This is a genomic window from Aeromonas sp. 95A (assembly GCF_051919235.1).
GTDB lineage: Bacteria > Pseudomonadota > Gammaproteobacteria > Enterobacterales > Aeromonadaceae > Aeromonas > Aeromonas veronii.
The window spans coordinates 1,323,419-1,381,089 of record NZ_JBQBFC010000001.1 but is presented as its reverse complement, the minus strand read 5'-3'; the positions used below and the strand labels follow the sequence as shown (position 1 = coordinate 1,381,089).

The window sequence follows — 57,671 nt, the reverse complement described above, 5'->3', positions numbered from 1 at the left end:
AGTCCGACAAAGACGAGCAGACCAAGTGCAAAATAATCAAGGGCCATTTATAACCTCCACTGGCATGACGCACAGCTTAATCATTGGTTCCAACAAGCACTAAAGCAATTAAGAATCACATATTTATCGTCAGTTCGTCCGGAATCTTAAAGCTATTCGCTGTATTGAAGCTGAAGCCGTTCAATAGTTGCATTATTAGTCTTTTTGTCATTAAAAAAGGCGCCATCAGGCGCCTTTTTTGTGCTGCTTTCGCTGCATTTTTTGCTGTTTTTACCCTTCGCTGGTACTGCTGACCAGCGGCTGGCGGAACTTCATCAGGAAGGCCACGGTAATGGCCGCCGTTGCAGTCAGGCCGATAATGGTGGAGGTCCCCATCTCCAGCCCGAACCCGATGGGGGCGTTGGCCAGATAGGTGATCACGACAGCAGTCATGAACATGGCGGGAATGGTGCAGATCCAGTGCAGCTTGCCCTCTTTGATGAGGTAGGCAGCCGCAGCCCACAACATGATGACGGCGGTGGTCTGGTTGGCCCAGCCGAAGTAGCGCCAGATCACCCCGAATTCAGCCTTGGAGATGATAAAACCAAGGATGAACATGGGGATGGCGATCAGCAGACGCTTGGCCAGCGGCTTCTGGGTCATCTTCAGGAAGTCCGCCACGATCAGGCGAGCACTGCGAAACGCGGTGTCACCGGAGGTGATGGGCAGGATCACCACGCCGAGGATGGCCAGAATGCCGCCGACTGTGCCGAGCAGGCTGGTGGAGACTTCGTGTACCACGGCTGCCGGGCCGCCGTTGGCCATGGTAGCGTTGAGTGCTTCGGTGCTGTCGTAGAAGGAGAGACCCAGGGTGCACCAGATAAGGGCGATGATCCCTTCACCGATCATTGCACCGTAGAAGATGAAACGGCCAGATTTTTCGTTCTGCATGCAGCGCGCCATCAGTGGTGACTGGGTGGCGTGGAAGCCTGATACCGCGCCACAGGCGATGGTGATGAAGAGCAGCGGCCACAGTGGCAGCTCGGTCGGGTGCAGGTTGGAGAAGTCCATCCCGGTGTTGTAGAAGCCTTTGCCGGAGGCGATCAGGCCAACGATGAGGCCGACCGACATGAAGACCAACAGGGCGCCGAAGATGGGGTAGAAGCGGCCGATGATCTTGTCGATGGGCACTATGGTCGCGAGGATGTAGTAGGCAAAGATTGCCACAATCCAGTAGACCAGATCGGTGGAGGTGAGGTTGGCGAGCAGCCCTGCCGGGCTCAGCACGAATACCACGCCCACCAGCATCAGCAGCACCACGGCAAACAGGTTCATGAAGTGCTTGGCAGCGGTGCCCAGATGCTCACCGACCACGGTTGGCACCGAGGCACCCTTGGCGCGCACCGACAGCATGCCGGAGAAGTAGTCATGTACCGCACCGGCGAAGATGCAGCCAAAGACGATCCAGAGCATGGCGACCGGGCCGTAGAGGGCACCCAGGATGGGGCCGAAGATGGGGCCGACACCTGCGATGTTGAGCAGTTGAACCAGATAGACTTTCTTGTCCGACATGGGGACATAGTCCACCCCGTCAGCCATGGTGATGGCGGGGGTTTTCAGCTCGGGTTTCGGGCTGAATATCCGTTCGATGAATTTGCCGTATATGAAGTAGCCGGCCACAAGTAAGCCGACACAGAGGAAGAACCAGATCATTGCTACGCTCCTGCATTGTTATTTTTTAGTGTGCAGAGCGAGTCTAAAACGGTTGCGCCTGGCTGGCAGGTGAAACTCCCCGAGCGGCGCTTTGGCGCGCCGAGCGGTCGGCGGCTGTGATCAGGCGCACACTCCGCGGCTCAGTCCAGCCCCAGTTGATCTTTGAGCTCCTTTAGATAGCGACGACTGACCGGCACCCGGGCGCCGCTCGGGGTGACAATCTCTGCCAGCTGGTTATCCAGCAGCCGGATCTCGAAGATGGCGTTGGGGGAGACCAGATACTGGCGGTGGCAGCGCAGCAGCGGGCTCTTTTCTTCCAGCGATTTGAGGGTGAGCTGGGTGTGGAACAGCTCGCCCTGGCAGGCCACATGGACCCCGCCCAGATCGGAGAAGGCATACTCCACCTGCGCGATGGGCAGCAGCCTGACCCGATTGTGCAGATAGCCCGGAATATGTTCGATGGTGGGGGCCAGCCGCTCGATGGGCTGCGGGGAGATATCCTGCTTGAGGCGAGCGAGGGTCTTGGCGAGCCGCGCGGGTTCCACCGGTTTGAGCAGGTAGTCGAAGGCGTTCTCTTCAAATGCCTGAATGGCATATTCGTCAAAGGCGGTGACAAAGACGATGCGGGGCAGGGGGTCGAGCATGGCGACCAGCTCCATGCCGCTCAGCTTGGGCATCTGGATATCGAGGAACACCACATCAGGCTTGAGGCGCTGAATAAGCGGCAGCGCCTCGATGGCATTGGCCGCTTCCCCCACGATCTCGATGGCAGGATCGCAGGCAAGCTGCTGCCTCAGCTCTTCGCGGGCGTAGTGTTCGTCATCGACTATCAGAGTGCGGATCATGGTTGCTCCTTGGGGATGGTGAACGACACCCGGGTCCACTGCTCAGGCTCGCAGGCAATCGTCACGCCATAGCGTTCGCCAAAGGCGCTTTTCAGTCGCCGGTCGACAATGGTCATGCCCAGACCGTCGCCAGCGGGATGTGCTTGCCAGGTGCCTGCATTATCTTCCACATGGATGGTGACGCTGGTGGGATGCTCTTCGGTCCAGAGGCGAATGCGCCCCTGCTCCAGCAGGGTCGAGATGCCATGCTTGATGGCATTCTCGATCAGCGGTTGCAGGGTGAAGCTGGGCAGTCGCAGTGTGGCCAGATGGGGCGGGATCTCGTTTATCACAGTCAGCCGATCGCCAAAGCGGGCAAGCTCGATCTCCAGATAGGATTGGCAGTGCTCCTGCTCCTCCAGCAGCGTCGCAAGGCCGCTCTGGCGTTTGAGGTTCTTGCGAAAGAACAGCGAAAGATGCAGCAGCAGATCCCGCGCCTTGTCCGGATCGCGCCGGGTGATGGCACTGATGGTGTTGAGGGTGTTGAACAGAAAGTGGGGGTTGATCTGGGCTTGGATAAGTTTCAACTCGGACTGCACCAGCAGCCGCTGATGCTGCTCCAGCCGACCGGCCAGCAACTGCTGTGACAGCAGGTTGGCAATCCCTTCCCCCAGGGTGTGGTTGATCTTGAGAAACAGCCGCTTCTTCGGCTCGTAGAGCTTGATGGTGCCGATCACTCCTTTGTCCCCCTGCAGCGGGATCACCAGCACCGAGCCCAGCTGGCATGCGGAGGAGAGGCTGCAGCGATAGGGCTGGCTGTTGCCATCGGCAAACAGCACCTTGTTCTGGGCGATGGCCTGCATGGTGATGGCTGACGCAATGGGGGTACCCGGCAGATGGTGATCTTCGCCGGTGCCGATAAAGGCGAGGATCTGCTCGGTGTCCGTGATGGCGACAGCCCCCACGCCGGTCTCCTCCTGAATTATGCGGGCAATCTTGTTGCTCGCCTCCGGGGTAAAGCCCTGACTCATGATCCCCACGGTGCGGTTGGCGATATTGAGCGCCTTGGCGGAGAAGACCCGGGAGAACTTCTCATACATCCGCTGCTGGTCGCGGATCATGCTGATAAAGAGCGCCGCGCCGCAGGAGTTGGCCAGAATCATCGGGGTGGCGATGGTGCGCACCAGCAGCAGGGATTTGTCGAACGGGGTCGCCACCAGCAGGATGATGACCATCTGCATGATCTCGGCGTAGAGGGTGGTAAAAAAGGCGATGCGCGGTTCAAACAGGGCATCCGTTCGTCCCGAGCGCATCAGGCGCCAGTGCACTATGCCCCCGAGCAACCCCTCGCAGGTGGTGGAGATGGCGCAGGCGAGATCGGTAAATCCCCCCAGCGTATAGCGGTGCAGACCGCCGGTCAGCCCCACCAGAAAGCCCACCAGCGGTCCCCCCAATAATCCCCCCAAGACGGCGCCGACCGCCCGGGTGTTGGCGATGGCATCGTCGATATCGAGGCCTACATAGGTACCGAGGATACAAAAGCTGGAAAAGATGATGTATATCAGTATCTTGTGAGGTAATCTCACTGAATAGTTGGCAAGCGGGCGCAGCAGCGGGCTTTTCGAGAAGAGATAGGCGATCACCAAGCTGACGCTCATCTGTTGCAGCAAGGAGAGGACCAACTGCATAAAAAACGCTCCTCATAAGCCAGCTGAAAAAATAGCCAGCCCGTGAATAAGTGTGATCAGGATCTTGTTCTGTTGGCCCAACTGGGCGCAACGGGCCGTCAGTTTGCCAGAACAAGTGGATAAAACCATATTAAATCAGCATGTTAAATTGATATTTGTGTAAGCGGCAGCGGGTTGATATTGATGGATGGAGCATGAATGTATCCGCTGGATACGCCACACGGAGGTGGCATGCTCCGCCCGGCCCCTTGGCTGGGCGTTTTTTATACATGGTCAGTTGGCAACCTTCTGATGGGGGTTTGAGCAATTATTCCGGTTTGTCCAATGAGTTATCCCCAGCTTCTGGGGATAACTCAGAATGCAAAGTAGTAGCAGAAGCGGCGGGTCAGGTTAAAGAACTGCCGTTGTCCCTCATCCAGCTCTTCCTGTTTGATAAAAGCAATGATGGTGCGTTCATCTTCCCGCAGATCGATCATGGCAACGGCTTCCGGCCGCTGGGCCTTGATATAGGGCAGGATCTTCGGCTTGAGGGGCATGGTGGGTTCGGTAGAGAGCACCAGCGCGATGCTCTCGTCGGAGAGTTTCACCAGTGATCCCGGCGGATAGACCCCCAGCACCTTGACAAGCAACTTGACCAGATTCTGGTCGAACTTCTTCTGGGATAACTTGTAGAGCTGGCTGATGGCCTGACTTGGCGCGGCCGGGTTGCCGCTGTTGCGGGGATGGAGCAGCTCGTCGTAGAAGTCGACCAGCCCGATCAACCGCGCCAGTGGCGGGATCTCCCCGCCCTTGATCCCGAGCGGATACCCGCTGCCATCGAGCCGCTCGTGGTGCAGATGGGCGACCTGACGGATTTTCGGTTCAAAGGCGTTGAGCTGGGTCAGCATCTCCAGCCCGTACTGGGGATGCATATTGAGGAAGTTCTGCTCGGCCTTGTTGAGATCCCCCCGTTTTTGGGTGATCTGGCTCGGGATTTTCAGTTCGCCGATGTCGTGGATAAGTCCCGCAAGTCCCGTCTCCTCAATCTCGATGGGGTTCATGCCGAGTTCGCGCGCCATCAGCATGGCGATAAAGGCGACGTTGAGGCTGTGTTGCAGCAGGATATCGGTGTGGGGGCTGCGAATAAGGTGGAGCCCGAGAGGCCCTTCATGCTGACTGAGGGTGAAGGCGGCATTGCGGACAATCTGGGCGGTATTGGCCAGCCCCTCATCCGGTTTGAGGTTGAGTGCCCCGAGTGCATCGCGCAGCTCGCTCATGGATTGGCCAAAGGCTTTGTCAGCGGCGCGCATGGAGCGGCGAAAGGCCTTTTCGTCAAAGGGGGGCGGGCCCGAGGCAATCAGCTCTTCCAGCTCGTCAAGGTCGGGCCCAGCATCCGGGATATCGCCGCGCAGCAGCGGCTCGATGGGCAGATCGCTCTTGTCGGGGTCGACCATCAGCAGGGTGAGATCAAGATGACGGAGAATGTCGAGTTGCTGCTGATCCTTGATCTTGAAGGTATTGAACATAAACGGGTGGTTAGTCCATCCCGTGGGGAGATGGATATAGTGGCCTACTCTCAATTGCTCTATCGAGGCTTGGATCAGTGCCATCGGTTAACCTGCATTTCGTGAATGCCTACTCAACAAGCTAGCAAAATCCGATGGATAGACAACTAAAAATCCATTTCGGGGCCGCGGAGCGCCCCGTGCTGTGATGGGGCGCACGAGCGCCGTGCTTCTCCTCTTAATTCGCGCTTAAGTTTTACTTCCTACGCTGGCCCCGTCGTTTTTGTTGGCTTGGCCGGCCCGCTGCGCTGCAGGCCGGTATGTAGGAGTTGTTTATGCGTGTAACTCTCGGTGTACTGCAGACCAATCTGTTGCTGGTGCTCTTTTTCGCCCTGGTACTGAACTGGCCAATCTTTTTGCATTTCTATACGGTGCTCAGCGCCCTGACCCATGTCAAAGCCGGATTTGCCATCTCGATCCCGCTGGTGCTGATCGCGGCGCTCAATGCCGTGTTTATTCCCTTCACGTTCCGGTTTGTGCTCAAGCCCTTTTTTACCGTGCTCATTCTGACTGGCTCCATCGTCAGCTACGCCATGCTCAAATACGGCGTCATCTTTGATGCAGGCATGATCCAGAACATAGTGGAGACCAACAGTGGTGAGGCGGGGGCCTATTTGAATGGCTCGGTTGCGCTCTGGTTTCTGCTGACCGGGCTGCTGCCTGTTCTGGTGCTCTGGTCACTGCGGATCCGCTATCCGGCTCGCTGGTATCAGGGGTTGGCGTTGCGGGCTGGTGCACTGGCTATCTCTCTGCTGTTTATCGGGGGCGTCGCGTCACTTTACTATCAGGATTACGCCTCGGTCGGGCGCAACAACAAGTCTCTGGCCAAAGAGATTGTGCCTGCCAACTATGTGCACGGCCTCTACAAATATGGGCGGGATGTGCTGTTTGCCACGCCGATCCCCTACCAGCATCTGGGGACAGATGCCAGGGTGGTGGCGCGGGGAAGCAAGCCGACTTTGATGTTCCTGGTGGTGGGGGAGACGGCGCGCAGCCAGAACTACTCCCTTAACGGGTATGGCAAGGCGACCAACAGCTTTACGGCAAAAGAGCAGGGGGTGGTGTCGTTCAGGAATGTGCGCTCCTGCGGTACAGCCACCGCCGTCTCGGTGCCCTGCATGTTCTCCAACCTCACGCGCCGTGGCTACGATGACCAGCTTGCCAGCTCCCGTGACGGCCTGCTCGATGTGCTGCAACATGCCGGAGTCTCGGTGTTGTGGAAAGAGAACGATGGCGGCTGCAAAGGGGTGTGCCGCAATGTGCCGACCATCGAGATCCTCCCCAAATCCTATCCTGCGCTCTGTCAGGGGGAGTCTTGCTATGACGAGGTGCTGCTGGAGGGGCTGGATCAACAGATTGCAGGCATGAAGGGCAACAAGCTGGTGGCCTTTCATCTGATGGGCAGCCATGGCCCGACCTATTTCCGTCGTTACCCTGCCAGCGAGCGCGCCTTTATGCCGGACTGCCCGCGTAGTGACATTGAAAACTGCAGCAACGAAGAGCTGGTCAACACCTATGACAACACCATCCGCTACACCGACAAGGTGGTGGGGCTGCTGATAGACAAGCTCAAGTCGCTGGAGAGCCAGTATGATGTGGGACTGGTCTATCTCTCCGATCACGGTGAATCCCTCGGGGCCATGGGGCTCTATCTGCATGGCACGCCATACAAGTTCGCGCCGGATGATCAGACCCGGGTGCCGTTGCTGACCTGGTTCTCGCCCCAGTTGCAGGCCGATCGCCAGCTGGATATGGGTTGCCTGGCGGCGGAGGCGAGCAGCCAGCGCTTCTCCCATGACAACCTCTTTCACTCCATGCTGGGGATCATGGATGTGCAGACCCGTGTTTACGACAACAAGCTGGATCTGTTCAAGCCATGTCGGGCGGGCTAAACCGCTAGCAAGCACATAATAGAAAACGGCAGCCACTGGCTGCCGTTTTGTTATCTCGCAAGATCAGAGCCTTACTTCTGCTCCATGATGATCTGCAGCAGATCCCCCTCCAGCAGAGCGCGCTTGACCAGTGCAAAGCCGCCATAGGTCGGCTGGTTCTGGAAGCGGGCTTTCACAATGGGCAGGCCACGGTGGAAGCTCGGCAGGGATTGATGCTCGACGCAGCGACGAATTGCCGGGAAGAGGATCTCTTCGGCGGCGGTGATTTCGCCGGCGATCAGCACCTTCTGCGGGTTGAACAGGTTGACCGTGATGGCCACCGCCCGTCCCAGATGCTCACCCACGTTCTCGATCACGCTGCGGGCCAGCTCATCACCTGCCAGTGCCGCCTTGCACACCTCCTGAATGGTGATGTGCTTCTCCTGCAGTGCGCTCTGGTGACCGCGGCTGATGAGCTCCTTCACCTTGTCGATGATCGCTTCGTTGGAGGCGATGGTCTCGAGGCAGCCGAAGTTGCCACAGTGGCAGCGCTTGCCGAGCGGCTCGACCTGAATATGGCCGATCTCGCCGACGTTGCGGTTCTGACCGAGGAACACCTGACCCTTGGTGATGATCCCGGAGCCCGTCCCCTGGTGGACACTCACCAGAATGGAGTCCATGCAGTCGCGGGACTCGCCGAAGAAGTGTTCGGCCAGTGCCAGAGAGCGGGTGTCGTTGCCCACGTAGCAGGGAAGGTTGAAGTGGTTCTCAAGCAGCTTCGCCAACCCCAGATTACGGATCTGGTACTTGGGGGTGTAGATGACCATGCCGGATTCCGGGTTGACCAGACCCGGCATGGTCAGCGCGATGCTGATGAGGTTGCGACAGCGTTCGCGGTTGGCATCGATAAAGGCGCCAATCTCTCGCAGCAGCATGTCGACCACGGGTTGCTGGTCGATCTCGGTCACCTGAATGACGTGCTGGTCGAGCTCCTTGCCATCTAGGTCATAGAGACTCAGTTGCAGGTAGCCGCGGCCCAGCTTGGCAGAGACAAACTGAAAGCGATGTTTGATGGTTGTCAGGGAGATGGCACGCCGCCCGCCGGTTGAGGCTTGCGGAGAGGTCTCCTTGATCAGGCCATGCTCGATCAGTTGCCGGGTTATTTTGGTCACGCTGGCCGGGGCCAGCTGACTCAACTCGGCAATCTTGACCCGGGAGATGGGGCCTTGCAGGTCGATGAGCCGATACACGGCTGCACTGTTGACCTGCTTGATAAGATCTACGTTTGCTATTTGTCCGCCAGTCATGATGTCACTGTTGTGTGTAGTGTCCGTTAACCACGGTCCCACGGACCGTGAAGTCCTGATCGAAGACAGTGAGGTTGGCTACTTTACCGACCTGGATACTACCGAGACGTGAGTCCCATCCAATGGCGCGAGCGGGGTAGAGGCTGGCCATTCTCAGTGCTTCATCGAGCGGTAATCCGACCTGCTTGACCAGATTTTCCACCCCCTCAATCATGGTGAGGGAGGAACCGCCGAGTGTACCATTCTCGTCGACACACTGACCATCGCGTAAAAAGACGGTGGTGCCACAAAAATCAAATTTCTCAAAGCCTTCCGGCGCTCCGGCTGCCGCAGTGGCATCGGTGACCAGCACCAGTCGCTCCCCCAGCGCCTTGTGAGCCAGACGCACGTTGGCCCAGTGCACATGGTGGCCATCGACGATGATGCCCGCGTAGACATCCTTGCGATCGTAGATGGCGCCCACGACGCCCGGCTCGCGACCGTTGAGGGTCGGAGTCATGGCGTTGTAGAGGTGGGTCGCAAAGCGAATACCGTTATCGAACCCGGCCATCGCCTGATCGTAACTGGCGGCAGTGTGACCGGCCGAGACCAGAATGCCCGCTTCCACCAGACGGCGGATATGGGCCGGCTCGTTGCGCTCCGGAGCCAGGGTGATTTTGGTGATGGCATCCGCGTTGGCACAGAAGAAGTCGATCATCTCGTCTGCTGGCTGGCGAATTTGCGCGGCAGGGTGAATCCCCTTGCGCTTGAGGTTGGTATAAGGCCCTTCCAGATGGACGCCCAGCACCTCGTTGGGGCGTGCCGCCATGTAGTCACGGGTCACCGCAACGGCCTGCTTCATGTCGGCATCCGGACTGGTGATCAGGGTCGGCAGGAAGCTGGTGGTACCGGATTTGAGGTTGGCCGCCTGCATGGTTGCCAGGGTCTCGACCGTGATGTCTGTGTTGAACATCACCCCGCCACAGCCGTTGAGCTGCACATCGATAAAACCGGCGGTCAGGTTGGCGCCTTTGAGGTCAATCTGCTCGATGCCCGCAGGCAGTTCGGCCAGGTGAGAGATGGCGACAATCTTGTCGCCCTCGATAAGCACCCCGTAGCCGGTCAGCACGCAGCTGCCGGTGTAGAGGGTGCAGTTGGTCAATGCGTACATGACGACTCCTTACAGACGGCCGATGTTGGCGGCTTCCAGCTGCTGGAAGTAGCGAACGGTCTTGACCTTGAGCTCCATGGTGGAGGGCTCGTCGCACACCATCATTCCCTTCGGATGCAGTTGCAGGGTGGAGATGGTCCACATGTGGTTGACGCTGCCTTCCACGGCGGCCTGCAGGGCCAGTGCCTTGCCGTGACCGGTGACCAGGATCATGATCTCTTCCGCATCCATCAGGGTGCCGACACCCACGGTCAGGGCCAGCTTGGGCACCTGCTCCATGTCGCCACCGAAGAAGCGGGAGTTGGCGATGCGGGTGTCTTCGGTCAGGGTCTTGACCCGGGTGCGGGAGGAGAGGGAAGAGGCCGGCTCGTTGAACGCGATGTGGCCGTCGTTACCCACGCCACCCATGAACAGGTGGATCTTGCCATAGGACTTGATCTTGTCTTCGTAGCGCTTGCACTCGGCCACCAGATCCTCGGCATTGCCGTTGAGGATGTTGATGTTCTCGGGACGAATGTCGATGTGGCTGAAGAAGTTGTTGTGCATGAAGCTGTGGTAGCTCTCCGGGTGATCTTCCGGCAGGCCGACGTACTCGTCCATGTTGAAGGTGACCACGTTCTGGAAGCTCACTTCACCGGCTTTGTGCAACTCGATCAGGCGCTTGTAGGTGTTGAGCGGGGTGCCACCGGTGGGCAGGCCCAGTACGAAAGGGCGATCGCTGGTCGGCTTGAACGCGTTGATGCGGTCAACGATGTAACGAGCAGACCACAGGCCTACTTGGCTGGCAGATTTCAACGGGATCAGGCGCATATGGGATACCTCTGTGTCGGGTTGCGACCGGTTTGGCGGTGGCAATTGGCTAAGACGGATTCAAGTTGTTTTATAGCGTAAATAAAGATTGCGAACTAAGCCACATCTATCCACCACCTTTATCTTGTTTGGGTGATAACGATCACGATTATCGGTTTATTAATTTGCGCAGCGAAATAAAAGCCCTAGACTGCCAATCAAGCCTTGATGGCTTATGCGTCAAACGTGATAAGCACTTAATTTCTAGAAAAACATTAACTAAGGAGAGGAACCGTGAACATTCTCGGTTATTTGCAAAAGATCGGCCGTGCCCTGATGGTGCCGGTAGCGGTATTGCCTGCCGCCGCGATCCTGATGGGGGTTGGCTACTGGATTGACCCGAATGGTTGGGGTGGTGACAGTGCGCTGGCTGCCTTCCTGATTAAAGCGGGCGCAGCCATTATCGATAACATGTCCGTACTGTTCGCAGTCGGTGTTGCTTACGGTATGTCCAAGGATAAAGATGGTTCTGCTGCTCTGGCAGGTCTGGTCGGCTTCCTGGTCGTTACCACCCTGCTGAGCCCGGGCGCTGTGGCCCAGATCAAGAGCATCCCGGTGGAGCAGGTTCCTGCCGCGTTTGCCAAGATCAGCAACCAGTTCGTGGGTATCCTGTGTGGTGTTATCGCCGCTGAGCTGTACAACCGCTTCAGCAGCGTCGAGCTGCACAAGGCACTATCCTTCTTCTCCGGTCGTCGTCTGGTACCGATCGTAACCTCCGTGGTGATGATCGTCGTATCCTTCATCCTGATGGCCGTATGGCCGGCAATCTACGGTGGTCTGGTCTCCTTCGGTGAGTCCATCGTGAGCCTGGGCTCAACCGGTGCCGGTATCTACGCCTTCTTCAACCGTCTGCTGATCCCGATCGGTCTGCACCACGCCCTGAACTCCGTGTTCTGGTTCAACGTGGCCGGTATCAACGACATCCCGAACTTCCTGGGTGGTCAGGCTACCATCGATGCCGCTCTGGCCGCTGGCAAGAGCCTGGAGCAGGTGAAAGGCGTGGTCGGTATGTACCAGGCTGGCTTCTTCCCCATCATGATGTTTGGTCTGCCGGGTGCCGCTCTGGCCATCTACCACTCCGCCAAGAAAGAGAACAAAGAGAAAGTTGCTTCCATCATGATCGCAGCTGCCTTTGCCTCCTTCTTCACCGGTGTTACCGAGCCGCTCGAGTTCTCCTTCATGTTTGTGGCGCCGGTACTGTATGTCATCCACGCCGTACTGACCGGTATCTCCGTGTTCATCGCTGCCTCCATGCAGTGGATGGCCGGTTTCGGTTTCAGTGCCGGTCTGGTGGATATGGTGCTCTCCAGCCGTAACCCGCTGGCGACCAACTGGTACATGCTGATCCCTCAGGGTCTGGTCTTCTTCGGCCTCTACTACACCGTGTTCCGCGTAGTGATTGCCAAGCTGAACCTGAAAACCCCGGGTCGTGAAGATGACGAAGATACTGCTCCGGCTGCCGCTCAATCTACCAACCGTACCGAGCTGGCCAAGCAATACCTGGAAGTGCTGGGTGGTCAAGAGAACCTGGTCTCCATCGATGCCTGCATCACCCGTCTGCGTCTGACTCTGAAAGACCGCAGCATCGTCGATGAGCGCAAGCTGAAAGCCCTGGGCGCGGCCGGTGTGGTCAAACTCGGTGAGCAGAACCTGCAGGTGATTCTGGGCCCATTGGCCGAAATCATCGCCGGTGAGATGAAAGCCCTGCGTTAATCGAGCGACTCGCTCACCTCAAGTCTAAGTCCATTGTTGACATAACTAAGGGCCCCGCTCAGGGGCCCCATATAAAAAAGCCAAGAAAATCCAACCTTTACTTCAAATGAGAGCAGCAGTTATGAACTTGAAACATTCTCTGTTAGCCATTGCCATGTCTACCGTTTTTGTCAGCCAGGTCCAGGCAGCCGATGCCGCCAAGCAGGCTGTGGTCGACTCCCTCGCCAACAACCTGGTGGTCAAGTATGAAGTGGTCACCAACGACGGTGCCGGTGCCGGCCTCGATTGCCAGGCACTCGGTTCCGAGTGGGCGAGCTGTGGCGTTGCCAAGCTGCACCTGACCAATACCGGTGCAGACGTGACCTCCAAAGACTGGAGCATCTACGTCTCCTCCATCCGTCGTATCCAGCGTGTGGATAACGACCAGTTCACCATCACTCACCTGACCGGCGATCTCTATCGTTTGACGCCAACCGAGAAGTTCCAGGGCTTTGCCAAGGATGCTACGGTCGAAGTGCCGCTGGTGGTGGAATACTGGGTACTGTTCGAATCTGACATCATGCCGAACTGGTATGTCGCCAGCGAAGGTGCCGAGCCGAAAGTACTGGCCAGCATGAGCAACATCAATGATGCCAGCACCTACGAGAAGCCGATGCCGGCCGATGGCTGGAAGCGCACCAAGGATGACAAGAACATCCTGATGAACAGCGAAACCCGTTTCGCGGCCAACCAGACCAGCACCCTGCTGCCGGCTGGCAAGATTGACAACCAGATCCTGCCGACCCCGATGAAGCAAGTGGTCAAGGCTGGTCCGCAGGTTGACTTCTCTACCATCAAGCTAAATGCCCTGGACTTGCCGAGCGATCGCGCCGAGGCCCTGAAGGCTCAACTGACCAAGCTGGGTGTTACCCTCTCCGACACCGGCTACCCGGTGACCATCAAGCTCGGCAGCAAGCTCAAGCAGGCTGAAGGCTATGACATGACCATCGGTCAGAAGGGCACAGTGATCCAGGGGCGCGACATCGACGGGGCATTCTGGGGTGCACAATCCCTGATCTCCCTGCTGGGTGTTGATGACAAGCTGGTGAGCCCGATGACCGTCGAGGATGCGCCGCGCTTTGAATACCGTGGCATGCAGACCGACGTGGCCCGCCACTTCCGCAGTCTCGATACCATGAAGAAGCTGGTTGACCAGATGTCTGCCATGAAGCTCAACGTGCTGCACCTTGGCCTGACCAACGATGAAGGCTGGCGTCTGGAGATCCCGGGTCTGCCGGAGCTGACCCAGGTCGGTAGCCAGCGTTGCCACGACGAGTCCGAAACCAAGTGCCTGATGCCGCAACTGGGTTCCGGCCCGACCAGCGACAACCAGGGTTCCGGTTTCTACAGCAAGTCTGACTACGTGGATCTGGTGCGTTATGCCAAGGCCCGCGGTGTGACCGTGATCCCCGAGATCAACATGCCGGCCCACGCCCGTGCTGCCGTGGTATCCATGGAAGCGCGCTACAAGCGTCTGATGGCGGAAGGCAAAGAAGCGGAAGCCAACCAGTTCCGTCTGACTGATCCGGCTGACACCTCCAACGTCACCTCGGTCCAGTTCTACGACAAGATGTCCTTCATCAACCCTTGCCAGCCGGGTGCTGCCACCTTCGTGGCCAAGGTAATGGATGAAGTTGCCCAGATGCACCAGGCCGCCGGTCAGCCGCTGACCGCATGGCACTACGGTGGTGATGAGGCGAAGAACATCATGCAGGGTGGTGGCTATCAGGATCCGGCCGTCACCAAGAAAGAAGAGCTGGTCGCCTGGAAAGGCAACGTCGACTCCAGCAAGCAGGACAAGCCGTTTGGCAAGTCTCCGATGTGCCAGAAGATGATCGACGAAGGCAAGATCAAGGAAGTGGGCGAGCTGCCGGTTTACTTCGCCAAGGAAGTGGGCCAGATGGTCAAAGACCGCGGCTTCTCTACCCTGCAGGCGTGGGAAGATGGTCTGAAGTACGCCAGCGGAGCCAAGGACTTCGCCACCGACAACACCCGTGTCAACTTCTGGGAAACCCTCTACTGGGGTGGCTTCAACGAAGCGATGAAGTGGGCGCACAAGGGTTACCAAGTGGTGCTGTCCAACCCGGATTACCTCTACTTCGACTTCCCGAACGAAGTACACCCGGCCGAGCGTGGCTACTACTGGGCAACCCGTTTCAACGACACCCGCAAGGTGTTCGCCTTCGCCCCGGAAAACCTGCCGCAGAACGCCGAGACCTCGGTTGACCGCGACGGCAACGCCTTCGTGGCCAAGGGTGACCAGGATCCGGTCAAGTTCAAGGGGATCTCCGGTCAGCAGTGGAGTGAAACCGTGCGTACCGATGCTCAGTACGAGTACATGGTCTACCCGCGTATCTTCTCCGTGGCTGAGCGTGCCTGGCACAAAGGTGGCTTCGAGCTGAACTATGTGAAGGGTCGCGAGTTCTCCGGCGAGACCAAGTTTGTCAACAAGGCCACCCTCAATAAAGAGTGGAACCAGTTTGCCAACGTACTGGGTCAGCGCGTGCTGCCGAAACTGGATCAGGCCGGTGTTGAATACCGCCTCTCCGTACCGGGCGCCAAGGTAGTGAACGGTGTGCTGGAAGCGAACGTGGACCTGCCGGGTCTGCCCATTCAGTACAGCCTGGACGGTACCAACTGGAGTGCCTATGATGCCGCGGCCAAGCCGAGCGTGAATGGCAAGGTTTACCTGCGTACCACCAGCTTCGATGGCAAGCGCACCAGCCGCGTCACCGAACTGAACTGATAGCAGTCAACCGTTAACATGAGGTGGGTCGCAAGACCCGCCTTTCCCAAGGGCGATGGCGCATCGGGTTTGGGAAAGGTTGACTGTGCGTGTGAGCCTTTGTTGTGTGTAATTGTCTGTTTTGTGTTTTTCATCACTTTCAGCCCCGCCCAGTGCGGGGCTTTTTTATGGCTCTGTCCCAATTACGTGTTGAAAGGCTAATCTTGAAGTAGGCCATCACCTTGAGGTCTACCATCATGGATACCCCAGCCTTTCAACACCTGTTGTCCCTTTTTCCCCAGTTGACCCTGCGCCAGCGCCGTGTTGCGCAGCAGGAGCTCACTGCACCCCACACCATTACCTCGCTCAATACTCAGTTACCGGCATGCAGTGGCTGCCCCCATTGTCAGGCTGATGTCACCCAGCTGGCGCCTTGGGGATGGAGTCGGGGACTGCGCCGCTACCGTTGCAAACTGTGTCTGCGCACCAGCACCGTTCTGACCAAGACGCCCTTGGCCAGATTGCGTAAAGCACAGTGCTGGGAAGACTACGCGCAAGCCCTCATCGAAGGACTGACTGTCCGCCAGGCAGTGATGCGTTGCGGGGTCAGCAAAAACACCGCGTTTCTCTGGCGTCACCGCTTCTTGCGCGCGATGGCAACCCATCAGGCCACCCGGGAAGAGGGCATCGTTGAGGTTGATGAGAGCTTTTTCCTTGAATCGTTCAAGGGGCAGCGGGGACTGCTGCGTCCACCACGTCATCGCGGTGGTAAAGGTCGAACTCGTGGAACCGGGCCAGATTACATCCCGGTGATGGTGGTACAAGACCGTGCAGGCCACCATGCGGATTTCCAGTTGGAGAAAATAGATGCCGAGACGGTCATCGCGGTGTTGAAGCCGTTGGTGTCACCGGATGCGGTGCTGTGTAGCGATGGGGCGGGTGTGTATGCCTGTTTCAGCAAGGAACAGGGTATAACCCATCAGGTGGTGCGCAATCGTCAAGGCGAACGGGTAGTCGATGCGTATCACATCCAGCATGTGAACGGATATCACCATCGGTTGAAAGAGTGGATGGAGCGGTTCCATGGCGTGGCGACGCACTACCTGAAGAACTACCTGGGTTGGCGCAGGATGCTGGAGCGTTACGGAAAAGGCGTAAATATCAAAGCATGTTTGCATGAGGCGCTGGGGCGCCCCATTCAACACGTAATTGGGACATAGCCTTTTTTATGCATTTGGGGCGCAATGTGCCAAGCCACGCCGTTTTTAGCGGCGCAATGGCCGGGAAATGGCCCGGAAGTGCCAAATTCAGGTTGAGACAGCGCCCGTAATAAGGGATCATACCCGGCTTGACGGCGGGGGGATGAGGGTGCCAGCCGGCACAACTTCCGCCAGTGACGCTTTTTTGAGGTGAGCCATGAGTCAGGCGAACAGCCCAACTAACTTTATTCGTCAGATCATTGATGAAGATCTGGCCAGCGGTAAGCACAGCAGCGTGCATACCCGTTTTCCGCCCGAGCCGAACGGTTATCTCCATATCGGCCACGCCAAATCCATCTGCCTGAACTTCGGCATCGCCCGCGACTATCAGGGCCAGTGCAACCTGCGTTTCGATGACACCAACCCGGTGAAGGAAGATATCGAGTACGTAGAGTCCATCAAGCAGGACGTACAGTGGCTCGGCTTCCAGTGGAACGGCGAGATCTGCTACTCCTCCGACTATTTCGACAAGCTGCACGGCTACGCCATCGAGCTGATTGAAAAGGGTCTGGCCTATGTGGACGAGCTGACGCCCGAGCAGATGCGCGAGTACCGTGGCACCCTGACCGAGCCGGGCAAGAACAGCCCGTTCCGCGATCGCAGCGTGGAAGAGAACCTGGCGCTGTTTGCCAAGATGAAGAATGGCGAGTTCGCCGAAGGCACTGCCTGCCTGCGCGCCAAGATCGACATGGCATCCCCCTTCATGGTGATGCGTGATCCGGTTATCTACCGCATCAAGTTTGCCCACCACCACCAGACCGGTGACAAGTGGTGCATCTACCCGATGTATGACTTCACCCACTGCATCTCGGACGCGCTGGAAGGGATCACCCACTCCATCTGTACCCTGGAGTTCCAGGACAACCGTCGTCTGTACGACTGGGTGCTGGACAACATCACCATCGACTGCCACCCCCGTCAGTACGAGTTCTCTCGTCTGAACCTCGAATACACCGTCATGTCCAAGCGCAAGCTGAACCTGCTGGTGACCGAGAAGCACGTCGATGGTTGGGACGACCCGCGCATGCTGACCGTCTCCGGTCTGCGTCGTCGTGGTTACACCCCGGCCTCCATCCGCGAGTTCTGCAAGCGCATCGGCGTCACCAAGCAGGACAACATCGTCGAGATGAGCATGCTGGAAGCCTGTATCCGTGAAGACCTCAACGAGAATGCGCCGCGCGCCATGGCTGTGCTGCATCCGGTGAAAGTGGTCATCGAGAATCTGGCTGCCGACGAAGTGCTGACGGCCCCGGCCCACCCGAGCAATGCCGAGATGGGTACCCGCGAGCTGAATTTCACCCGCGAGATCTTCATCGATGAAGCCGACTTCAAAGAAGAGGCGAACAAGCAGTTCAAGCGTCTGGTGCTGGGCAAGGAAGTGCGTCTGCGCAATGCCTATGTGATCAAGGCCGAGCGCATCGAGAAAGATGCCGATGGCAAAGTCACCTGCATCTACTGCTCCTACGACCCCGAGACCCTGGGCAAGGATCCGGCCGATGGCCGCAAGGTGAAAGGGGTGATCCACTGGGTCAGCGCCACTCACTCCCTGCCAGCGGAAGTGCGTCTCTACGACCGTCTGTTCAAGGTACCGAACCCGGGCGCCGAGGATGACTTCGAAGCCGCGTTGAACCCGGAATCCCTGGTGATCATCGAGGGTGCCCGTGTCGAGGCTTCGCTCAAGAACGCCAAGCCGGAGCAGGCTTACCAGTTCGAGCGTGAAGGTTACTTCTGCGCCGACAACAAGCTCTCCAGCCCGGAGCATCTGGTGTTCAACCGCACCGTTGCCCTGCGTGACTCTTGGGGCAAGGTAGAAGGCTAAGCCGATGGGGCAGGGGAGACCCTGCCCTGTGCGATGCCACGGCCTGCGCCGGACAATAAAAAAGCCAGCTGATGCTGGCTTTTTTATTGTCCGTTATCTGCAAGTCGCGGGCGACTTATTCGTCGTGCTTGCACTCACCGGTAGCACAGTGACCGTAGAGGTAGAGGCTGTGGTTGGTGAGACGGATATTGAATTTCTTGGCGATCTCGCGCTGACGCTGTTCGATCACTTCGTCGGAGAACTCGATCACCTTGCCGCAGTCGAGGCAAACCAGGTGGTCGTGGTGCTCCTGAGTGGCCAGCTCGAATACCGACTTGCCACCTTCGAAGTGGTGACGGGTAACGATACCGGCATCATCAAACTGGTTGAGAACGCGATAGACGGTAGCGAGACCAATCTCTTCACCCAGGTCGATCAGTCGTTTATAGAGATCTTCGGCGCTGGTGTGCTGGCAATCCGGCTGTTGCAGGATTTCCAGGATTTTGACCCGGGGCAAGGTGATCTTGAGCCCGGCCTTTTTTAACGCTTGGTTGTTGTCTGCCATATTCTACTTATTCGCATTCTCGAAGGTGGGGTTATTCTGATGGACTGCCGCAGGAATGGCAACCTTGAACTCGCTTGGCCTGTCATTATAGGTCGTAGCCTCCCTAAAAATAAACCCAGCAATTCAAGGGGTTTAGCCATAAAGGGCCGGTTGGATTGAAATAATCAATCGTGTCGTCCGACTTGCTGGCATGGCAGATGTTGATAAGATGTAACTTTCATATTCTGGTCGGATGAGATCCATGGATTGGCTTTTTGACAATGCGGCCTGGGTGCGCCGCGCACTCAACGCCTGGCCCCCTTTCTGGGGCGCCGGTATCAAGATAGAGACCCTGAGCGATGACTTTTGCTACTGCCGGGTGACCCTGAAATCCCGCTGGTGGAACAAGAACGCCAACCGCACCCAGTTTGGCGGCAGCATGTTTGCCATGACTGACCCCATCTATCCGCTGATGCTAATGGGCTACTTCAAGAATCGCTACTACGTCTGGGACAAGGCGGGCAGCATCAACTACATCAAGCCGGGCAAGGGCAAGCTGGTGGCCGAGTTCAACCTGACCGAGGGCAAGCTGGCCGAAATCGTGGCGGCGACTGAAGGTGGCAACAAGCATTTCCCCGAATTCGAGGTGACGGTACAGGACAAGAGCGGCGAGCTGGTGGCGCAGGTCAAGCGCACCCTCTATGTGCGGGCCAAACCGGAGCACAGAGGTGAATAACAGGGAAGAATAAAGGCAGGCATCGCAACAAGCAGATACAACAAGGGCCCCGTCGGGGCCCTTGTTGTCAGAGGTATGAGGGGGAGGTGGATTACTCCAGCTCGCCCAGGCACATCTCTTCGTGCAACTGCTTGCACCAGCCCTTGACGCGCTCGGCGGTCAGCTCCGGCTGGCGATCTTCATCGATACCCAGACCGACAAAGTGCTTGTCATCGACCAGTGCCTTGGAGGCTTCGAACTCGTAGCCGGCAGTCGGCCAGTGACCGATGATGATGGCGCCTTTGGCTTCGACGATGTCACGCAGGGTGCCCATGGCGTCGAGGAAGTACTCGGAATAGTCTTCCTGATCACCGCAACCGAAGATGGCGACCAGCTTGTTGGTGAAGTCGATTTCGCCCAGATCGGGGAAGAAGTCGTCCCAGTCGGCCTGGGCTTCGCCGTAGTACCAAGTCGGGATGCCGAACATCAGCAGATCAAAGCTCTCGATGTCGGCCTTGCTGCTCTTGGCGATGTCACGGACTTCAATCAGGTTTTTGCCCAGCTCTTTCTGGATCATCTTGGCGACAGCTTCGGTGTTACCGGTATCGCTGCCAAAAAACAGACCTACACTTGCCATAGTGTTTAGTTACCCGTATTTGGTGTTAATGCTCAACGCTCAGACTGCAATGTCCACCGCAAAGGCGGACTCAATCTGTTGTTTCAGGATAGATTGGATCAGCTCGGCTCGGCTGATGTTCTGTTGTAACGCAAGTTGGTTCAGGCGCTCCAGCAACTCGGCCTCCACCTTTAACTCTACCCGCTTCAGCCCATTTTCCCGATCGCGCTTAAGCTGGTTACGCTTGTTGATCTTGAGCTGGGTCTCGCGGGGGAGTGGATTGGTCTTTGGCCTGCCGGGGCGCTTCTCATTTGCGAACAGATCCAGTGTTGTTCGATCAGTTTGCTGTTTGGCCATACATCACAGATGAAAATAAGTTAGCCGAGTCCTGAGCCTTCCCAGCCCAGTTCGATCAGCCCCTTGGCGACAAAACCCGCACAACCCAGAAACAGTACCAACCAGACGATAAAACGACCGAAACGGGGCACGTTGCCGCGCTTGAGCACGTCCTGAATGGCCAGGCCAATCAATATGAAAATGGCCACAAAGAATAACTTGAGGCCCAAACTTTCGATCAGGTCGATATGTTCACTTAGCATGGATTGCGCACACTCCTTATGACGGGCGCACTATATCACAAAGGATTTGAAACTGTTAACCGCCTGTCGACAGGAAATCCACAACCAATTTGTTGAACAGAGCCGGTTTTTCCGCATGCAGCCAGTGGCCGGTACCCGCGATGACACGCACCTTTGCCGCCGGGAATTGGGCCAGTGCCGTCTCGCTGTATTGGGGCTGCATATAGTCAGAATCCCCCCCCTTGATAAAGAGCACAGGCCCCTCGAAGCGATGCTCATCCTCTGGCCAGCCCATGATGTTGGCGTAGTTTTGCTCAAGGGCGGGCACATTGAAGCGCCAACCCCAGCCATGCTCGCCTCTGGCGAACGATTTGAGCAGGAACTGGCGTACCCCGGCGATCTCGATATGCTGCGCCAGCATGGCTTCCGCTTCACTGCGGCTTTGCGGCGGCGTGCGCAGTGTGGCGTTGAGTCCGGCAAAGACATTCTGGTGGCGGGAGTGGGGATAGGCGACCGGCGCCATGTCGGCCACCACCAGCTTGGTCACCCGCTCTGGCGCCAGCTTGGCGAGCTGCATCGCCACCTTGCCACCCATCGAGTGGCCAATCAGGGTCGCTTCGGCAATCTCCAGCCGATCCATCAGGGCCAGGATATCGGCTGCCTGGGCCGGATAGCTCATTTCGCTGCTATGAAAGGAGGCGCCGTGGTTGCGCAGATCGACGCTGATGACCCGATAGTGCTCGCAGAGGGCACGGGCCAGCAGGCCGAGGTTGTCGAGGCTGCCAAACAGGCCGTGGATCAGAATAACGGCCGGGCCCTGACCCTGCTCCTTGAAGTTCAATATGCTGTTTTGTTGCAAAATGACACCTTGTCGGTCGTGGGTGCGTATCGCTGTTTTATTTAACGCACTGGAAAGAAAAGGATTTCGTCCAATGGATTGGGATTTTATGTGGTTTTTTTTCTAAAAAATCCTGTCCGGATCGGCTATCAGTGCGGCTGATCACACACTTGGCCCGCTATTATGCCGTATTCTCGATGAGATTCATGTACATCTGCCAGCCCCTTGCTTGGGCTGTCGGGTTTGCCTATGTATAATCGCCGCATCCGAATTTCGACGAGTCCAGCGCATCCCTATGAAAACCATCGAGCTTGATGACGATCTCTACTTCTATATCGCCAGCCAGACCCGGCACATTGGTGAGAGTGCCTCCGATATCCTGCGCCGTCTGCTGGAACAGCCTGCTCACCAAGGTGTGCCGGTTGCCGAGCCCGTTGCCGTCGCGCAGCCCAGTGCGGTAGCTACCCGGCAAGGGCTGCAAGCCCTGCTCGATTCCGGTGAGCTGCAAAGGGAAGAGAAGTCCATCAACCGCTTCATGCAGGTGCTCAGTACCCTCTACCGGGACGATCCGGTCGGGTTTACCCAAGCCACCGAAATCAAGGGGCGCAAGCGCGTCTATTTCTCGCAGGATCCCGAGGCTCTGCGCGCCAGTGGCAGCACCACCAAGCCCAAGCCGGTACCGGAGACTCCGTTCTGGGTAATCACCAACACCAACACCAGCCGCAAGCAGAATATGGTGGCCCAGCTGATGGCCAGCATGGGCTATGGCGAAGAGGTGATTGCGCAGGTGTGTGGCGCCATTTAACGATTCTTCAAGACTCAGGCCTTGCCCGGCAAGGCCGCCATTACGCAAGGAAAACGCCATGGCTCAGCATTCCCACGCCGGTCAGCCGGCCCGTTTAAGCGACCTGACCAACATTCCCCGTCTGGTCAGCGCCTACTACCTCAACAAGCCGGACATGAGCCGCCCCGAGCAGCGGGTGGCCTTTGGTACCTCCGGCCACCGTGGCAGCGCCCTGCACAATGCTTTTACCGAATCCCATATTCTGGCGGTGACCCAGGCCCTGGTGGAGTATCGCCAGCAGGCCGGCATCACGGGCCCGCTGTTTGTCGGCATGGATACCCACGCCCTGTCCGAATCCGCCTTTGCCAGCGCCGTCGAAGTGCTGGCCGCCAACGGCGTCGAAACCCGCATTCAGGCTGGTATGGGCTTTACCCCGACTCCGGTTATCTCTCATGCCATCCTGCGCTACAACTCTGGCAAAGAAGGGGCCAGCAAGCCTGCAGCGCGCGCCGACGGCGTGGTGATCACCCCATCTCACAACCCGCCGGAAGACGGTGGCTTCAAATACAACCCGCCCCACGGCGGCCCCGCCGAAGGGGAGATCACCAAGTGGGTCGAGGATCGTGCCAACGCCATTCTGGAAGCGGGTCTGGCGGGCGTGAAGCGGGTGCCGTTCGCCGAGGCCCTCAAGAGCCCGTTCGTGGTCGAGCACGACTATGTTACCCCTTATGTGGATGATCTGAAGAACGTGCTGGACATGGACGCCATCAAGAACGCGGGCATCAAGATCGGTGTCGATCCGCTGGGCGGCTCCGGCGTCGCCTACTGGGACGTCATCGCCAAGACCTATGGTCTGAACATCGAGGTGGTGAACTACAAGGTCGACCCGACCTTCTCCTTCATGACCCTGGATAAAGACGGCAAGATCCGGATGGACTGTTCCAGCCCGTTCGCCATGGCGAGCCTGATTGCCCTCAAAGACAAGTTCGACATCGCCCTTGGCAACGACCCTGACTACGATCGTCACGGTATCGTCACCAAGTCCGGCCTGATGAACCCGAACCACTATCTGGCGGTGGCGATCCAGTATCTGTTTACCCATCGCACCGGCTGGTCTGCCGATGCAGCCGTTGGCAAGACGCTGGTCTCCTCTTCCATGATTGACCGGGTGGCCGGCGAGATTGGCCGCACCCTGAAAGAGGTGCCGGTCGGCTTCAAGTGGTTCGTGGATGGCCTCTACAGCGGCGAGTTTGGCTTTGGTGGTGAAGAGAGCGCGGGCGCCTCCTTCCTGCGCAAAGATGGCACCGTCTGGACCACCGACAAGGATGGTTTCATTCTGGCGCTGCTGGCGGCGGAAATTCTGGCGGTGACCGGCAAGGATCCGCAGTCCCACTACGATGCACTGGAAGCCAAGTTTGGTCGCTCCAGCTACCGCCGTATAGACGCCCCGGCCAACAGCGCCCAGAAAGCGGTGCTCTCCAAGCTGGATCCGGCACTGGTAGAAGCCTCCACTCTGGCGGGTGAGCCCATCATCGCCAAGCTGACCAAGGCGCCGGGCAACGATGCCGCCATCGGCGGCCTCAAGGTTGTCACCGAGAACGGCTGGTTCGCGGCGCGCCCCTCCGGCACTGAGTCTATCTACAAGATCTACATGGAGAGCTTCAAGGGCGACGCGCACCTCGACCTCATCCAGCAAGAGGCCCAGCAGATCGTCTCTGCGGCACTGGCCAAGGCAGGTGTCTAAGCCGCGCATCACGTCAGCGCCCGGGTCCTCGGACTAAAGACAAGGTGAAGAGAGGAGCCAAATCGGCTCCTCTGTTTTTCTGTGGTGGCTACGAATTGTGCGAGGGCCTGCTGGTCTGTGGTTTAAAGCATGGCCTGTATCTGGGCCAACACAGCCTGTACCTTGGCGGCAGGTGGATGGGTGCGACCCAGCACGCGCATTCCCCACACCATGGTCATCAACAAAGCCGCGAGGGTGTCGATATCGCGCTCGGCGGCCAACTCTCCAGCTGCTTGTGCCTGGCGCAAGTTATTGGCCACCCGCTGTTCCACTTCGGCTAAGTGAATGCTGGCTTCATTTTGAATCGTTGGATTTTGGCGCCCCACTTCCAGCAGGGTATTGACCAGCAGGCAGCCACGATGTGCCTCGCTGGCTATGGCATCCCGAGCTACAGCATCGAGCAGGGCTCGCACACCGGCTAGGGGAGAATCTGCCGAGGCCAACAACAGTTCGATCTGCGCCAGACTCTGTGCTGAATAGCGCTGCAACACTTCGATAAACAATCCCTCTTTAGAGCTGAAGGCGCCGTACAGGCTGCTGGGCTTCAACCCCATTCTGTCAACGAGTGTGGCGATGCCAGTGTTGCTGAAGCCAGTTTCCCAGAAGCTGTTGAGGGCAACCTCCAGAACTTGTTCTCTGTCAAATGATGCCGGTCTTGCCATTTCGATTCCTGCTTGCGTTGTCTTTCTGTAGTGATCACTAAAAAATGTCTTGACCAGTGTTGGTGGCTTGCTTGATATTGTAGTGACCACTACAGAAAGGATGATAATGATGCCCACACTTGAGCAAAAAATCAAAGAGTACGATGCGATAAAGCGAACTAAAGTCCCTGGTGATGTACTGGCGGTGATGGAGGGGGTAACAGAAGCGCTACGGGCGAGCGGACTGGGACAAGGGGCATTTGTCACTGGCGATCAGTTTCCTGACTTTGCGTTGCCCGATCAGCACGGGGTGGTGCGCCCGCTCTCCCACTATCTGGCGGAGGGGCCTGTGGTGCTCAACATCTATCGAGGTGGTTGGTGTCCTTATTGCAATCTCGAGATGCAGGCACTCAATATCGCTTTGCCCGAGTTTGTGAAACGGGGGGTCACCCTCCTCGGTTTGACTCCCGAGATGCCAACAACCGCGCAGGACACTCTCACCGCCAACGAGCTGGCGATCACTGTGCTCAGCGATGAAGGCAACCGGGTGTCGGCTTTGCTGGGGTTGGTATTCGAGCTGCCCGAGGTGCTGCGCCCAATTTATGAGCGTTTTGGTATCGATATTCCGGCCAGCAACGGGGATGACAGTTTTACTTTGCCTGTCCCGGCGACGTATATCCTTGGCCAGGATCGGGTGGTGCGCTACCACTTCGTCAATGTGGACTACACCCAACGCGCAGAGCCGACCCAGCTGATCGCTGAGCTGGACAGACTGGCCGCGGCCGGGATGCTTTAAACCGACACGGTGCCAGTAGGCGCCGTGTGGAGTGCAGACGAGGCGGGCCTGGACAGGCCTGCCTCGCGTTTATAAGCAAATGATTCAGTAACCGCCTTTGGCCTCTTTCACCGCCAGACCCAGCTGCCACACCGCCATGGCGTAGTGGGTGCTGTGGTTGTAGCGGGTGATGGTGTAGAAGTTGGGCAGACCGTACCAGTATTGGTAGCCGGTGCCGACATCGAGGCGCAGCAGGCTCGACTCGCTGTGGTTGCCCAGACTGCTGGTGGGGGTGAGCCCTGCCCGGCGCAGGGAGGCCACCGGGTAGCGGGTCTGGAAGCCATGCTCATAGCCGGGCAGTTGGCCCTGACCGCGCACTGCAACCGGTTGACCTTTCTCCCAGCCGTGGGCCTTGAAGTAGTTGGCGACGCTGCCGATGGCATCCACCGGATCCCACAGGTTGGTGTGGCCGTTGCCATCAAAGTCCACCGCATAGCGCTGGAAGCTGGAGGGCATAAACTGGCCGTAGCCCATGGCGCCCGCATAGGAGCCCTTGGGGTCGGTGGGATCCATCCCCTCATCGCGGGTCATCACCAGGAAGGCTTCCAATTCGCTCGTGAAGAACTCGGCGCGGCGCGGATAATCAAATGCCAGGGTGGCCAATGCATCCAGAATGCGGGTCTTGCCCATCACCCGGCCCCAGCGGGTCTCGACCCCGATAATGCCGACGATGATCTCCGGCGGCACCCCGTAGATCTGCTCCGCCCGGTTCAGCTCGCTTGCGTATTCACGCCAGAAGTTGACGCCGTTCTGTACGTTGTCCGGGGTGATGAACTTGGCGCGATAGCGGTTCCAGGCGCCGGTCGGGCCGGTGGGCTTGGCTGTAGTCGGCGCCTGGGCATCCATCAGGCGGATGATCCAGTCGTAACGCTCTGCCTGTGCCAGCACCTGATGCAGCTGGGCGTTGTCAAAACCGTGCTTCTCGACCATTTTCTGGACAAATCTGTCCACGTTGGGGCGATTGGCGAAGTCCCCCTTGCTAACCCCTTGTGTATAAACGGGTTTGCTCGATGTCGCCTGATTGATAAAGGCGCTCTTGGGCTGGGGGACGACCACGGGTTTTGGCGCTGGGGCGCTGCTGCAGCCACCGAGCAGGGGGAATAATGACAGAGTGAGAAGAGAGGCAAGGCGACGCATAGGGTTCTCAAAGAGACTGATAAAAGTGCCGTCATGGTAAAACATTGTCATCCCCGTGCAAGTGTTCCGTGTGCCTTGTTTGCCGCCAATTCATCGTGCGATGGATTAGCCCTCCGGTGAGGGCTGTGCTGTTTATGGCTGGGGGGGACGCAGGGTGTGGTAACCGCTCCAGAGCCGGGTCAGGGTGGTGATGGCGCAGAGCAGGGCAAAGCCGTAGGCGAGCGGGGCGAAGGCGGCTGGCCACAGGCACATCAGCACAAAGAGGGCGATGGTCTCGCTCCCCTCGGTGAGGCCACCCAGATAGTAGAGGGATTTGTGGTGGTAGACCGGATTGTCGATGCCCCGTTTGCCCGCCATGATGGCAAACGCCAGAAAGCTCGAGCCGGTGCCCATAAAGGCAAACAGCAGGGTGGCGGCGGGCAGCGCATTGGCGGGGGCGGCGAGGGCAAAGCCCAGCACCACGGCGGCGTAGAAGATAAAATCCAGCGTGATGTCGAGAAAGCCGCCGCAGTCGGTGATGCCGGTTTCCCGTGCCACAGCGCCGTCGAGCCCGTCCAGCAGCCGGTTGAGCAGGATGGCCACAAGCGCCCATGAATAACAGCCAAAGGCCAGCAGCGGCAACGCCAGCATGCCGATGGCAAAGCCGGTGAGGCTCACCTGATTGGCACTGATCCCGGCACGGCAGAGCGGTTTGGCAAGCTGGGTGAGGGGGCTGCGGATCACGGGGATCAGATGGCGATCAAACAAGGTGAACACTCCTCGGTTAACAGTGGCATTCGGTGAGGTTGAGTATGGTGCCCGGCGCGTCTTCCGCATCGTGGGTCACCAGGATGGCAGGGATGGCCAGCGCCTTGATCTGCGCGAACACCAGTTCGCGAAAGGCGGCCCGCAGCGGCTTGTCGAGGCGGGAGAAGGGCTCGTCCAGTAGCAGGGCGTCGGGTTCGGCCAACAGTGCCCGCAGCAGGCTGACCCGCGCCCGCTGACCCCCTGACAGCAGCTGCGGCAGCTTGTCAGCCTGATCCGCCAGCGCGACCTGTGCCAATGCGGCCAGTGCCTTTTCCCGCCGTGTGCGTTTTCCCTTGATGGTCGCTGGCATGCCGAACATCAGATTCTCCGCCACCGTTAGATGGTCGAACAGCAGGTCATCCTGAAACAGCATGCCGATGCGCCGTGCTTGCGCAGGCAAGGTGTTGAGTGGCCGCTCGCCGAGCCTTATCTCTCCCTCCAGCCGGATCGGGCCATTTCCTGTCAGCGCGCCGGGCAGTACTCCTGCCAGCCCTGCCAGCAGGGAGCTTTTACCACAGCCGCTCGGCCCCATCAGGGTCAATACCTCGCCGGGGGCCACCTGCAGGGCAGGGAGCGAGAGCAGTGGATTTTCATCAAGGTAAAGTCGAAGAGGCGTGGTGCTCAGCATATGGCTGTTTCCATCATCAGAGTTCATCGTGAGCCGCCCCCCTTGAGCGCCGGATTGATCCGCGCCGGCAGCCAGAGCGCCAGCAGATAGATAACGAGCGGCAGCAGCAGTTGCAGCAGGCCGTATAGCCCCGCCAGTCGCCGGTTGAGGCCGCTGCCGATGGCCACCGCTTCGGTGGTGATGGTGACCACTCTGCCAGCCCCAAACAGCAGGGTCGGCAGGTATTGGGCCAAACTCACCGCCGCCCCGACGCTGAAGGCAAACAGCAGCGGGCGCGCCAGCAGCGGCGCTTTCACCTGCCACCAGGCTCGCCATGGCGTAGCCCCCAGCAGCAGGGCGCTCTGGGTGATCCGCTGATCGAACTTGCGATAGGGGCCGTGCAGGCACAAATAGACATAGGGAAAGACAAACAGCAGCTGGCTCCAGAGCACCCAGCCCCAGCCAATACCGCTGCTTATCGCGTCATGTGCAAGCCAGTCCACCCCGAGCCGGATGCCAAACAGCAGGCTTGCCTGCGGCAGCAACAGCGGCAGGCAGATAAGCCAGAGTGGCCAGGGGCGGCGGCCGGCTTGTGCCTCCAGACTGCATACCGCCATTCCCAGTGCCAGCAAGCCGCTCGCCAGTGCCAACAGTGCGCTGGTTGCCAGCAGCGGCAGCAGGGTTGGCAGCAGATCCAGCCAGTAGTGACTGCTCCACTGACTGGGCCAGAGTGCGGGAAAGGGCCAGCGGCGCGCCAGCGACCAGAGCAGCAGGGCCGCCAGCACCGCCAGATTGAGGGTGATCAGGGTGAAGGCAAAGCCCGCTGCGAGCCGGTTGGCAAAGAAGTGGGGCGCCGCCCGTTTGCCATCGAGCCAGTAGCCTTTGCCCACCTCTTGATGAAGCCACTCCAGTAATCTGAGCATGGCAATGAGCAGCGCCGTGATGGCGAGCAGCAGCAGGGCGCCGCTGGCGGTGGCGCCACGCCAGAGCAGATCCGGGTCCTGATACCAGAGCCACAACCGCACCGCCAGTGGGGCGGGGGCATCGGGCCCGAGCAGCTGGGCGAGATCCACCACCGCCACACCATATGCCGCCACCGCATAGATGGGCAGGCGCAGGGCAGGCCAGAGGGCGGGCAGCAGCAGGCGCCACCAGGTCTGGGGGGCGCTGAAGCCAAGGCTTGCCCCCAGCCACTGCTGGCGTGCCAGCTGGATGGGTTGCTGTGCGGCCATCGCCATCAGTAGCAGAAAGGGGGTCTCCTTGAAAACGAGCAGTGCAATCAGCCCGAGCCCCCAAGGGTCACGAATGGTCTGCCAGTCGGGGGGAGATCAAAACCCGTCAGAGCTGGCGAGACGAGCCGCAGCAGCCAGCCGGAGGGGGCGAGCAAAAAGGCAAAGCCGATGGCAAAGGCGACGTGGGGCATAGCCAGCATGGGCGAGAGCAGGCGGCGGAGCAGCCCGAAAGCCCGGCTGTCGCTGTGGGCCAGCAGCAAGGCGGTCATCAGCAGGCTGCCGAGGGTGGAGGCGGCGCCAATCCACAGGCTCAGCGCAGCGGAGTGCCACAGGCCTAGCTGGGCCAGCAGCAAGGCGAGATGAGAGGCGGTCATCCCTTCCGCCAGCAGTTGCCACAGCCCCGCCAGCAATGGGATGACGAAGAGCGCCAGATAAATGACCGCCATCCCCGTACTCATACTGGGGGGGCGTGTCAACCGGCGCCACGGTCGGGAGCGGGAAAGCGGGTGACCAGCGGCACTCATCAGTGACCGTAACGCTCGGCCCAGGCCGCTTCCAGCTTGAGCTGCCAGCTGGGGTGAGGCTCGGCCACCGCTTTGAAGCGCAGTGCCGGTTGCTCTTTGGCGGAGTCAGGCAGGGCATCGGCCCGTAGCACGCTGGGATCACCCCAGAAGGCTGGATTGGCCTTGCGCGCCTGCGCCGCCGGGCTTAACAGAAAGTTGGCCACCACTTTAGCTCCCGCACGGGCGCTGGCATTGAAGGGAATGGCGAGAAAATGGCTGTTGGTGAGCGCCCCTTTCTCCATGGCAATCGCTTCGACGCTGGGGGGCAGGGCGCCAATCTGGGTGGCGCTCTGCGCCTCCTGCGGGTTGAAGCTGATGGCCATCGCCAGCTCGCCATCATCGAGCAGCTGGCGGGTTTCGGCGGCGCTGCTGGGGAACAGTTTGCCCTTGCGCCAGAGTGCCGGATGCAGCTCATCGAGCCAGGCCCAGAGCGGGGCGGTCACGTTGGCAAAGTCGCTCTCGGTCGCCTCCCGATAGAGGGGGGCGGGGTTTGGCGTCAATTCCAGCAGGATCTGCTTGAGAAAACTGGAGCCATGGAACTGGGGCGGCTTGGGATAGGTGAAGCGACCTGGATGGGCCTTGGCCCACGCCAGCAGGGCTGCAGCCGAGGTGGGCGCTCTGGCGACCTCTTCGGTATCGACCATCAGATTGAGCTGGCCGATGCCCCAAGGGGCTTCCAGCCCTTCCACCGGCAGGGTGAAGTCCTCACTCACCGGCAGGGTGCTGTCTACCAGCGCCATGTTGGGTAGCTCGGTGGTAAAGGGAGCGCCGAGCAGCCCCTGCTCCTTGAGCGCCTTGAAGTTCTCGCCGTTGACCCAGAGCAGGTCGATGGGCCCGCCAGCTTGCTTGCCCGCCTGCTTGTTGGCCAGCAACTGGTTGACGCTCTGGGCGATGTCATCCACCTTCACCTGCACCAGCTTGACCTGATAGTCGCGTGCCAGCTCCTGCCCGGCCCACACCAGATAGGCGTTGATCTCCGGGCTGCCGCCCCAGGCGTTGAAGTAGACGGTCTGTCCCTTCGCCTCCTCAAGGGTCCGTTGCCAGTTATCGTCTGGGTTGGCCGCCAACAGCGGGCCGCTGGCCAGCAGTGGCAGGGCGCACAGCAGGGCGTTTAGCCGCTGTTTGAGCTGTGAGTTGAGTTGTGAGAATGGCTTGCGCATAAACGTTTCCCTGATTGTCAGGCGCCACGGCGCCAGCGGTGATAACGGGCCAGCAACGCCAGCACCCGGGTGGGCTGGTGGGCCCGTTTCCATTCACCCGCCACATATTTGTTCCCCTCCATCAGGGTGGGATAGGCGTGAATGGTGCCGAGGATCTTGCCTAGGCCGAGGCGGTGACGCATGGCGAGCACGAACTCGGCAATCCGCTCACCGGCGTGAGTGCCCACTATGGTGGCGCCAAGGATAGTATCCTTGCCCGGGACGGTGAGCACCTCGACAAAGCCGTGGCGCTCGCCATCGGCAATGGCACGATCCAGCTCGGCCAGCTCGAAGCGGGTCGCCTCGAAGGAAATCCCCTGCGCCTCGGCTTCCTTGCGATTGAGGCCGACCCGGGCAATCTCCGGCGTGGTGTAGGTGGCTGCCGGAATGACCCGATAGTCGGCCCGAAAGCGCTTGAACTGGCCAAACAGGGCATTGACCGCCGCATACCAGGCCTGATGGGCGGCGAAGTGGGTGAACTGGTAAGGGCCCGCTACGTCTCCCACCGCCAGTATGCTGGGGAAGTTGGTGGCAAGGAAGCCATCGACCGCTAGGGTGCCGCGGGGGGCAAGCTCGACCCCCAACGCTTCGAGCCCGAAGCCGCTGACGTTGGCGATCCGACCCAGTGCCAGCAGCAGTTGATCCCCTTCCACCACCTGTGTCTCATCGCCACGGCGCAGTTGCAGCCGGATGGGGAGATCCCCATCGGCTGCGGGCAGATAGTCGGCTCGTTCGGCGCGCCAGCCGGTGAGCACCCGCACGCCGTCGTGGGCCAGCTGTTCCGCCAGCAGCTCGGCCACCTCCCGCTCTTCGCGGGGCAGCAGTTGCTCCGAGAGTTCCACCAAGGTCACGGGAATGCCGAGCAGGGCGAAGCTCTGGGCCAGCTCGCAGCCGATAGGGCCACCGCCCAGCACCAGCAGGCGGCGCGGTGGGGTGCGTAGCTGCCAGAGGCTATCCGAGGTGAGGTAAGGCACCTGATCCAGCCCCGGCAGCTTGGGCACCAGCGGCCGAGCGCCGGTGGCGATAACGATATGGCGGCTGGCAAGGCGCTTGCCGTTAACCTCCACCTCCCAAGGGGAGACCAGCCGCGCCTCTCCTTCGATGCATTCCACTCCAAGCCCCTGATAGCGTTCGATGGAGTCGTGGGGCTCGACCTCCTTGATAACCTCCGCTACCCGCTCCATCACGGCGGCAAAATCGGCGCGGGAGTGGCTTGGGCTAAAGCCCAGCTCGTCGGCTTTATGCTGCTCTGCGGCAAAGCGGGCGCTGCGGATCAGCGCCTTGGAGGGGACGCAACCGCTGTTGAGGCAATCGCCCCCCATCTTGTGCTTTTCGATGAGCGCCACCTTGGCCTTCACCGCCGCGGCGATATAGCTGGTGACCAGCCCACCGGCACCGGCACCTATCACCAGCAGGTTGTAGTCGTAGCGAGCGGGTTTGCGGTAGGGGGCGAGCAGGCGCCGCTGGGCGAGACGTGTGGTCAATTTCTTGACCAGCCAGGGCATCAGGCCGAGCAGGGTCAGCGCGACCATCAGGCCGGGGGAGAGGATATTGCCGGTGCTGGTTAACTGGCCAAGCTCGCTGCCCGCCAGCACATAGACGAAGGTGCCGGGCAGCATGCCAAGCTGGCTGACCCAGTAGTAGGTGCTGACTCTGATGGGGGTGAGCCCCATCAGCAGATTGACCAGAAAGAAGGGGAAGATGGGGATGAGGCGTAGGCTCAGCAGATAGAAGGCCCCCTCCTTCGCCATGCCGGACTGAAAGGTGGCCAGCTTGTCGCCAAAGCGGGCGGTGACCCAGTCGCGCAGCAGAAAACGGGCGCTGAGAAAGGCCAGGGTCGCGCCTAGGGTGCTGGCAAAGGAGACCAGCAGCAGCCCCCAGGCGACGCCGAACACAGCGCTGCCACCCAGGGTGAGCAAGCTGGCGCCGGGCAGGGAGAGGGCGGTGCTCAGCACATAGATAAGCACGAACAGCAGGCTGGCCGAGACAAAGTGGCTGTCGACCCATTGCGCCACTGCCGCCTGCTGGGCCTGCAAGGCGTCCAGAGTGAGGTAACGACCGAGATCGAGGGCAAAAAAGGTGCCGATAAGGCTGCCCATCACCAGTGCAAGCAGCAGGCGGGTCCGGTTCATCAGGCGTCCTTGTTGTCTGGCTGGGCGGGGTGTTCCGGTTGCACCGGCAGCTGGCAGAAGCCCTGCGGCGCGATATCGAGGGCGGCGTTGAACTTGGCTGACATGTTCTGAAAGGCGATAAGACCGGTCAGCTCCACCATGGCATCGTCATCGAACCAGGGCTTGAGGCGGGCCGCCTGTTCATCGCTCACCCCATCGAGGCCAGTCATCGCTTCTGTGTAGTCGAGCACCGCTTTTTCCCGCTCGTCGAACAAGGGGCTTTCGCGCCAGTTGGCCAGCGCCTCCACCTTCTCGCTGGAGCCGGCTCTCTTTACCAGGGTCATGGCGTTGATGTCGACGCAAAAACGACACCAGTTGAGCTGGGAGACCCGCACCGTCACCAGCGAGCGCAGCACGGGGTCGATGGGGGATCGCTTGCGGTTGATGACCCCGTAGAGGGTAGCGACGGCGGCAAAGAGGCGCGGCGAGCGGCCCCAGCACTTGCCCGGAATAAGCACTTGACCATAGTTGCGCTTTTGCAGCCAGAAAAAGGGGCGGATAAACCAGGCATATTCCCGGTCGGGTTTGACCTCAACGCGCATCAGTTACCTTCTTGTTGTTTCACACTTACGGTTTCAAATTGGGTTTGTAGGCTTGGCCCAACCGCTCATTCAGGCGGGTCAGGAAATCCTCGATCCGCGCCCGGTTGGTGCCCAGATCGCTTTGCCCCTGACGGGAGGCCGATCGCATATCGATGCGGGTCTCTTTGGGGCCAGCAAAGACCCGCAGCGCCACATCATCCTGAAAGCCGAACCAGCCGGTGGTAACCACTGCATCCAGGCCATCCGGGCTCGGTCGTACCTGCCAGCCCAGCTCCTGCATCAGCTCCTCAGCCTCAATAACCACCTCTTCGGGGGCGGTATGGGTAAAGAGAGGACCGGGATTTCTTTCAAATGCTTTCAGCGGGGCGCTATTTATTGGCAGATCCTGCGCGGTTCTGAGCTCTGCCGCCCAGCGAAGCGGGGGGGGATTGTAGGGATCTGTGCTCACATCGTTGATCAGCGGCATGCGCAGCGCCTGTGCCACAAATGTCAGGGGCAGCAGTAGCGGCAAGGCGCCAAGGCCGCTGGCGTAGCGGTTGCGGCTCCAGGGCAGGCGTACCAGCAAGATCAGGGAGACAAGGGCTCCGATGAGACAGATCGCAAAACCGATCCACCAGGGCCAGAGATGAAAGCGGCTGCCGAGGGCGCCAGCGAGCGGGAGTAACCAGGCCAGCAGGGGCCACAAGCAAGAGCGGGGCATAGCACGGGATCCATCGTCGAATGTGGACAATGCCGAGAAGGATAAACTTAATTGCCTGATAACGTTAGTAAATTGATGCGAGTCTGGCGTGGTTTTGGCCAGTTTTGCGAGGGAGATGCAGAGATCGGTGAAGCCCGCCTGACGGGAGCTTCACCGAGAAAATGGTCAGTTGCGATGACTTAGCTGCGATAGAGCACTTTGATCAGATGGAAGCCGAACTTGGTGCGCACCGGCCCCAGCACCTTGAGCAGTTCACCCTTGAAGACGGCATCGTTGAAGGGCTTGACCATATCCCCTTTATTGAACTCCCCCAGATCGCCGCTGCGTTTTGCAGAGGCGCAGGTGGAAAAGCGCTTGGCCATCTGGCCGAAGTCGGCTCCCTTCTCAATCTTCTCCTTGATCTCCAGACACTGTTTTTCGGTCTTGACCAGAATGTGCTGGGCACAGGCTTTTTTCATCGGGGCGCTCCTGGGAGTGATGGCGAAGGTTGTTAACGCCAAGGGGGGTAGCAAATCGGGGCGCAAGAGTACCCCAATTTGCCAGCGGCGTCAGCCATCACAGCCCGCCATTTACCGGCGTTCGTCAGCCCTGTTACTGGCGAGCACGGGTGGCCAGCATGGCGCGAGGACGCGCTTGCCAGATGATCTCCAGACCGAGCAGGGCGTAGAGGCTCCAGATGGCCAGCGGATTGAGCCACTCCCCCCCAGTTGCAGGGTCATCAGGGCGCAACCTGCCAGCAGCAAGGTGATCCCCGGCAGCCGCCAGTGGACGGGCAGGGGGGCCAGCATCGCCATCCCCAGCAAAATGCCGAGGCCAAACGGCAGGTTCAGGGCGGTAAAGGCCAGCGCCTGTTGGCCACTCATGCCAGTCAGCAGGGCCAGCAGGGCGCTGCAACAGGCGAGGAAGGTGATGAACTCGAGACGATCGGCAATATAGTCAGCCATCTGTTCGCTACGTGCATGCATGATGTGTCTCCTTCAGTTGATGGTTCAAGTGTGAGGGAGGGGCGTCTGCAAAGGCAGCGGGATAATTCGATTGCGCTGAACGAGCAATTCTCAATCACTCTCTGTGGTGGGCTTTGGCGTGTGCCGGGCCTGTTAAACGGTGAGGGTGGGGCTATGCCGACAAACTCTGTCGTGGTGGGTTTCTGGTGGTAAAGAGAGGAGGAGAGGCGACAAATGGTGCCTGATGGTGGGGTGAGCCTTATTCAGGGCAGGTCAATTCGCTTCCATCGGGAAAGCGGGCGGCGTCATTGTCACCAAAATGTGTGATTTGTGGTCAACCTCTTAAAAGATATGGCGAATTTGCCAATGGCGCCGCGCTGTCGCTGGCGGATGCCTATGTTAGGATAAGGTTCGCCATTTTTCTGGCGCGCATTTTTGTGTCACGGCCATGCACGGCATGGCGTGCTGCGCCGCATTCGGGGTTGGCCCGAAAGGGCGCTGGTTTCCTTCACCACAGATTCAGGAATATTGACCTTTGACAGGATGCATTTCATCCCTGCTGGCAGGGCGTTTACTGTCCGGCCCTGCGTTTCGCCGCGGCCTGCGGGTACTGGGGGTGGGCCTGTTGCTGTCGCTGCTGGCTTCGCCCGCGTTTGCCGCCAAGCTCACCTATCAGGTCAAGGGGTTGAAAGGGGAGAACAAGGATAACGTTGAAGCCTACCTCAATGCCCTGCCGGTCTATCAGGAGCGGCAATACCGCCCGGCTCAAGCCAAAATCACCGAGAGCGTGCAAAAGGCGCTGCAGGTATATGGCTACTACCAGCCGAAAATCACCCTGAGTCGCGACAAGAAGACTCCGTCCAAAGTGGTGATTGAGGTAGACAAGGGGGAGCCGGTCATCGTCTCCCGCCTCGATATTCTGCTGGAGGGGGATGCGGGCAGCGACGAGCTCTACAGCGCCCTGCTGGACAAGTTGCCCCTCAAAGAGGGCGAGCCCCTCAACCACGCCAAATATGAATCCATCAAGGCGGATCTGGGCAGCCTCGGGCTGGCCCGCGGTTACTTTGATGCCAAGCTGAGCAAGAGTCAGGTCAAGGTGTTCCCGGACAAGGGGACGGCGGAGATCTTTATTCTGTTCGAATCGGGCCATCGCTACCGTTTTGGCGAGATCCGCTACGATGCCACTCCCGAAGCGCTTCACCTGATCCGCCCGCTTATCAACATCAAGAGCGGCGACCCCTATCTCGCCATCCGTATGGCCGAGATGTCGCAGGATGTCTCCTCCACCAAGCTGTTCCGTCAGGTCGATATCAAGCCGGTCTTGAGCGAGGCGAGCAACTATCGGGTGCCCATTGCGGTGACGCTGGATAACCGGGTCGATCACGAAATCGAGACCGGTATCGGTTATGCCACCGACGTAGGGCCGCGGATGAGTGCCACCTGGGAGAAGCCCTGGGTCAACCGCTACGGCCACCGCCTGTTTGCCACCGCCAAGGTGTCGGCGCCGGAGGCCGAGCTCAGCTTCGACTACCAGATCCCGGTGGGTAACCCGCTGCGGGACTACTACTCCATCCAGACCGGTTACCAGTACAAGGACAACAACGATACCCGCTCCGATCTCACTACCATCGGTGTGCACCGCTGGACGCGACGGCCGGAGAGCTGGGATCGGGACGTTTTTATCCGGCTGGAGAACGAGATCTATACCCAGGGCGCCGACGAGGGGAACAGCTTGCTGCTGATCCCCGGGGTCTCCTGGTCCCGGCTGCGGGTGCGCGGCACCTTGGTGCCCGACTGGGGGGATCGCCAGCAGCTGACGCTGGAGTTCTCCGATCCCAGATGGGGTTCCGACATCAGCTTTATGCGGGTGTGGGGGCGCAGCAAGTGGCTGCGTACCCTCGGCGATAACCACAGATTCCTGATGCGGGCAGAGCAGGGGGCCATCATAGGTGACAGCTTCTCGTTGGTGCCGCCGTCCTTGCGCTTCTTTACCGGTGGCGATCAGACGGTGCGCGGCTTTGGTTACGAGAGCATCTCCCCCACCGGGCCGGATGGCAAGCTGACCGGTGGTCGTTACACCAGCGTGGCCAGTCTGGAATACAACTACCGCTTCAGCGAGAAGTGGCTGGGGGCCATGTTTGTGGATGGCGGCACCTCCACCACCGATTACAGCGAACCCTGGAAAATAGGTACCGGCGTCGGTGTGCGCTGGGTCACCCCCATCGGTCAGGTCAGACTGGATCTGGCGGTCGGGGTATCGGAGGAGGACAAGCCCTTGCGGCTGCATTTCGCATTGGGGCCTGAATTATGATGTTGTCTAAACGCTTTTTTCTTTGGCCGCTGCGGCTGTATCTTGCGCGGGGGTCTGCATTGTGATCTGGCTAAAACGCATTTTTCTTTGGCTGATGGGGCTGGTGTTCCTGCTGCTCATCGGTGTCAGCCTGCTGGGCTTTACCCATCAGGGCAACAAGTGGCTGTGGCAACAGGCTAGGGCGGCGCTGCCCTCCCTCAAGGGGGAGCTGGTGGCGGGCCAGCTTGGCTATGGCTGGACTCTGGAAGGGGCGGGTTGGCAGGATGAGCTGGTGGATGTCACGGTGGATCGCGCCGTGCTCGACTGGGATCTCGGCAAGTTGCTGCAGGGCAAGCTCTGGATAAAATCCCTGGCGGTGACCCATCCGGTGGTCAAGGTAGCCGACTCCGAACCTGCGCCGGAAGAGCCTTCCGAACCCTTTGTCTGGCGCCCGCTGCCACTCAAGATCCAGGTCGACAGTCTCAAGGTGGCCGATCTCGATCTGGCAGTGCCCGGTGTGGCCGTGACTCTGGGGTCCCTCGATATCGGCGCTACCCTCAACCGCAAGGGGCTGATCGTGCGCGGGCCGGTGCTCGACAAGTTGAGCGTGACGATTGCTGATGCCCCTGCCAGCACCTCAGCCAAGGCGCCGGCTCAGGAAAACGGCAAGGCCGCAAGTTCCCCGGTAGCAAAGAGCGAAGCCAAGGGTGACAGCGATAAGGCGCCCAAGATAGCGAAAGCTAGCAGCGACAAGGCTACGAAGGCAGAACCCATAGTGCTGCCCGCCATCCATCTGCCATTCCCCATTCAGCTTGAAGGGGTGAGTGCGACCCGGGTGCAATACAAGCAGGGCGAGCTGATCGAAGGGATCGACAAGTTGCAGCTCTCTGCCAGTGCCGTCGGCGATCGCATCGAGGTGCGCGAGCTGTCGTTGCGCCACGCCATGGCCGATCTGGCGCTCAAGGGACACATCCAGCTCAGTGACGACTACCCGCTGGCGGTGACGCTGGATGCCAAGGCCCGAAAGGGGTTGCTTGATGGCGAGCTGCAAGGGGAGCAGGCGACCCTGACCCTGGGCGGCTCGGTTGGCAAGTTGGCACTGACGCTGGTCGCCAAGGGGCCGGTTGCAGCCAACCTCAAGGGATCTCTGGCCGCGCTCGACCCGGATCTGCCCTTCGATCTGGGCCTCGACTGGAAGAACCTCGGCTGGCCGTTGCACAAGCCTGCCAAAGATGAGCCGAACTATCGGCTGGATAAAGGGAGCCTGACCGCCAAGGGCAAGCTTTACGGCTATCAATTTGCTCTTAATACCTCCGGCAAGGGTACCGATGTCCCTCCCTTCAAGCTTGCGCTGGACGGCAAGGGGGATCTGGAGCGGCTCAGCAAGATCGCTTTGCAGCTCAACGCCCTCAAGGGGGAGCTGAAGCTCGATGGCAAGCTCGCCTGGAACAAGGGGATCGAGTGGCAGGGGACCACACTGTTCAAGGGGATCAATCCGGCCGAGCTGCTGCCCGAGCTGAAAGGGACGCTGGCAGGTGAGCTGGAGAGCCGTTTCGTGATGAACGAAGCGGGTCACTGGGAGCTGAAACTGCCCAAGCTCAAGGTGGATGGCAAGCTCAACCAGTACCCGCTGGCCCTCAAGGGGGAGCTTAGCGGCAACGACAAGATGGAGTGGCTGATCCCGGCGCTCTCGCTGCAAAGTGGCCCCAACCAGTTGCAGGCCAAGGGCAGTATCAGAAGCGCCCAGTGGAGGCTCGATGCCAACCTGCAGGCTCCCCAGCTGGGGGGCATCTATCCCGGCCTGAAAGGGGATATCAAGGGACAGGTGAAGGTCAGTGGCAATCAGCAGACGCCAAAAATCGATGCGGATCTCGCCTCCGAGCGGCTCTACTATGCCGGCACCGACCTGAAGGGTATTAGCCTCAAGGGCAATGCGGTGATCGGCGCCAAACCGGCCGGTGAGCTCGCGTTGTTGGTGGCGCAGCTGAAACAGGGCGAAACCAAGCTCAGCCAGCTGGCCCTGAACCTCAGCGGCGATATCAGTGAGCATCTGTTGACCCTGACCATGAAGGGTGACCCTGTTGCGGCCAACTTCAAACTGGGTGGCGGCGTGCGCGGGGATCACTGGCGCGGGGCGCTCTCCGAGTTGCGGCTGAAAACCCCGCTGCGCCGTTGGGACTTGAGCTTCCCCTGGGCACTGGATCTCGATCTGCCGCGTCAGCGGCTGGCGATGGGGGATCTCTGCCTCGGCTCCCTGGGGGCCAGCCTCTGCGTCAAGGGGAGTCAGGTCTCCGCTGCGCAGGGGACCCTGGAGTTTGCCCTGAGCGAGTTTGATCTCAAGCGGCTGCGCCCCTGGTTGCCGGACAACTTCCGCTGGCAGGCGATGCTCTCGGCCGATGGCCGCGCCAGCTGGCGTGGCAATCAGCCGACCCTGCATGCGGTGGTGCGCACCACGCCGGGCACTTTTGTGGCCGATGGCCTCAAGACTGATTATCAGCAGCTGGCTCTGGCCCTGGATTTCGAGCGGCAGCAGGCGGCCATTCGCCTCGATTTTGCCTCCAAGCAGATCGGCAATATCGATACCGATTTGCTGATCAGGGAGCCTGCCGGTCGCGGTCTGCTCGGCGGTCAGCTTAAGTTTGACGACCTCAAGCTTAATACCTTTGCGCCGCTCATCCCTGAGGTGCGCTCCCTGCAAGGGATCATCTCCGCCGATGCCCGTTTCGACGGCACCCTGGCAGCGCCCCTGCTGTTTGGTCAGCTAAACCTGCGTGACGGTGAGGTGCAGACTCACTCCGATATGGTGACCCTGACCAAGCTGGTGACCCGCCTCAAGATCGAAGGTAACCGCGCCGAGCTCGATGGCTCCATGCTGGTGGGCAAGGGACCGCTTGCGTTGGGCGGCTGGCTCAGCTGGGCCAAGATGCCGGTCAGCGGCAGTCTCACCATCCAGGGCAAGGATCTGGAAGCGCAATATCCGGGCATGGGTCGGGTCAGAGTCTCGCCTGATATCGCGGTGTCGCTGGGGGAGGAGACCCGCATTACCGGTCAGGTGGATATTCCTTGGGCGCGCATTCTGGTCAAGAGCCTGCCGGATTCGGCGGTGGCGGTCTCCGACGATGTGACCGTGGTCTATGACGATCTGCCCCCGGCTCCCAAGCAGGCCAGTCTGCCGCTGGCGATGAAGGTGGCGATCCGCCTTGGCAACGATGTGAAGCTCGATGCCATGGGGCTGAAGACCGATGTCTCCGGTGGCCTCAATATCCGTCAGGATCCCGAGAAGCCGCTGGCTGGCAATGGCCAGCTGGTGCTCACCAACGGCCGCTTCAAGGCCTATGGTCAGAACCTCATCATCAAGGAGGGGCGGATCCTCTTCTCCGGTCCGCTGGATCGGCCCTTCCTCAACATCGAGGCCAACCGGGATCCCGATACCATAGAAGGTCAGGTGACGGTCGGGGTGCGGGTGACCGGCCCTGCCAGCAAGCCTGAAATCACTGTCTATTCCGAACCGCAGATGGCGCAGTCGGAACAGCTCTCCTATCTGCTGCGTGGCAAAGGGTTGCAGACTGGCGGTGAGGATGGCGGTTTCAACGGTCTGCTGGTGGCCGGCGCGGTGAGTCAGGCCAATGGCGTGGTGTCGAGTATCGGCGAGTCGCTGGGGATGAGCGATGTCTCTCTCGATACCGCGGGCAGTGGCGACAACACCCAGGTGACCCTGTCGGCCTATCTGCTACCGGGCTTGCAGTTCCAGTACGGGGTCGGGGTTTTCAGCCCCATCGCCGAATTCAAGCTGCGCTACGAGGTATTGCCACGGCTCTATCTGCAGGCGATGAGCGGGGTGGCTCAGGCGGTTGATATCTTCTATCGCTTCACCCTGTAACGCTTCATCCCGTAACTGGGCTGATATGAACGTAAACGGGAGGCGCAGGCCTCCCGTTTTTTTATTGCGCGATCGGCTGCAGGTAAATGGCGATAAGGGACTGGAGTGCAGAGGTAGAATGGATTGCGGCGGGCTATAAATGCGAAAACCCGGCGCCAGGCCGGGTTTTCTGAATGATGGTGGAGGGAGAAGGATTCGAACCTTCGAAGGCAGAGCCGTCAGATTTACAGTCTGATCCCTTTGGCCGCTCGGGAACCCCTCCACAGGGTATTGCTTTCAACTTGTCGCACTTGAAATGGTGGAGGGAGAAGGATTCGAACCTTCGAAGGCAGAGCCGTCAGATTTACAGTCTGATCCCTTTGGCCGCTCGGGAACCCCTCCACAAGTGCGAGGCGCATACTAACAGATCTTCCGGTTTTGTGAACCCCCGAGCAGGATTTTTCCATTAAAAGAATTGGATTTGTGGCCGATAACCAGTGAAATCGCCATTTTCGAGAGTTATCTCATGCTGCCCAGTTCAATCCGTAATCACCTGCTCGTCGATGAGGGCCAGTTGGGGCAGCGCCTCAACCGTGACCTGCAGCATGGCGATCGCGCTGATTTCCGGTTGCATCTGGCCCTGCTGACCGATGCGGTGGAGGAGCAGCCCTGGTTTGATGCCAAACCGGCGGCCACTCCCCAGAGCCGTGACTGGCGTCTGCACTTTGAGCTGAGACCGGCAGAGGTGCTGGTGGCTGAAGGGGTTGGGAGTGACTGCAGTGCCATCAATGAGCGGTTGCAACAGGGGGGAAGCATGGTGGATGTGCGGCTCTGGCTGGCGCTGCAAACACCGCCGCTGGCGGTCAAACAGCCACTGCTGGATGAGGCTGTCTACGACAACCTGTCGCCGCTGGCGCGGGAGCGGTTGCAAGGAAAGCTGGCCGATATGCCGAGGCAGGAGGATCCGCTGGTATTGCTGCCGATCCTCGACCGTTTGCAAGAGGGGGTGGATACCCGGTTGCACTGGCTCAGTTGATGGCGCCTGTTCACTGGTGTAATGCTGTGCTTGTCGGCAAATCACAAGCAACAAAAAGGCGGGTGACCCCGCCTTTATGCTCTTTGGAATTTTTAGCCTTGCGGCATGCTATCAAGCGTCAGCTTCATCCGGTTGCGGCTGCTCTTTGAGCGCGGCATTGGCACGACGGGCAATCGGCTTTTCGGTGTGACGGTTGAGTTGGCGCTCCAGCTTTTGCCCCAGTTCGTTGATGGCGGCGTAGAGATCCTCATGCTCTGCCTGGGCAAACAGTTTGCCGTTGGGGATGCCAGCACTGGCTTCGACAGTGAACATCAGACGCTCTTTGGAAACAATCACATGGGGTGTGATGAGAGGCACCTGAAGACGTTCGAGCTTTTCAAAACGGGATTCGATGCGCTCGCGGATAGCCGGGGTGATGTCGATGATTTTGCTGGTAATTTCGATTTTCATATTGGCCCCCTTCGGGTCGTCTTGCTTGTGTCTTCACCTTCAGATTACTCATTGGTAAAGATTGAAATGTGATCTATGTCACATAACCTTCCCTTGGCTATTCAGCAACTTATAAATTGTGATCTTTTCCGGTTTCGTGCCAAAAACAGCTTGAGCTCCATGAAACTGGCAGGCAGTATGGCGGGAATAGGATCGTTTCTGTCCCTTCTTGGCAGCACTTCGTGTCGACCTCATGTCCGGTTTCCACTGCTTGATATCGCATGTTTGTACTCTTCCCTCGCAACCTCTGATCTCATGAGCGGATGCAGGGGGCGTTGCTATGCCTGATTGGACATCAAACGTGGTTGGTTGTTGTGTTGGAGTGGTAAATGAAGCAGCAGGCCACGCAAGTCATGTGGTTTTTCGATCGGCAACATGATCAGTGGAGTCTCTCTGATCAGGGGGCCTACCAGCAGTGGCAAGGGGAGGGCAATCATCCCTGGGCCGCTCGCCTGTTACCGGAAGATGAGGTAGGCTTTGCCGACTTTCTCGTCCGGCTTCATGAATCGCATCTGCCCGAGCAGTTTATCGGCCATCTGAAAGATGATCAGGGGCAGCTCAACCATGTGCTCTGGAGCGGCCAGTTTGTGCCCACCCAGCAGATCTGCTGTGGCTGGCTGGCCCCTCTTGATACCGCCAACAGTGCGGTCTCCTCCCTCAATCTCTCTTTGCCGTTGCTGCAAACCACCCTGCTCACCCAGTTGGCGCAGGCGCTCTCTGCCCGCACCGGGCTCGATTTCTTCAATACCCTGGTCAGCCAGCTGGCCCATATCCTCAAGGTGGATGCGGTCTGGGTGGGGGAGTTGTGCGGTGCCGACCGGGTCAAAGTGCTGGCCGCCGACGGGCTGGCGCAGAAGGACTATCCGCTGGCGGGATCCCCCTGTCAGGAGCTCTACAAGCAAGGGGCCATCTGTTTCGAGGTGATCGACGAGTCGCAGGAGTATCAACCCTGGCTGGCGGCCGGGCAGACTTATTATGGTCAGCCGCTGTTTGATGCCAGAGGCCAACTTCTGGGCCATCTGGCGCTGCTCTATTCGGCCCCGGCAGATACCAGCAACCTCACCTCGGTGCTCAATACCTTTTCGGTACGGATGGTGGCCGAGCTGGAGCGATTGCAATCAGATGCCCAGATGCGCCTCTCTGCCGTTGCATTCGAGACCCACGAAGGGATCATCATCACGGATCCGGGCTTCAAGATCTTGCGGGTCAACAACGCCTTCAGCCAGATCACCGGCTTCGACAGCCAGTCGGTGCTGGGCCTGCATCTTGAAGAGGATCTCTGGCCAAATCTGGGGGGGCTTGGCTACGAGCTCAATACCCTCAGCCGCTGGCAGGGGGAGACCCAGCGTCGCCATGTCGATGGTCACACCTATCCCCAGTGGGAGATAGTGACGCCGGTGCAGGACGAGAAGGGGGTGATCAGCCACTTTGTCATCTGCTTCGAGGATATCTCCGAGCGCAAGGCGGCCGAGCGACGCATTCAGGATCTCGCCTATTACGACGAGCTGACCGGATTGCCCAATCGCCGTCAGCTCCACGAGACTCTGGTGCAGACCTTCAACGAGGCGACCCGCGATGGCTTGATTGGCGCGCTGCTCTTTATCGATCTCGATCACTTCAAGACCATCAACGACTCCCTCGGCCACGCCACCGGTGACTGGCTGCTCAAGGAGGTCGCCGCCCGTCTCAAACGGTTGGTGAGACAGGGGGATTGTCTGGCTCGCCTCGGCGGTGACGAGTTTGTACTGTTGCTGCCATCGCTCTCGGCGAGCCCGCCCCAGGCGGAGATGCAGGCCGATATCATTGCCGAACGGCTTATCACCGAGATTGCCGCTCCTTATACCTATGTGGGGCAGGTGCTGCACATCGGAGCCAGTGTCGGCATTACCCTGTTTCCGGATCGGGAGCAGGGGGTCGATGATCTGCTCAAGCAGGCGGATACCGCCATGTATCAGGCCAAGTCCGCTGGCCGCAAGACCCGTCGCTTCTTCGATGCCTCGATGCAGCAGCAGGCGGATCGCCGTCTGCTCATTCACAACGAATTGCGCAACGCCCTCAGCCAGCAAGAGCTGACCCTCTACTATCAGCCCCAGCATATGGTCGATGGCGGCGATATCATCGGTGTCGAGGCGCTCATTCGCTGGCAGCCGGCCGGTCGCTCGCTGGTCTCGCCGGCCGAGTTTATTCCCATCGCCGAGGAGACGGACCTGATTGTCGATATCGGCAACTGGGTGCTGCATGAGGCGTGCGCCCAGTATGTGCTGTGGGAGGAGAACGGCATCCACATTCCGCAGATCTCGGTCAACGTCAGTGCCAAGCAGTTCCATGCCACCGACTTTGTCGAGCGGATCCACGATGTGTTGGCGCAAACCGGCATGGATCCGGCCTGCCTCAATCTGGAGATCACGGAATCCGTGGTGCTGGGTCATGCCGAGGACACCATCAGCAAGATGACCGAGCTCAAGGAGCTCGGCATCAGCTTTGCCATCGACGATTTTGGCGCCGGTTACTCCTCCCTGAGCTACCTCAAGCGGTTGCCTGCCGATGAGCTCAAGATCGACCGCTCCTTCATTCAGGACATCCCGAAAGATGGCGACAACATGGCCATCGTCGAGGCGGTGATCGCCATGGCGCGACATATGGGGTTCAACGTCACGGCGGAAGGGGTGGAATCCCGTCAGCAACTGGAGTTTCTCAAGGCGCAGGGGTGCAGTTTCTATCAGGGCTATCTCGCCTCCAAGCCGCTGCCGGTGCCCTATCTGGAGAAATATGTACAGCGTCTGACCAGACCGGAGCAACTGCGCGAAATGCAGCTGAGCGAGTCAGAAAAATAGTCCCTGCTCCCCGCTGTAGCGCTGCCCGGCAACGGGTAGAATGAGAGGCAGTAGACCCACCGCCACCGGGCGGTGTATTGCCCTCAATGGAGATGTTCAGTGAAAGCTGTATGGGGAATTGTTTTGTCGGCGCTGTTTGTGCCGACCCTGATGGCGCAGACTGCCGACCAGACGCTCTACCGTCAGGCGTATGACGCCGTACGGGCCAATGATCAGGCCCGTTTCCAGCAAATTCGTGCCCGTTTGACCCATTACCCGCTGCTCCCTTACCTCGATTACTATCAGCTCGCCTTTCGTCCGGGGGCGGCGGATTACAACGATGTGACCCGCTTTATCCGCCAGCATGGGGATACCCCCCAGTCCAACCGGCTGGAGCGCAGCTATCTGACCTATCTGGCCCAGAGCCAGCAGTGGTCGCAGTTCCTGCGCTTCTATCCGGCCAAGCCGAGCTCCACCGATCTGCTCTGCATGCACTATCAGGCGCTCTATTACACCGGCAAGCCGAAAGAGGCGTTGCAGGGGGCGGGCAAGATCTGGATGAGCGGCCAATCCCGTCCCGATGCCTGCTCCCCGCTGTTCCAGCTGTGGCAGGCATCCGGTCAGCGTACCCAGGAGAAGATCTGGCAGCGGATGACGCTGGCGTTCGAGGCGGAAAATCCCAATCTAATCCGCCACCTTGGCGCGACCCTGGGTAGCGGCTTGCAGAGCTATGGCGCTCAGATGGTGACCCTGTTCGAGCAGCCCGCCAAGGCGATGAACCCGGCCTATTTCAGCAGCAATCCCTATTCCCGCAAGCTGCTCTCCCTCGGTTTGACCCGCTATGCCAATCAGGAGCCGGAGTCGGTGCTGCGCCAGCTTGCGCTGTTTCGCAGCCGTTTTGGCCTGACCCAGGCCGAGGTGAAACCGGTAGAGCGTGCCATTGCCCGCCGCCTGCTGCTGGATCGCTCCATAGCCCAGCGCAGCTGGGTCGACAGCACGGTGAAAAAGCTGGCGGATCCCGATATCACCGAGCTGCGGGCACGACTGGCCATCTGGGAGCAGGATTGGCGTGGCCTCTCCGGCTGGGTGAAGATGATGCCGATGGCCCGTCAGAAAGAGGATCGCTGGCGCTACTGGATGGCGCGCTCCCTTGAAGTGCAGGGGCAGCAAAAACCGGCGCGGGATCTCTATCTGGAGACTGCCAACCTGCGCGGTTTCTACGGTTTCATGGCCGCCCAGCGCACCGGGGTGCCTTATCGCATCAAGAACCAGAGCGTCAAGCATGTACCGGACTGGCGCACGGCCAGTCAGCGCTGGCCCTTCCTGTTGCGGGTGCGCGAGTTGCTGTCGATGAACGAGATTGCAGCGGCCCGTTCGGAGTGGATCCACAACATGGATCGCAACCCGGTGGCCCAGCGCATCGAGTTTGGCCATATCGCCCTCAATCAGGGCTGGCACGAGCTGGCCATTCTCGCCAGCATTCGCGCCGAAGCGTGGGATGCCCTCGACCTGCGCTTCCCGCTGCCGCTCAAGCGCACCTTCTCCCAGATGGCGCAAGAGCGCACCATGAACACCAGTTTGCTCTATGCCATTTCCCGTCAGGAGAGTGCCCTCTATCCGCTGGCCCAGTCGCCGGTGGGCGCGCGCGGTCTGATGCAGCTGATGCCTGCTACTGCCAAAGAGACTGCCGGCAAGCTGGGGGTACCCTATCGCAACGAGCAGCAACTGTTTGATCCGACGATGAATATTCGTCTGGGAAGCGCCTATCTCAAGCGCTTGCTGGATGTCTATGACGGCAACCGGATCCTGGCGGCGGCCGCCTACAACGCCGGGCCGGGACGGGTAAAACGCTGGCGAGAGCAGAGTGACAACAAGCCGATGGACGTGTGGGTCGAGAGCATTCCCTACAAGGAGACCCGCAACTACGTGCAAAACGTGTTGTCGTTCGATCTCATTTATCAGCACAAGCTACAGCAGCCGCTGCGCTTCATGTCAGAGCGGGAGCTCAATCACGCCTATTGAGTCGGGGGCCGCCAGCCGGCCCCTGTTTTCAAATTTCCCTGCCGCCGGGTATCATCGGGTAAGGTTTTGTTACCAAAGGAAACATGCCTGGTGACCTGGCTCCGGGAATTGCATCAGGCCGCAGGGTATACTCGGGCGTCGGCACCGACAGGTTCCCCCACAATAAAGGAATGGATAGTGGCAACGATTAAAGACGTTTCTCAGCTGGCAAATGTGTCTATCTCCACCGTGTCGCGGGTTATCAACAACACGGCACAGGTAGCACCGGAAAAGCGTGAGGCCGTACTGGCGGCCATGAAGGAACTGAATTTTCGACCCAACAGTTTTGCCCAGGCACTGGTCAGCAAGCGTTCCAACTGCATTGGCGTGCTGGTTGGCGACCTCTGCGGCGGCCCCTTCTTTGCCCAGATGATGCGTGGCATCGAAACCATGGTCGATCAGGCCAACAAGTTCACCATCGTCATGTCTGGCAACCACGATATCGCGCGCGAGCGTCATGCCATTCAGGCGCTGCTGCAGCGCCAGTGCGATGCGCTGATCCTCCACAGCAAGGCGCTCCCGGACGAGGAGCTGAGCGAGCTGGCGGCTGGCTCTACCCCCATCGTGTTCATCAACCGTCAGGTGCCGGGCGCCGAAGATCGCTGCGTCTGGCTCGATAACCAGGCGGGGATCACCACCGCGTGCCAGCACTTGCTGGATGCCGGTCATCGCAACATCGCCTTTATCACCTCCGATGATGAAGAGTTTGTCGATGGTCAGCAGCGGATGGCCGGTTACACCCAAACTCTGGCCAGAGCCGGGATCGCCTTTGATCCTGCACTCGTCAGCCGCGCCTATGCCGACGAAAATGGCGGCTATGTGGCGATGAGTGAACTGCTGGCCCGTGGTGTCGAGTTCACGGCCGTGCTTGGTTTCAATGACGGCATGGTGGCGGGGGCGATCTCTTGCCTGCTGGAGCGGGGTTACAAGATCCCGCAGCAGGTGTCGGTAGTGGGGTTCGACGATATCCCCTACGCCCGCTACATCTATCCCAAGCTCACCACGGTGCGCTACCCCATCGAGGAGATGGGCAGCCGCGCAGCCGAGCTGGCGCTGCGTCTTCTCGATCACAAGCCGGTGGACGGCCTGGCGCTCAAATTTGAAGCCCAGCTGGTTGAGCGTGAGTCAGTCGCCTGATGTGCGTCAGACAGTGAACAACAAGGTGGCCCCATCGGGGCCACACTCTTTTCTGCGTTATCTGAATAATCCGCTATTTATCCCGCGAGGGCGATCCGCAGTTGGCGGCGCGCCTCCACCCCTTCTGCCACCATATCGAGCAGCTGCCTTGTCTGTTCCCAGCCGATGCAGCTATCGGTGATCGACTGGCCGTAGCGCAGCGGTTTGCGGCTTATCTCCTGACGTCCTTCGCAGATAAAACTTTCCACCATGATGGCGGCGATGGCATGGCTACCAGCGCCCAGCTGGTCGGCAATGTCGCGGGCAACCAGCAGCTGGCGGGCATGCTGCTTCTGGCTGTTGCCGTGGCTGCAATCGATCATCAGCCGGGGTGACAGATGCTGCTGGCGCAGCAAGTCTCCAGCCTCTGCCACATGACAGCTCTGATAGTTGGGCTGGCGGCCACCGCGCAGGATCAGGTGGCAGTCGGGGTTGCCATGGCTGCGCACCAGTGCCAGCTGGCCATCACCGGAAGGCTGGGTATAGAGGTGGGCCGCCCGGCTGGCGAGGATCGCCTCTACCGCGATCCGGATATTGCCATCGGTGCCGTTTTTAAAACCGATGGGGCAGGGGAGAGCGGAGGCCAGTTGGCGGTGGAGCTGGGATTCGGTGGTGCGGGCGCCGATGGCACCCCAGCTGATGAGATCGCCCAGATAGAGCATGCTGGTGAGATCGAGAAATTCGGTGGCACAGGCGAGCCCTTCCTGTCCAAGGGCCAGAAGTAATTCGCGGGCCTGGGTTAGTCCCTTTTCCAGTTGATCGCTGCCATCGAGGTCGGGATCGAAGATAAATCCTTTCCAGCCGAGCGTCGTGCGCGGTTTTTCGAAATAGGTGCGCATCACCAGTTGCAGCTGCTCCCCGTATTGGCCCTGCAGTTCAGCGAGCCGGCCACCATAGTCGCGGGCGGCTGCCGGATCGTGAATGGAGCAGGGGCCGATCACCAGCAGCAGGCGATCATCATCTCCCTGCAGAATATGGCGGGCTTGCTGGCGGCTGCGAGCGATCTGGCGAGCGAGCCGTGCCGGACAGGGTCTGGCCTTTAACATCTCGTCAGGGGTGGGCAGGGTGGCAAGGGGTGAAGCATTCAGAAGTGAGGTGAACATGAGCGATCCTGATGAAAATGGAAATCTGCATGCTCTTTGCTGTCCAGTGGGGATCTTCCCCTTATTCTCTTGGTTAACAGAGCGCGGGCATGGGCCCGCGCTCTGTTATATCGACCTTGGCTACCTTAGAAGCGGGCTGAGCCGCTGACGTAGTAGCTGCGACCCGGTTCGACGTTCTGGAAGAGGGTGTCTTTCTCTTGCAGGCGCACGTCGGTCAGGTTGTTGATCCCCAGTCGCAGGTCAAAGTTCTCGGTGACCTTGAAGCCGGTGCCGAGATCGAAGGTCTGATAGCTGGGCAGCTTGTGCAGTACGACAACCTTGTTGACGGTCTGCTCGGCAAACTGGGTGCCGGTGTAGGTGGTGCCGACAAAGGCATTGACCCGCTCGGTGGCCTGCCAGGTGATCTTGGCGTTGGCCTTGTGCTCAGGCCGCTCGGGCAGAGCCTGACCCTGATCGCCTTCCGCCTTGAGGTAGGTGTAGTTGGCTCCAAGGTTGATATTGTCGGTCAGATCGAGCTTGCCGGTCAGCTCCAACCCCTTGGTGGTGGCTTTCTCCAGGTTGTACCAGGTGCGGTCAGTGGAGTTCGGCAGCTGTTTGAAGGTGAGCATGTCGTCGATGTCGGAGTAGAACAGGGTGGCGCTGGTTTCCCAGATCCCTTCTCCTGCGATGACACCCAGCTCGTAGTTGGTGCTGGTTTCCGGCTTGACCTTGTCACTGCCATAGATGCGGCAGCTGCCGCCGCAGCTCTCGATGCTGTAACCGTTGGAGTACTGGTGTGGTGCCGGTGCCTTGAAGGCCTGGCTGACACCGCCTTTCACTGTCACCACATCGTTCATCTCATAGACCAGATAGCCGCGCGGGGTGAAGTGGCTGCCGTAGATCTCGTGGTGATCGTAACGGCCGCCCAGCGTGAAGGTCAGGCTGTCGGTCAGGCCAATTTCATCCTGGGCGAACAGCGCCTCCTGAGAGTGACTCTCCTTGCCGCCGATATCCTTGTAGCTCACCGCATCCACCAGCTCCCGGTCCAGATATTCACCACCCAGGGTCAGGTAGTGGTTGGCCAGCGCCAGGTTGGTATAGCCCTTGAGGGTCAAGGTGTTCTCTTCCAGCTCCCGCTGCTGTGGGGCAGAGTAGCTGGTGTTGAAGTCGTCGATCTGGGAGCTCTCGTAGTTGGCCATGACGGTGGTGTCACCCCAGCTCCAGTTCCCCTTGTGAGTCAGACCAAACAGGTTGCGATCGTTTTGCTGCTGGCGGCTGTGCACCTTGTTGCCGGTTTTGCGGAAGATATCGAGAGGCCGCTCATCCTGGTTGTAGAGGTAATCCAACTCGAAGCGCTGCTGCTCATCCACCAGCCAGCTGAGGGTGGAGGCGAAGTTGCGGGTCTGTTTGGCTTCGATAAGGGGGATGCCGTCAGCAGCTTCGGTGGGGGTCCAGGCTTGACGGTCATACACCTCGCCGTTCATCCGGATCAGCAGGTTGTCGGTCAGCGGGCCGGTAAAGCCCAGGTTGGTTCTGTGCTGATCGCAGCCATCCTTGCCCTCGATGGCTTTGAAGTCGGCATCGGCCGCCCCTTGCCAGGTTTTGCCCGGCTGCTTGGTGATGATGTTGATGACACCCCCGATGGCATCGGAGCCGTAAAGTGCCGACATGGGGCCACGGATCACCTCGACCCGCTGGATCATGCCAAGGGGCACGGGAGTGTTGTCGAAGTTGCCGCCGCGCCACAGGGCATTGGAGGAGGAGAGGCGTTTGCCATCCACCAGCACCAGGGTGTACTTGCCGGACATGCCGCGAATGCCGATATCGCTGCGGCCATTGGTGTCAGCTTCAGCCTGAATGCCCACTTCGTGGCGCAGCAGGTCGGCAAGGTCATTGACGGGCGCGGCGGCGATCTGTTCGGCCGTGATGACAGATATAGAAGCCGGTGCCGAGCGGGTATTGTGCGCCGTGGTGGTGACGGTGATCACTTCATCGGCTTGAGGCGCGTTGCTGGCGGCGATCGCTTGCTGGGTCAGCAGAGTGACTATGGTGGTGGCCAGCAGGCTGGGAGCAATAAAACGGGAGGTTGAGGATTTCATTATTTACATCTTCCATAACATACAAATGATAAGCGTTATCATTATCAAGTTTAATTTGCTCCGATCGCAACTCTTTTTTATTGGCGAAGTTAAGTTTCGTTCGTCACCCTCTTTTGACTAAAAAGAAGTTAATGAAATTGATTCTCATTTGTGTTGATCGTTTTTTCGCTCCTTGTTAGGATGCCGTTCACCCTGATATCTGGTGAGTCAAATGACTCACATTAAGTCGTATCAGGCAGTGATTCATTCCAAGGAGTAGCACCGTCATGTGTGACCATGCACTGGAAGGAGAGTGGCCCGCCACAGCGGCCGGGCTGGATAAAGTGTGCTGTTTTGCCAGCGGTGACAGGGTACTGGTCGCCTCCGGTATCCACGACAGTTTTACCGGCATCCCGCCGGAGAAGCTGCTCGCCCATCTGCGTCAGTTGCGCCAGCAGGGGATGGACAATCCCATCGCCATTGGCGCCATTCCGTTTGATACCCAATCCCCCTGGCATCTGGTGATCCCGGCGCAATCGCAATGGGTCGCAAGGGATGCGCTGTTACCCGCCCGCTGTTGTCATCTCCATGGCGAGGTGAGCGAAGTGACCGGCGCTGCCCACTATCAGGGGGCGGTGCGGGCGGCGCTGCAGCAGTTCAGCGAGGGCCAGCTTGAGAAGGTGGTGCTGTCGCGTGCCATCGACGTGCAGAGCGCAGAGCAGACCTCCCCCGCACACGCCTATGGCTCTCTGCTGGCCCAGAATCCGGGCGCCTATGTGTTCCAGATCCCGCTGCCGGATGGGGAGACCCTGCTTGGTGCCAGCCCCGAGCTGCTGGTATCGCGCAGCGAGATGGCGGTGGTGAGCAATCCGCTGGCGGGCTCCCGTCCGCGCCACGCGTTTTCCGATCAACAGGCGGCCAGCGCCGAACTGCTTGGGGCCCAGAAGGATCGCTATGAACATGCGCTGGTGGCCGATGCAGTCGCTGCGGCCCTCGCTCCCTTCTGTCGCGAGCTGGACGTCCCCCTGGAGCCGCAGGTGATCGCGACCCCTACCATGTGGCACCTCTCGACCCGCATCGCCGGGCGGCTCCATGAGCCCTCTCCCGTGCTGGCACTGGCGCTGGCACTGCACCCGACACCGGCGGTATGCGGCACGCCGCTCTCGGCAGCTCGTCAGGCCATCGCCCGGCTCGAGGGGTACGATCGCCGCTTCTACTGCGGCGCCGTCGGCTGGATGGATGCCGATGGCAATGGCGAGTGGGTGGTCACCATTCGCTGTGGCGTGCTGGCCGGTAGGCAACTGCGACTCTATGCTGGCGCCGGGGTGGTGGTGGGCTCTTCGCCGGAAGCGGAGTGGCAGGAGACCGCCGCCAAGCTTGGCACCATGCTGCGGGCGTTTGGCCTCGAGAGCCGGGAGCCGGAGGTAACTGCATGAAGCCGTTGGTGCCCTTTACCCCCTGGCCCGCCGAGCTGGCAGCACACTACCGGGCACAAGGGTGGTGGCGCGGACAACCGCTCACCGCCCTGCTCGATGGCTCCGCCGAACGTTATCCCGAGCGCACGGCCCTGATCTGCGGCGAGCGAACCCTCAGTTATGGCCAGTTAAAGCGTGAGGTCGATGCGCTGGCGGCGGGGCTGGCAGCGCGCGGGCTGGGCCATGGCGATACCGCTCTGGTGCAGTTGCCCAACTGCGCCGAGTTCTATATCTGCTGGTTTGCCCTGATCCGCTGCGGAGTGGTGGCTGTGCACGCCCTCTACAGCCATCAGCGGCGCGAGCTGGTGGCCTTTGCCCGCCAGATTGAACCTGCCTTGCTGGTACTCAGTCCCTCTCATCCCGGCTTTGCCGGTGCAGCGGGAAGCCTCGCCGCCCTTGATGAGCTGGCATCGCCTTCCTGTCAGACACTGTTTTTCGAGCAGGCTGAAGGGAGTGATCTTCAGTCAGGATTTGCATGGCGTCAGCCTGAAACCGTGGTTCGTGCTGATGGTTCACCTCTGACTGCCACTGCACCAACACCTACCCCGGCCGATCAGGTCGCCTTTTTCCAGCTCTCCGGCGGCAGTACCGGCACTCCCAAACTGATCCCCCGTACCCACGATGACTATGGCTACAGCGTGCGCCAGAGCGTGGCGGTGTGTGGTTGGGATGAGCGGGTGATCTATCTCTGCGCCTTGCCGGCGCCCCACAACTTTCCCCTGAGCTCCCCCGGGGCACTCGGGGTGTTTTATGGCGGTGGCTGCGTGGTGCTGGCAAAGGATCCTTCCGCAGCAACCTGTCTGCCGCTGGTGCAGCGCCATCAGATCAACTGGGCGGCACTGGTGCCACCGGCCCTGGTGCTCTGGCTGGAGGCGGCCAGCCACTATCCGCAGACCTCTCTGGAGTGTGTACAGGTGGGAGGGGCGCGCCTCAGCCCGGTTCACGCCGAGGCGGTAGCGAGCCGCCTTGGTTGCCGCTTGCAGCAGGTGTTCGGCATGGCCGAGGGGCTGGTCAATTATACCCGCATCGAGGATGACCAGTGGCACATCGTCAATACCCAGGGCCGTCCGATGAGCCCGGGCGACGAGGTGGAGGTGCGGGATAGCGACGGGCGCCACTTGCCCGATGGCGAGTGTGGCGAGCTCTGGACGCGTGGCCCCTACACCTTTCGCGGCTACTTCAAGGCTGATGCCCACAATCAGCGGGCTTTCGATCGGGACGGTTTCTACTGCACCGGCGATCTGGTCTGCCGCTTGCCCGGCGGCCATCTGATGGTGGTGGGGCGCAACAAGGATCAGATCAACCGGGGCGGGGAGAAGATCGACGCCCTCGAGATCGAAGAGCTGCTGATTACCCATCCAGATGTGCGGCAGGCGGCGCTGGTCGCCATGCCCGATCCCATGCTCGGGGAGCGCAGCTGCGCCTTTCTGATGTGCCGCGCCCCCCTCAATCTGCCCCGCTTGCGCCGTTTCCTGCGCGAGCAGGGGGTGGCCGATTACAAACTACCCGATCGCCTGGTGCTGGTGGAGCAACTGCCCCATACCCCGGTCGGCAAGATAGACAAACAGAGGCTGCGCGAGCAGCTCGCCAAGGAGTGTGCATGACCATTCAATCCCTCGCCGCCTATCCGCTGCCTACCGTAGAGGAGCTGCCCACCGGGCGGGTGAACTGGCCCTTTGAACCGGGCCGGGCCGCCTTGCTGGTCCACGATATGCAGCACTATTTCGTCGACTTCTACGGGGCGGACAATCCGCTGATCAATCAGGTCATCGACCATATCGCCACCCTGATCCGTCAGGCGCGTGCCCTCGGTATGCCGGTGGTCTATACCGCCCAGCCCGCCGAACAGAGTCAGGCAGATCGGGCGCTGCTCAATGACATGTGGGGGCCCGGGTTGACCCGAGCTCCGGAGCGTCAACCGATTGTTTCGGCGCTGGCTCCCGAGCCGCAGGATACGGTGCTGACCAAGTGGCGTTACAGCGCTTTTTGCCGCTCACCGCTGGCCGAGCTGATGGCCGAATGGGGACGGGATCAGCTGGTGATCTGCGGCATCTACGGCCATATCGGGGTGATGCAGACGGCGGTCGATGCCTTTATGCGCGATATCCGCCCCTTCCTGGTGGCAGATGCCATCGCCGACTTCTCCCGCGAAGATCATCTGCTGGCGCTATCCTACGTCAGCCGCAATGCCGGTCGGGTGATTACCGTGGCCGAGGTGATGGCGGCCAGCAAACGCCCTCTGACTCGCGAGTCACTGCGTGATCTGGTGTTGGCGCGGCTGCCCGCCGAGATGCAGCAGGAGCAGCCCACCGAGGATGACAACCTGCTCGACTACGGTCTCGACTCGCTGGCGGTGATGGGGCTGGTGGAAGAGTGGCGTCAGCAGGGGCTGGTGGTGGAGCTGCCCGAGCTGGCCCGCACGCCGACCCTGGCTCACTGGTGGGCGCTCCTCTCCCGTCAGCTTAATGTCTGTCAGGGCACGGCTTATCAGGTCAACGAAGATCACATCAGCGAACCGGAGTGCACCCCATGAGCGAGTGGCAAGGCAGAACCATTTGGGTGACCGGTGCGGCACAGGGAATTGGCCATGCGGTGGCGCGCACCTTTGCCGAGGCGGGGGCCAGTGTGGTGGCGCTCGATCTGCAACTGGCCGAGGCGCTGCCCGGCAACGTGAAGGGGGTGGTGATCGATGTCAGCGACAGCGAGGCAGTGACCCGCTGCTGCGAACAGCTGCTGGATGAGGGGCTGGGGCCCGATGTGCTGGTCAATGTCGCCGGCGTACTGGCGACCGGCAGGCTCGATGAGGTGGATGACGCCCTTTTGCAGCGCACCTTCGCCATCAACACCTTCGCCCCCTTCTACCTGATGCGGGCCCTGACCCCCTGGTTTCAGGGGCGGCGCAGGGGCGCCATCGTCAATGTCTCCTCCAATGCCGGTCGGGTGCCGCGAGTGGGGATGGGCATCTATGGCGCCTCCAAGGCGGCGCTGACCAGCCTCACCCAAACGGCAGGGCTGGAACTCGCCCCCTATGGGGTGCGCTGCAATCTGGTGTCGCCGGGTTCGACCCGAACACCGATGTTATGCGGCATGTGGCAGGAGGGGGAGGCAGAGCAGCGCGAAGGGGAGCTGCGTACCATTGCGGGTCTGCCCGGGCAGTTCAAGCTGGGGATTCCCCTTGGCAAGCTCGGGACACCCAACGAGGTGGCTGCCTGCGTGCTGTTTCTCGCCTCCGATGCCGCCAGCCATATCACCCTGCAGGATCTGGTGGTCGATGGCGGTGCCACCCTGGGGGGCTAGCCTGCACTCTGCCGATCTGGCAGGCGTGACACTCTCTTTATGGAGGAGGCCTGGCCTCCTCGCTTTTCAGCCATGCGGGCAGGGGCAAGTCACTGCTCGCTCGATGTTTGCGCAAGGACATTCCCATGGAACAGACAATGGCGATGCGCGCCACCCACCAGCGTGGTGATCACCCGTGCTGGCCGCTTACCACCGCTCAGGCGGGCATCTGGTTTGCCCAGCAAAAATACCCGCAGAGCCCCGCCTGCAATACCGGCGAATACTGGCTGCTGGAGGGGGCGCTGGCTCCCCATCACTTCACCCGCGCGGTGCGCCAGACTATCGACGAGATCCCCGGTCTG

At 59.9% G+C, this 57,671-nt stretch carries 45 protein-coding genes, 2 tRNA genes and 2 pseudogenes (2 of these 49 running past the window's edge); 20 read left to right on the top strand and 29 right to left on the bottom strand.

Annotated elements, in window-relative coordinates:
- The 5 genes from ACTG2U_RS05990 to ACTG2U_RS05970 all read right to left on the bottom strand — a co-directional run.
- Positions 1-47, bottom strand: the 5' end (the start) of a protein-coding gene (locus tag ACTG2U_RS05990; protein WP_005337862.1) for a DUF3302 domain-containing protein. It extends 292 nt beyond the left edge of the window; the window shows 47 of its 339 coding nt (coding positions 1-47); it begins with the start codon at positions 45-47; its stop codon lies off the left edge, out of view.
- Positions 48-270: 223 nt separating this feature from the next.
- Entirely contained in the window at positions 271-1,692 is a 1,422-nt protein-coding gene (locus tag ACTG2U_RS05985) for a carbon starvation CstA family protein (protein WP_005350521.1), read from the bottom strand.
- 140 nt (positions 1,693-1,832) lie between these two features.
- Complete coding sequence (gene btsR, locus ACTG2U_RS05980; RefSeq protein WP_005350523.1) at positions 1,833-2,537, bottom strand: two-component system response regulator BtsR; 705 nt, start codon at positions 2,535-2,537, stop codon at positions 1,833-1,835.
- A complete protein-coding gene (locus ACTG2U_RS05975; protein WP_439974202.1) occupies positions 2,534-4,204 on the bottom strand; it encodes a LytS/YhcK type 5TM receptor domain-containing protein in 1,671 nt (556 codons plus the stop codon). Before ACTG2U_RS05975 ends, btsR begins: the two co-directional genes overlap by 4 nt.
- A gap of 353 nt (positions 4,205-4,557) precedes the next feature.
- Entirely contained in the window at positions 4,558-5,793 is a 1,236-nt protein-coding gene (locus ACTG2U_RS05970) for an HD-GYP domain-containing protein (RefSeq protein ID WP_439974201.1), read from the bottom strand.
- A 230-nt stretch (positions 5,794-6,023) separates the two neighbouring features.
- Between ACTG2U_RS05970 and ACTG2U_RS05965 the strand changes: the two genes are divergently transcribed.
- The gene (locus ACTG2U_RS05965; RefSeq protein ID WP_267528560.1) at positions 6,024-7,640 is read left to right on the top strand and encodes a phosphoethanolamine transferase; all 1,617 of its coding nucleotides are present in this window, start codon (positions 6,024-6,026) and stop codon (positions 7,638-7,640) included.
- Positions 7,641-7,711: 71 nt separating this feature from the next.
- On the opposite strand, the gene nagC is transcribed toward ACTG2U_RS05965, so the two are convergent.
- From nagC to nagB, 3 genes are read right to left on the bottom strand one after another with little or no spacing between them, the layout of a single operon-like run.
- Positions 7,712-8,926, bottom strand: coding sequence for a DNA-binding transcriptional regulator NagC (nagC, locus tag ACTG2U_RS05960; RefSeq protein ID WP_005334312.1), 1,215 nt, complete (start codon positions 8,924-8,926; stop codon positions 7,712-7,714).
- Positions 8,927-8,930: 4 nt separating this feature from the next.
- Positions 8,931-10,076, bottom strand: coding sequence for an N-acetylglucosamine-6-phosphate deacetylase (nagA, locus tag ACTG2U_RS05955; RefSeq protein WP_439974200.1), 1,146 nt, complete (start codon positions 10,074-10,076; stop codon positions 8,931-8,933).
- A 9-nt stretch (positions 10,077-10,085) separates the two neighbouring features.
- Positions 10,086-10,886, bottom strand: a complete 801-nt coding sequence (nagB, locus tag ACTG2U_RS05950) for a glucosamine-6-phosphate deaminase (RefSeq protein ID WP_005334308.1) — start codon at positions 10,884-10,886, stop codon at positions 10,086-10,088.
- A gap of 273 nt (positions 10,887-11,159) precedes the next feature.
- Between nagB and nagE the strand changes: the two genes are divergently transcribed.
- The 4 genes from nagE (at position 11,160) to glnS (ending at position 18,480) form a co-directional block, all read left to right on the top strand.
- Complete coding sequence (gene nagE / locus ACTG2U_RS05945) at positions 11,160-12,638, top strand: N-acetylglucosamine-specific PTS transporter subunit IIBC (RefSeq protein ID WP_021231106.1); 1,479 nt, start codon at positions 11,160-11,162, stop codon at positions 12,636-12,638.
- A gap of 121 nt (positions 12,639-12,759) precedes the next feature.
- Entirely contained in the window at positions 12,760-15,423 is a 2,664-nt protein-coding gene (locus ACTG2U_RS05940) for a beta-N-acetylhexosaminidase (protein WP_005334304.1), read from the top strand.
- Positions 15,424-15,659: 236 nt separating this feature from the next.
- Positions 15,660-16,622 carry an IS1595 family transposase gene (locus tag ACTG2U_RS05935; RefSeq protein WP_439974199.1) on the top strand — a complete coding sequence of 321 codons (963 nt, stop codon included), beginning with the start codon at positions 15,660-15,662 and terminating at the stop codon, positions 16,620-16,622.
- 196 nt (positions 16,623-16,818) lie between these two features.
- The gene (glnS, locus tag ACTG2U_RS05930; protein ID WP_236346530.1) at positions 16,819-18,480 is read left to right on the top strand and encodes a glutamine--tRNA ligase; all 1,662 of its coding nucleotides are present in this window, start codon (positions 16,819-16,821) and stop codon (positions 18,478-18,480) included.
- Between the two features lie 115 nt (positions 18,481-18,595).
- Here the strand turns inward: glnS and fur are convergent, their stop codons facing one another.
- Positions 18,596-19,024, bottom strand: coding sequence for a ferric iron uptake transcriptional regulator (gene fur, locus ACTG2U_RS05925; protein ID WP_005334301.1), 429 nt, complete (start codon positions 19,022-19,024; stop codon positions 18,596-18,598).
- A gap of 241 nt (positions 19,025-19,265) precedes the next feature.
- Between fur and ACTG2U_RS05920 the strand changes: the two genes are divergently transcribed.
- Positions 19,266-19,739 carry a DUF4442 domain-containing protein gene (locus ACTG2U_RS05920; protein WP_439974198.1) on the top strand — a complete coding sequence of 158 codons (474 nt, stop codon included), beginning with the start codon at positions 19,266-19,268 and terminating at the stop codon, positions 19,737-19,739.
- Positions 19,740-19,830: 91 nt separating this feature from the next.
- Here ACTG2U_RS05920 and fldA read toward each other — a convergent pair whose 3' ends face one another.
- Genes fldA through ACTG2U_RS05900 form a run of 4 tightly spaced genes read right to left on the bottom strand, consistent with a single transcriptional unit; the run spans position 19,831 to position 21,771 of the window.
- On the bottom strand, positions 19,831-20,355 hold the full coding sequence (gene fldA, locus ACTG2U_RS05915; RefSeq protein ID WP_005334298.1) for a flavodoxin FldA: 525 nt from the start codon (positions 20,353-20,355) through the stop codon (positions 19,831-19,833).
- Between the two features lie 39 nt (positions 20,356-20,394).
- Positions 20,395-20,691: a LexA regulated protein gene (ybfE, locus tag ACTG2U_RS05910; protein WP_005334297.1), complete on the bottom strand. Its 297-nt coding sequence runs from the start codon at positions 20,689-20,691 to the stop codon at positions 20,395-20,397.
- Positions 20,692-20,711: 20 nt separating this feature from the next.
- On the bottom strand, positions 20,712-20,933 hold the full coding sequence (locus ACTG2U_RS05905) for a DUF2788 domain-containing protein (protein WP_005334296.1): 222 nt from the start codon (positions 20,931-20,933) through the stop codon (positions 20,712-20,714).
- A 55-nt stretch (positions 20,934-20,988) separates the two neighbouring features.
- On the bottom strand, positions 20,989-21,771 hold the full coding sequence (locus ACTG2U_RS05900; protein ID WP_232489875.1) for an alpha/beta fold hydrolase: 783 nt from the start codon (positions 21,769-21,771) through the stop codon (positions 20,989-20,991).
- Between the two features lie 274 nt (positions 21,772-22,045).
- On the opposite strand from ACTG2U_RS05900, the gene seqA reads away from it, so the two are divergent.
- Positions 22,046-22,555, top strand: coding sequence for a replication initiation negative regulator SeqA (gene seqA, locus ACTG2U_RS05895; RefSeq protein ID WP_429115733.1), 510 nt, complete (start codon positions 22,046-22,048; stop codon positions 22,553-22,555).
- A 58-nt stretch (positions 22,556-22,613) separates the two neighbouring features.
- Positions 22,614-24,278: a phosphoglucomutase (alpha-D-glucose-1,6-bisphosphate-dependent) gene (gene pgm / locus ACTG2U_RS05890; protein WP_439974197.1), complete on the top strand. Its 1,665-nt coding sequence runs from the start codon at positions 22,614-22,616 to the stop codon at positions 24,276-24,278.
- Between the two features lie 122 nt (positions 24,279-24,400).
- Here pgm and ACTG2U_RS05885 read toward each other — a convergent pair whose 3' ends face one another.
- A complete protein-coding gene (locus tag ACTG2U_RS05885; protein WP_155397329.1) occupies positions 24,401-25,096 on the bottom strand; it encodes a TetR/AcrR family transcriptional regulator in 696 nt (231 codons plus the stop codon).
- Here ACTG2U_RS05885 and ACTG2U_RS05880 point away from each other — a divergent pair.
- The gene (locus tag ACTG2U_RS05880) at positions 25,086-25,754 is read left to right on the top strand and encodes a peroxiredoxin-like family protein (RefSeq protein WP_439974196.1); all 669 of its coding nucleotides are present in this window, start codon (positions 25,086-25,088) and stop codon (positions 25,752-25,754) included. The two genes, ACTG2U_RS05885 and ACTG2U_RS05880, sit on opposite strands and share 11 nt — an antisense overlap.
- Before the next feature lie 84 nt (positions 25,755-25,838).
- On the opposite strand, the gene mltB is transcribed toward ACTG2U_RS05880, so the two are convergent.
- The 10 genes and pseudogenes from mltB to ACTG2U_RS05830 form a co-directional block, all read right to left on the bottom strand.
- Positions 25,839-26,930: a lytic murein transglycosylase B gene (gene mltB / locus ACTG2U_RS05875; protein ID WP_439974195.1), complete on the bottom strand. Its 1,092-nt coding sequence runs from the start codon at positions 26,928-26,930 to the stop codon at positions 25,839-25,841.
- Positions 26,931-27,062: 132 nt separating this feature from the next.
- Positions 27,063-27,677: a CDP-alcohol phosphatidyltransferase family protein gene (locus ACTG2U_RS05870; protein ID WP_042080238.1), complete on the bottom strand. Its 615-nt coding sequence runs from the start codon at positions 27,675-27,677 to the stop codon at positions 27,063-27,065.
- A gap of 16 nt (positions 27,678-27,693) precedes the next feature.
- Positions 27,694-28,344, bottom strand: a complete 651-nt coding sequence (locus ACTG2U_RS05865) for an ATP-binding cassette domain-containing protein (RefSeq protein WP_439974194.1) — start codon at positions 28,342-28,344, stop codon at positions 27,694-27,696.
- A 23-nt stretch (positions 28,345-28,367) separates the two neighbouring features.
- Positions 28,368-30,001 (bottom strand): annotated as a pseudogene (locus ACTG2U_RS05860) (ABC transporter permease).
- A 77-nt stretch (positions 30,002-30,078) separates the two neighbouring features.
- A complete protein-coding gene (locus tag ACTG2U_RS05855; protein ID WP_439974193.1) occupies positions 30,079-31,278 on the bottom strand; it encodes an ABC transporter substrate-binding protein in 1,200 nt (399 codons plus the stop codon).
- A gap of 17 nt (positions 31,279-31,295) precedes the next feature.
- Positions 31,296-33,449, bottom strand: a complete 2,154-nt coding sequence (locus tag ACTG2U_RS05850; RefSeq protein WP_439974192.1) for an FAD-dependent oxidoreductase — start codon at positions 33,447-33,449, stop codon at positions 31,296-31,298.
- A complete protein-coding gene (locus ACTG2U_RS05845; RefSeq protein WP_439974191.1) occupies positions 33,449-34,030 on the bottom strand; it encodes a carboxymuconolactone decarboxylase family protein in 582 nt (193 codons plus the stop codon). The genes ACTG2U_RS05850 and ACTG2U_RS05845 overlap by 1 nt, the downstream gene beginning before the upstream one ends.
- A 25-nt stretch (positions 34,031-34,055) precedes the next feature.
- On the bottom strand, positions 34,056-34,730 hold the full coding sequence (locus ACTG2U_RS05840) for a DUF1499 domain-containing protein (protein ID WP_439974190.1): 675 nt from the start codon (positions 34,728-34,730) through the stop codon (positions 34,056-34,058).
- Positions 34,731-34,909: 179 nt separating this feature from the next.
- On the bottom strand, positions 34,910-35,188 hold the full coding sequence (locus tag ACTG2U_RS05835) for a peptidylprolyl isomerase (protein ID WP_439974189.1): 279 nt from the start codon (positions 35,186-35,188) through the stop codon (positions 34,910-34,912).
- 133 nt (positions 35,189-35,321) lie between these two features.
- Positions 35,322-35,695 (bottom strand): annotated as a pseudogene (locus ACTG2U_RS05830) (hypothetical protein).
- Positions 35,696-36,209: 514 nt separating this feature from the next.
- On the opposite strand from ACTG2U_RS05830, the gene tamA reads away from it, so the two are divergent.
- Complete coding sequence (tamA, locus tag ACTG2U_RS05825; protein ID WP_439974188.1) at positions 36,210-37,985, top strand: autotransporter assembly complex protein TamA; 1,776 nt, start codon at positions 36,210-36,212, stop codon at positions 37,983-37,985.
- A gap of 61 nt (positions 37,986-38,046) precedes the next feature.
- Positions 38,047-41,844 carry an autotransporter assembly complex protein TamB gene (gene tamB / locus ACTG2U_RS05820; protein ID WP_439974187.1) on the top strand — a complete coding sequence of 1,266 codons (3,798 nt, stop codon included), beginning with the start codon at positions 38,047-38,049 and terminating at the stop codon, positions 41,842-41,844.
- A 177-nt stretch (positions 41,845-42,021) separates the two neighbouring features.
- Here the strand turns inward: tamB and ACTG2U_RS05815 are convergent.
- A tRNA-Tyr gene (locus tag ACTG2U_RS05815) sits at positions 42,022-42,106 on the bottom strand.
- Positions 42,107-42,140: 34 nt separating this feature from the next.
- Positions 42,141-42,225, bottom strand: a tRNA-Tyr gene (locus ACTG2U_RS05810).
- A gap of 124 nt (positions 42,226-42,349) precedes the next feature.
- Here ACTG2U_RS05810 and ACTG2U_RS05805 point away from each other — a divergent pair.
- On the top strand, positions 42,350-42,859 hold the full coding sequence (locus ACTG2U_RS05805) for a VC2046/SO_2500 family protein (RefSeq protein ID WP_123174188.1): 510 nt from the start codon (positions 42,350-42,352) through the stop codon (positions 42,857-42,859).
- 111 nt (positions 42,860-42,970) lie between these two features.
- On the opposite strand, the gene hpf is transcribed toward ACTG2U_RS05805, so the two are convergent.
- Positions 42,971-43,309 carry a ribosome hibernation-promoting factor, HPF/YfiA family gene (gene hpf, locus ACTG2U_RS05800; RefSeq protein WP_005334257.1) on the bottom strand — a complete coding sequence of 113 codons (339 nt, stop codon included), beginning with the start codon at positions 43,307-43,309 and terminating at the stop codon, positions 42,971-42,973.
- 368 nt (positions 43,310-43,677) lie between these two features.
- Between hpf and ACTG2U_RS05795 the strand changes: the two genes are divergently transcribed.
- The 3 genes from ACTG2U_RS05795 (at position 43,678) to ACTG2U_RS05785 (ending at position 49,359) form a co-directional block, all read left to right on the top strand.
- The gene (locus ACTG2U_RS05795; RefSeq protein WP_439974186.1) at positions 43,678-46,182 is read left to right on the top strand and encodes a putative bifunctional diguanylate cyclase/phosphodiesterase; all 2,505 of its coding nucleotides are present in this window, start codon (positions 43,678-43,680) and stop codon (positions 46,180-46,182) included.
- 99 nt (positions 46,183-46,281) lie between these two features.
- Positions 46,282-48,183 (top strand): transglycosylase SLT domain-containing protein, encoded by a 1,902-nt coding sequence (locus tag ACTG2U_RS05790; protein WP_335843073.1) that lies wholly within the window; start codon positions 46,282-46,284, stop codon positions 48,181-48,183.
- A gap of 177 nt (positions 48,184-48,360) precedes the next feature.
- Positions 48,361-49,359, top strand: a complete 999-nt coding sequence (locus ACTG2U_RS05785) for a LacI family DNA-binding transcriptional regulator (protein WP_005350588.1) — start codon at positions 48,361-48,363, stop codon at positions 49,357-49,359.
- 77 nt (positions 49,360-49,436) lie between these two features.
- On the opposite strand, the gene ACTG2U_RS05780 is transcribed toward ACTG2U_RS05785, so the two are convergent.
- Both ACTG2U_RS05780 and ACTG2U_RS05775 read right to left on the bottom strand, forming a co-directional pair.
- Positions 49,437-50,501: a 3-deoxy-7-phosphoheptulonate synthase gene (locus tag ACTG2U_RS05780; protein WP_429077231.1), complete on the bottom strand. Its 1,065-nt coding sequence runs from the start codon at positions 50,499-50,501 to the stop codon at positions 49,437-49,439.
- 125 nt (positions 50,502-50,626) lie between these two features.
- On the bottom strand, positions 50,627-52,579 hold the full coding sequence (locus tag ACTG2U_RS05775) for a TonB-dependent receptor domain-containing protein (protein ID WP_439974185.1): 1,953 nt from the start codon (positions 52,577-52,579) through the stop codon (positions 50,627-50,629).
- Positions 52,580-52,845: 266 nt separating this feature from the next.
- Between ACTG2U_RS05775 and ACTG2U_RS05770 the strand changes: the two genes are divergently transcribed.
- From ACTG2U_RS05770 to ACTG2U_RS05750, 5 genes are all read left to right on the top strand, one after another.
- Entirely contained in the window at positions 52,846-53,994 is a 1,149-nt protein-coding gene (locus tag ACTG2U_RS05770; RefSeq protein ID WP_439974184.1) for an isochorismate synthase, read from the top strand.
- Positions 53,991-55,637 (top strand): (2,3-dihydroxybenzoyl)adenylate synthase, encoded by a 1,647-nt coding sequence (locus ACTG2U_RS05765; RefSeq protein WP_439974183.1) that lies wholly within the window; start codon positions 53,991-53,993, stop codon positions 55,635-55,637. The genes ACTG2U_RS05770 and ACTG2U_RS05765 overlap by 4 nt, the downstream gene beginning before the upstream one ends.
- Positions 55,634-56,566: an isochorismatase family protein gene (locus ACTG2U_RS05760; RefSeq protein ID WP_439974182.1), complete on the top strand. Its 933-nt coding sequence runs from the start codon at positions 55,634-55,636 to the stop codon at positions 56,564-56,566. The genes ACTG2U_RS05765 and ACTG2U_RS05760 overlap by 4 nt, the downstream gene beginning before the upstream one ends.
- A complete protein-coding gene (dhbA, locus tag ACTG2U_RS05755; RefSeq protein ID WP_439974181.1) occupies positions 56,563-57,330 on the top strand; it encodes a 2,3-dihydro-2,3-dihydroxybenzoate dehydrogenase in 768 nt (255 codons plus the stop codon). The genes ACTG2U_RS05760 and dhbA overlap by 4 nt, the downstream gene beginning before the upstream one ends.
- A gap of 125 nt (positions 57,331-57,455) precedes the next feature.
- Positions 57,456-57,671, top strand: the start of a protein-coding gene (locus tag ACTG2U_RS05750; RefSeq protein ID WP_439974180.1) for an amino acid adenylation domain-containing protein. Its footprint extends 3,774 nt past the window's final position; only the first 216 of its 3,990 coding nucleotides appear in the window; the start codon lies at positions 57,456-57,458; its stop codon lies beyond the right edge, outside the window.

What these genes read in the sequence shown, in the direction of transcription:
- ACTG2U_RS05845 (WP_439974191.1), bottom strand. Translation starts at nt 34,030, where the DNA reads ATGCGCGTTGAGGTCAAACCCGACCGGGAATATGCCTGGTTTATCCGC.
- ACTG2U_RS05780 (WP_429077231.1), bottom strand. Translation starts at nt 50,501, where the DNA reads ATGTTCACCTCACTTCTGAATGCTTCACCCCTTGCCACCCTGCCCACC.
- btsR (WP_005350523.1), bottom strand. Translation starts at nt 2,537, where the DNA reads ATGATCCGCACTCTGATAGTCGATGACGAACACTACGCCCGCGAAGAG.
- ACTG2U_RS05985 (WP_005350521.1), bottom strand. Translation starts at nt 1,692, where the DNA reads ATGATCTGGTTCTTCCTCTGTGTCGGCTTACTTGTGGCCGGCTACTTC.
- ACTG2U_RS05880 (WP_439974196.1), top strand. Translation starts at nt 25,086, where the DNA reads ATGATGCCCACACTTGAGCAAAAAATCAAAGAGTACGATGCGATAAAG.
- nagC (WP_005334312.1), bottom strand. Translation starts at nt 8,926, where the DNA reads ATGACTGGCGGACAAATAGCAAACGTAGATCTTATCAAGCAGGTCAAC.
- ybfE (WP_005334297.1), bottom strand. Translation starts at nt 20,691, where the DNA reads ATGGCCAAACAGCAAACTGATCGAACAACACTGGATCTGTTCGCAAAT.
- mltB (WP_439974195.1), bottom strand. Translation starts at nt 26,930, where the DNA reads ATGCGTCGCCTTGCCTCTCTTCTCACTCTGTCATTATTCCCCCTGCTC.
- ACTG2U_RS05935 (WP_439974199.1), top strand. Translation starts at nt 15,660, where the DNA reads ATGGATACCCCAGCCTTTCAACACCTGTTGTCCCTTTTTCCCCAGTTG.
- ACTG2U_RS05905 (WP_005334296.1), bottom strand. Translation starts at nt 20,933, where the DNA reads ATGCTAAGTGAACATATCGACCTGATCGAAAGTTTGGGCCTCAAGTTA.
- ACTG2U_RS05850 (WP_439974192.1), bottom strand. Translation starts at nt 33,449, where the DNA reads ATGAACCGGACCCGCCTGCTGCTTGCACTGGTGATGGGCAGCCTTATC.
- pgm (WP_439974197.1), top strand. Translation starts at nt 22,614, where the DNA reads ATGGCTCAGCATTCCCACGCCGGTCAGCCGGCCCGTTTAAGCGACCTG.
- seqA (WP_429115733.1), top strand. Translation starts at nt 22,046, where the DNA reads ATGAAAACCATCGAGCTTGATGACGATCTCTACTTCTATATCGCCAGC.
- dhbA (WP_439974181.1), top strand. Translation starts at nt 56,563, where the DNA reads ATGAGCGAGTGGCAAGGCAGAACCATTTGGGTGACCGGTGCGGCACAG.
- glnS (WP_236346530.1), top strand. Translation starts at nt 16,819, where the DNA reads ATGAGTCAGGCGAACAGCCCAACTAACTTTATTCGTCAGATCATTGAT.
- ACTG2U_RS05770 (WP_439974184.1), top strand. Translation starts at nt 52,846, where the DNA reads ATGTGTGACCATGCACTGGAAGGAGAGTGGCCCGCCACAGCGGCCGGG.
- nagA (WP_439974200.1), bottom strand. Translation starts at nt 10,076, where the DNA reads ATGTACGCATTGACCAACTGCACCCTCTACACCGGCAGCTGCGTGCTG.
- ACTG2U_RS05865 (WP_439974194.1), bottom strand. Translation starts at nt 28,344, where the DNA reads ATGCTGAGCACCACGCCTCTTCGACTTTACCTTGATGAAAATCCACTG.
- ACTG2U_RS05840 (WP_439974190.1), bottom strand. Translation starts at nt 34,730, where the DNA reads ATGCCCCGCTCTTGCTTGTGGCCCCTGCTGGCCTGGTTACTCCCGCTC.
- ACTG2U_RS05970 (WP_439974201.1), bottom strand. Translation starts at nt 5,793, where the DNA reads ATGGCACTGATCCAAGCCTCGATAGAGCAATTGAGAGTAGGCCACTAT.
- ACTG2U_RS05795 (WP_439974186.1), top strand. Translation starts at nt 43,678, where the DNA reads ATGAAGCAGCAGGCCACGCAAGTCATGTGGTTTTTCGATCGGCAACAT.
- nagB (WP_005334308.1), bottom strand. Translation starts at nt 10,886, where the DNA reads ATGCGCCTGATCCCGTTGAAATCTGCCAGCCAAGTAGGCCTGTGGTCT.
- ACTG2U_RS05975 (WP_439974202.1), bottom strand. Translation starts at nt 4,204, where the DNA reads ATGCAGTTGGTCCTCTCCTTGCTGCAACAGATGAGCGTCAGCTTGGTG.
- ACTG2U_RS05805 (WP_123174188.1), top strand. Translation starts at nt 42,350, where the DNA reads ATGCTGCCCAGTTCAATCCGTAATCACCTGCTCGTCGATGAGGGCCAG.
- ACTG2U_RS05940 (WP_005334304.1), top strand. Translation starts at nt 12,760, where the DNA reads ATGAACTTGAAACATTCTCTGTTAGCCATTGCCATGTCTACCGTTTTT.
- ACTG2U_RS05920 (WP_439974198.1), top strand. Translation starts at nt 19,266, where the DNA reads ATGGATTGGCTTTTTGACAATGCGGCCTGGGTGCGCCGCGCACTCAAC.
- hpf (WP_005334257.1), bottom strand. Translation starts at nt 43,309, where the DNA reads ATGAAAATCGAAATTACCAGCAAAATCATCGACATCACCCCGGCTATC.
- ACTG2U_RS05835 (WP_439974189.1), bottom strand. Translation starts at nt 35,188, where the DNA reads ATGAAAAAAGCCTGTGCCCAGCACATTCTGGTCAAGACCGAAAAACAG.
- ACTG2U_RS05775 (WP_439974185.1), bottom strand. Translation starts at nt 52,579, where the DNA reads ATGAAATCCTCAACCTCCCGTTTTATTGCTCCCAGCCTGCTGGCCACC.
- ACTG2U_RS05765 (WP_439974183.1), top strand. Translation starts at nt 53,991, where the DNA reads ATGAAGCCGTTGGTGCCCTTTACCCCCTGGCCCGCCGAGCTGGCAGCA.
- fldA (WP_005334298.1), bottom strand. Translation starts at nt 20,355, where the DNA reads ATGGCAAGTGTAGGTCTGTTTTTTGGCAGCGATACCGGTAACACCGAA.
- ACTG2U_RS05965 (WP_267528560.1), top strand. Translation starts at nt 6,024, where the DNA reads ATGCGTGTAACTCTCGGTGTACTGCAGACCAATCTGTTGCTGGTGCTC.
- ACTG2U_RS05760 (WP_439974182.1), top strand. Translation starts at nt 55,634, where the DNA reads ATGACCATTCAATCCCTCGCCGCCTATCCGCTGCCTACCGTAGAGGAG.
- fur (WP_005334301.1), bottom strand. Translation starts at nt 19,024, where the DNA reads ATGGCAGACAACAACCAAGCGTTAAAAAAGGCCGGGCTCAAGATCACC.
- ACTG2U_RS05855 (WP_439974193.1), bottom strand. Translation starts at nt 31,278, where the DNA reads ATGCGCAAGCCATTCTCACAACTCAACTCACAGCTCAAACAGCGGCTA.